Origin of the sequence: Nostoc sp. (assembly GCF_036917435.1) — a bacterium.
In the GTDB taxonomy this organism is placed as follows: domain Bacteria; phylum Cyanobacteriota; class Cyanobacteriia; order Cyanobacteriales; family Nostocaceae; genus Nostoc.
In genome coordinates this window covers 169967-227637 of record NZ_JBALDM010000040.1, presented here as the reverse complement: position 1 = coordinate 227637, position 57671 = coordinate 169967, and the positions used below count along the sequence as shown (strand labels likewise).

General features: G+C 41.2%; 54 protein-coding genes and 2 pseudogenes (2 of these 56 running past the window's edge). 30 read left to right on the top strand and 26 right to left on the bottom strand.

Annotated elements, in window-relative coordinates; genetic code table 11:
• The 6 genes from V7K98_RS20165 to V7K98_RS20140 form a co-directional block, all read left to right on the top strand.
• On the top strand, positions 1 to 2028 hold the 3' portion of the coding sequence (locus V7K98_RS20165) for a GAF domain-containing protein (RefSeq protein ID WP_335024953.1). Its footprint begins 897 nt before the window's first position; only the last 2028 of its 2925 coding nucleotides appear in the window; the start codon falls outside the window, past its left edge; the stop codon is at positions 2026 to 2028.
• 591 nt (positions 2029 to 2619) lie between these two features.
• The gene (locus tag V7K98_RS20160; protein WP_335024951.1) at positions 2620 to 3576 is read left to right on the top strand and encodes a response regulator; all 957 of its coding nucleotides are present in this window, start codon (positions 2620 to 2622) and stop codon (positions 3574 to 3576) included.
• A gap of 77 nt (positions 3577 to 3653) precedes the next feature.
• Positions 3654 to 4358 (top strand): bifunctional demethylmenaquinone methyltransferase/2-methoxy-6-polyprenyl-1,4-benzoquinol methylase UbiE, encoded by a 705-nt coding sequence (gene ubiE, locus V7K98_RS20155; RefSeq protein ID WP_335024949.1) that lies wholly within the window; start codon positions 3654 to 3656, stop codon positions 4356 to 4358.
• A 98-nt stretch (positions 4359 to 4456) separates the two neighbouring features.
• On the top strand, positions 4457 to 5692 hold the full coding sequence (locus V7K98_RS20150; RefSeq protein ID WP_335024947.1) for a DUF445 domain-containing protein: 1236 nt from the start codon (positions 4457 to 4459) through the stop codon (positions 5690 to 5692).
• 294 nt (positions 5693 to 5986) lie between these two features.
• Entirely contained in the window at positions 5987 to 6169 is a 183-nt protein-coding gene (locus V7K98_RS20145; RefSeq protein WP_335024945.1) for a CsbD family protein, read from the top strand.
• Between the two features lie 157 nt (positions 6170 to 6326).
• Entirely contained in the window at positions 6327 to 6878 is a 552-nt protein-coding gene (locus tag V7K98_RS20140) for a Uma2 family endonuclease (protein WP_335024943.1), read from the top strand.
• A gap of 94 nt (positions 6879 to 6972) precedes the next feature.
• Here the strand turns inward: V7K98_RS20140 and mutL are convergent, their stop codons facing one another.
• Both mutL and V7K98_RS20130 read right to left on the bottom strand, forming a co-directional pair.
• Complete coding sequence (gene mutL, locus V7K98_RS20135; protein ID WP_335024941.1) at positions 6973 to 8676, bottom strand: DNA mismatch repair endonuclease MutL; 1704 nt, start codon at positions 8674 to 8676, stop codon at positions 6973 to 6975.
• Between the two features lie 244 nt (positions 8677 to 8920).
• Complete coding sequence (locus V7K98_RS20130) at positions 8921 to 9970, bottom strand: adenosine deaminase (protein WP_335024939.1); 1050 nt, start codon at positions 9968 to 9970, stop codon at positions 8921 to 8923.
• 407 nt (positions 9971 to 10377) lie between these two features.
• Between V7K98_RS20130 and V7K98_RS20125 the strand changes: the two genes are divergently transcribed.
• Positions 10378 to 10593, top strand: coding sequence for a hypothetical protein (locus tag V7K98_RS20125; protein ID WP_322643659.1), 216 nt, complete (start codon positions 10378 to 10380; stop codon positions 10591 to 10593).
• A 464-nt stretch (positions 10594 to 11057) separates the two neighbouring features.
• Here the strand turns inward: V7K98_RS20125 and V7K98_RS20120 are convergent, their stop codons facing one another.
• The 3 genes from V7K98_RS20120 to V7K98_RS20110 all read right to left on the bottom strand — a co-directional run bounded on the left by V7K98_RS20120 (position 11058) and on the right by V7K98_RS20110 (position 14135).
• Positions 11058 to 11597: a Dps family protein gene (locus V7K98_RS20120; RefSeq protein WP_335024936.1), complete on the bottom strand. Its 540-nt coding sequence runs from the start codon at positions 11595 to 11597 to the stop codon at positions 11058 to 11060.
• 539 nt (positions 11598 to 12136) lie between these two features.
• On the bottom strand, positions 12137 to 12493 hold the full coding sequence (locus V7K98_RS20115; RefSeq protein ID WP_335024934.1) for a hypothetical protein: 357 nt from the start codon (positions 12491 to 12493) through the stop codon (positions 12137 to 12139).
• A gap of 541 nt (positions 12494 to 13034) precedes the next feature.
• Entirely contained in the window at positions 13035 to 14135 is a 1101-nt protein-coding gene (locus V7K98_RS20110; protein WP_335024932.1) for a glutamate-cysteine ligase family protein, read from the bottom strand.
• 416 nt (positions 14136 to 14551) lie between these two features.
• On the opposite strand from V7K98_RS20110, the gene V7K98_RS20105 reads away from it, so the two are divergent.
• A complete protein-coding gene (locus V7K98_RS20105; protein WP_335024930.1) occupies positions 14552 to 15229 on the top strand; it encodes a Mo-dependent nitrogenase C-terminal domain-containing protein in 678 nt (225 codons plus the stop codon).
• Between the two features lie 74 nt (positions 15230 to 15303).
• Complete coding sequence (gene obgE, locus V7K98_RS20100) at positions 15304 to 16332, top strand: GTPase ObgE (protein WP_335024927.1); 1029 nt, start codon at positions 15304 to 15306, stop codon at positions 16330 to 16332.
• 108 nt (positions 16333 to 16440) lie between these two features.
• Here obgE and V7K98_RS28945 read toward each other — a convergent pair whose 3' ends face one another.
• A complete protein-coding gene (locus tag V7K98_RS28945) occupies positions 16441 to 16563 on the bottom strand; it encodes a hypothetical protein (protein ID WP_442940427.1) in 123 nt (40 codons plus the stop codon).
• An 81-nt stretch (positions 16564 to 16644) separates the two neighbouring features.
• Positions 16645 to 19674 (bottom strand): PAS domain-containing sensor histidine kinase, encoded by a 3030-nt coding sequence (locus V7K98_RS20095; protein ID WP_335024925.1) that lies wholly within the window; start codon positions 19672 to 19674, stop codon positions 16645 to 16647.
• 257 nt (positions 19675 to 19931) lie between these two features.
• Here V7K98_RS20095 and V7K98_RS20090 point away from each other — a divergent pair, with 257 nt between their 5' ends.
• Genes V7K98_RS20090 through V7K98_RS20075 form a run of 4 tightly spaced genes read left to right on the top strand, consistent with a single transcriptional unit; the run spans position 19932 to position 21799 of the window.
• Positions 19932 to 20081: a hypothetical protein gene (locus tag V7K98_RS20090; protein WP_335024923.1), complete on the top strand. Its 150-nt coding sequence runs from the start codon at positions 19932 to 19934 to the stop codon at positions 20079 to 20081.
• 29 nt (positions 20082 to 20110) lie between these two features.
• Positions 20111 to 20716: a vWA domain-containing protein gene (locus V7K98_RS20085; protein ID WP_335024921.1), complete on the top strand. Its 606-nt coding sequence runs from the start codon at positions 20111 to 20113 to the stop codon at positions 20714 to 20716.
• Positions 20717 to 20771: 55 nt separating this feature from the next.
• Positions 20772 to 21377, top strand: coding sequence for a vWA domain-containing protein (locus V7K98_RS20080; protein WP_335024919.1), 606 nt, complete (start codon positions 20772 to 20774; stop codon positions 21375 to 21377).
• A gap of 26 nt (positions 21378 to 21403) precedes the next feature.
• On the top strand, positions 21404 to 21799 hold the full coding sequence (locus V7K98_RS20075; protein ID WP_335024917.1) for a salt stress protein, Slr1339 family: 396 nt from the start codon (positions 21404 to 21406) through the stop codon (positions 21797 to 21799).
• A gap of 165 nt (positions 21800 to 21964) precedes the next feature.
• Here the strand turns inward: V7K98_RS20075 and V7K98_RS20070 are convergent, their stop codons facing one another.
• Both V7K98_RS20070 and V7K98_RS20065 read right to left on the bottom strand, forming a co-directional pair.
• Entirely contained in the window at positions 21965 to 22312 is a 348-nt protein-coding gene (locus tag V7K98_RS20070) for a winged helix-turn-helix transcriptional regulator (protein ID WP_335024915.1), read from the bottom strand.
• 87 nt (positions 22313 to 22399) lie between these two features.
• Positions 22400 to 23146 carry a ferritin-like domain-containing protein gene (locus V7K98_RS20065; protein WP_335024913.1) on the bottom strand — a complete coding sequence of 249 codons (747 nt, stop codon included), beginning with the start codon at positions 23144 to 23146 and terminating at the stop codon, positions 22400 to 22402.
• A gap of 114 nt (positions 23147 to 23260) precedes the next feature.
• On the opposite strand from V7K98_RS20065, the gene V7K98_RS20060 reads away from it, so the two are divergent.
• Positions 23261 to 23827: a thermonuclease family protein gene (locus V7K98_RS20060; RefSeq protein WP_335024911.1), complete on the top strand. Its 567-nt coding sequence runs from the start codon at positions 23261 to 23263 to the stop codon at positions 23825 to 23827.
• A gap of 94 nt (positions 23828 to 23921) precedes the next feature.
• Here V7K98_RS20060 and V7K98_RS20055 read toward each other — a convergent pair whose 3' ends face one another.
• Entirely contained in the window at positions 23922 to 24809 is an 888-nt protein-coding gene (locus V7K98_RS20055) for a carbohydrate ABC transporter permease (protein ID WP_335024909.1), read from the bottom strand.
• A 428-nt stretch (positions 24810 to 25237) separates the two neighbouring features.
• On the opposite strand from V7K98_RS20055, the gene V7K98_RS20050 reads away from it, so the two are divergent.
• Positions 25238 to 25546 carry a BrnT family toxin gene (locus tag V7K98_RS20050; RefSeq protein WP_335024907.1) on the top strand — a complete coding sequence of 103 codons (309 nt, stop codon included), beginning with the start codon at positions 25238 to 25240 and terminating at the stop codon, positions 25544 to 25546.
• A complete protein-coding gene (locus V7K98_RS20045) occupies positions 25515 to 25790 on the top strand; it encodes a BrnA antitoxin family protein (protein ID WP_335024905.1) in 276 nt (91 codons plus the stop codon). Before V7K98_RS20050 ends, V7K98_RS20045 begins: the two co-directional genes overlap by 32 nt.
• Positions 25791 to 26108: 318 nt before the next feature.
• Here V7K98_RS20045 and V7K98_RS28940 read toward each other — a convergent pair whose 3' ends face one another.
• Positions 26109 to 29306 carry a caspase, EACC1-associated type gene (locus V7K98_RS28940; protein ID WP_442940426.1) on the bottom strand — a complete coding sequence of 1066 codons (3198 nt, stop codon included), beginning with the start codon at positions 29304 to 29306 and terminating at the stop codon, positions 26109 to 26111.
• Positions 29307 to 29539: 233 nt separating this feature from the next.
• On the opposite strand from V7K98_RS28940, the gene purN reads away from it, so the two are divergent.
• A complete protein-coding gene (gene purN, locus V7K98_RS20030) occupies positions 29540 to 30202 on the top strand; it encodes a phosphoribosylglycinamide formyltransferase (protein WP_335024903.1) in 663 nt (220 codons plus the stop codon).
• Here the strand turns inward: purN and V7K98_RS20025 are convergent.
• From V7K98_RS20025 to V7K98_RS19995, 7 genes and pseudogenes are all read right to left on the bottom strand, one after another.
• Positions 30194 to 30787, bottom strand: a complete 594-nt coding sequence (locus tag V7K98_RS20025; protein ID WP_335024985.1) for a CPBP family intramembrane glutamic endopeptidase — start codon at positions 30785 to 30787, stop codon at positions 30194 to 30196. The two genes, purN and V7K98_RS20025, sit on opposite strands and share 9 nt — an antisense overlap.
• A 77-nt stretch (positions 30788 to 30864) precedes the next feature.
• A complete protein-coding gene (locus tag V7K98_RS20020) occupies positions 30865 to 31932 on the bottom strand; it encodes a DUF3326 domain-containing protein (RefSeq protein ID WP_335024983.1) in 1068 nt (355 codons plus the stop codon).
• A gap of 103 nt (positions 31933 to 32035) precedes the next feature.
• The gene (locus tag V7K98_RS20015) at positions 32036 to 32212 is read right to left on the bottom strand and encodes a hypothetical protein (RefSeq protein WP_335024901.1); all 177 of its coding nucleotides are present in this window, start codon (positions 32210 to 32212) and stop codon (positions 32036 to 32038) included.
• 148 nt (positions 32213 to 32360) lie between these two features.
• The gene (locus V7K98_RS20010; protein ID WP_335024899.1) at positions 32361 to 32681 is read right to left on the bottom strand and encodes a 2Fe-2S iron-sulfur cluster-binding protein; all 321 of its coding nucleotides are present in this window, start codon (positions 32679 to 32681) and stop codon (positions 32361 to 32363) included.
• Positions 32682 to 32959: 278 nt separating this feature from the next.
• The gene (locus V7K98_RS20005) at positions 32960 to 33712 is read right to left on the bottom strand and encodes a Uma2 family endonuclease (RefSeq protein WP_335024897.1); all 753 of its coding nucleotides are present in this window, start codon (positions 33710 to 33712) and stop codon (positions 32960 to 32962) included.
• A 146-nt stretch (positions 33713 to 33858) separates the two neighbouring features.
• Positions 33859 to 34119: a helix-turn-helix domain-containing transcriptional regulator gene (locus V7K98_RS20000; protein ID WP_335024981.1), complete on the bottom strand. Its 261-nt coding sequence runs from the start codon at positions 34117 to 34119 to the stop codon at positions 33859 to 33861.
• Positions 34112 to 34450, bottom strand: a pseudogene (locus V7K98_RS19995) (type II toxin-antitoxin system RelE/ParE family toxin). The gene V7K98_RS20000 and the pseudogene V7K98_RS19995 overlap by 8 nt, the downstream one beginning before the upstream one ends.
• 447 nt (positions 34451 to 34897) lie before the next feature.
• Here V7K98_RS19995 and V7K98_RS19990 point away from each other — a divergent pair.
• The 3 genes and pseudogenes from V7K98_RS19990 (at position 34898) to acnB (ending at position 39355) form a co-directional block, all read left to right on the top strand.
• Positions 34898 to 35293 carry a hypothetical protein gene (locus tag V7K98_RS19990; RefSeq protein WP_335024895.1) on the top strand — a complete coding sequence of 132 codons (396 nt, stop codon included), beginning with the start codon at positions 34898 to 34900 and terminating at the stop codon, positions 35291 to 35293.
• A 200-nt stretch (positions 35294 to 35493) separates the two neighbouring features.
• Positions 35494 to 36390, top strand: a pseudogene (locus V7K98_RS19985) (DUF4351 domain-containing protein).
• A gap of 301 nt (positions 36391 to 36691) precedes the next feature.
• Positions 36692 to 39355, top strand: a complete 2664-nt coding sequence (gene acnB, locus V7K98_RS19980) for a bifunctional aconitate hydratase 2/2-methylisocitrate dehydratase (protein ID WP_335024979.1) — start codon at positions 36692 to 36694, stop codon at positions 39353 to 39355.
• A gap of 41 nt (positions 39356 to 39396) precedes the next feature.
• On the opposite strand, the gene V7K98_RS19975 is transcribed toward acnB, so the two are convergent.
• Positions 39397 to 41184: a GmrSD restriction endonuclease domain-containing protein gene (locus V7K98_RS19975; RefSeq protein ID WP_335024893.1), complete on the bottom strand. Its 1788-nt coding sequence runs from the start codon at positions 41182 to 41184 to the stop codon at positions 39397 to 39399.
• 288 nt (positions 41185 to 41472) lie between these two features.
• Between V7K98_RS19975 and V7K98_RS19970 the strand changes: the two genes are divergently transcribed.
• Together V7K98_RS19970 and V7K98_RS19965 are read left to right on the top strand one after the other, a co-directional pair.
• Complete coding sequence (locus tag V7K98_RS19970) at positions 41473 to 41685, top strand: hypothetical protein (protein WP_335024891.1); 213 nt, start codon at positions 41473 to 41475, stop codon at positions 41683 to 41685.
• Positions 41672 to 41944 (top strand): type II toxin-antitoxin system RelE family toxin, encoded by a 273-nt coding sequence (locus V7K98_RS19965; protein ID WP_335024889.1) that lies wholly within the window; start codon positions 41672 to 41674, stop codon positions 41942 to 41944. The genes V7K98_RS19970 and V7K98_RS19965 overlap by 14 nt, the downstream gene beginning before the upstream one ends.
• A gap of 172 nt (positions 41945 to 42116) precedes the next feature.
• Here V7K98_RS19965 and V7K98_RS19960 read toward each other — a convergent pair whose 3' ends face one another.
• The 3 genes from V7K98_RS19960 to V7K98_RS19950 form a co-directional block, all read right to left on the bottom strand.
• The gene (locus V7K98_RS19960) at positions 42117 to 42548 is read right to left on the bottom strand and encodes a hypothetical protein (protein ID WP_335024977.1); all 432 of its coding nucleotides are present in this window, start codon (positions 42546 to 42548) and stop codon (positions 42117 to 42119) included.
• Positions 42549 to 42662: 114 nt separating this feature from the next.
• Entirely contained in the window at positions 42663 to 43928 is a 1266-nt protein-coding gene (locus V7K98_RS19955; RefSeq protein ID WP_335024887.1) for a hybrid sensor histidine kinase/response regulator, read from the bottom strand.
• A 30-nt stretch (positions 43929 to 43958) separates the two neighbouring features.
• Positions 43959 to 45845, bottom strand: a complete 1887-nt coding sequence (locus V7K98_RS19950; RefSeq protein WP_335024885.1) for an ATP-binding protein — start codon at positions 45843 to 45845, stop codon at positions 43959 to 43961.
• Positions 45846 to 46202: 357 nt separating this feature from the next.
• Here V7K98_RS19950 and petN point away from each other — a divergent pair, with 357 nt between their 5' ends.
• The 4 genes from petN (at position 46203) to V7K98_RS19930 (ending at position 50624) form a co-directional block, all read left to right on the top strand.
• Positions 46203 to 46292: a cytochrome b6-f complex subunit PetN gene (gene petN, locus V7K98_RS19945; protein WP_017322509.1), complete on the top strand. Its 90-nt coding sequence runs from the start codon at positions 46203 to 46205 to the stop codon at positions 46290 to 46292.
• A 22-nt stretch (positions 46293 to 46314) separates the two neighbouring features.
• A complete protein-coding gene (locus tag V7K98_RS19940; protein WP_322734397.1) occupies positions 46315 to 46461 on the top strand; it encodes a hypothetical protein in 147 nt (48 codons plus the stop codon).
• 152 nt (positions 46462 to 46613) lie between these two features.
• Complete coding sequence (locus V7K98_RS19935) at positions 46614 to 49745, top strand: GAF domain-containing protein (protein WP_335024883.1); 3132 nt, start codon at positions 46614 to 46616, stop codon at positions 49743 to 49745.
• 54 nt (positions 49746 to 49799) lie between these two features.
• A complete protein-coding gene (locus tag V7K98_RS19930; RefSeq protein WP_335024881.1) occupies positions 49800 to 50624 on the top strand; it encodes a SirB1 family protein in 825 nt (274 codons plus the stop codon).
• 95 nt (positions 50625 to 50719) lie between these two features.
• On the opposite strand, the gene V7K98_RS19925 is transcribed toward V7K98_RS19930, so the two are convergent.
• Positions 50720 to 51160 (bottom strand): SRPBCC family protein, encoded by a 441-nt coding sequence (locus V7K98_RS19925; RefSeq protein WP_335024879.1) that lies wholly within the window; start codon positions 51158 to 51160, stop codon positions 50720 to 50722.
• A gap of 344 nt (positions 51161 to 51504) precedes the next feature.
• On the opposite strand from V7K98_RS19925, the gene V7K98_RS19920 reads away from it, so the two are divergent.
• Positions 51505 to 53157 carry a mechanosensitive ion channel gene (locus tag V7K98_RS19920; protein WP_335024877.1) on the top strand — a complete coding sequence of 551 codons (1653 nt, stop codon included), beginning with the start codon at positions 51505 to 51507 and terminating at the stop codon, positions 53155 to 53157.
• Positions 53158 to 53583: 426 nt separating this feature from the next.
• On the opposite strand, the gene V7K98_RS19915 is transcribed toward V7K98_RS19920, so the two are convergent.
• Together V7K98_RS19915 and V7K98_RS19910 are read right to left on the bottom strand one after the other, a co-directional pair.
• Positions 53584 to 53712: a hypothetical protein gene (locus V7K98_RS19915; protein ID WP_335024875.1), complete on the bottom strand. Its 129-nt coding sequence runs from the start codon at positions 53710 to 53712 to the stop codon at positions 53584 to 53586.
• A gap of 6 nt (positions 53713 to 53718) precedes the next feature.
• A complete protein-coding gene (locus V7K98_RS19910; RefSeq protein WP_335024873.1) occupies positions 53719 to 55200 on the bottom strand; it encodes a GTP-binding protein in 1482 nt (493 codons plus the stop codon).
• A gap of 95 nt (positions 55201 to 55295) precedes the next feature.
• On the opposite strand from V7K98_RS19910, the gene V7K98_RS19905 reads away from it, so the two are divergent.
• The 3 genes from V7K98_RS19905 (at position 55296) to folP (ending at position 57140) form a co-directional block, all read left to right on the top strand.
• Complete coding sequence (locus V7K98_RS19905) at positions 55296 to 55421, top strand: hypothetical protein (protein WP_335024871.1); 126 nt, start codon at positions 55296 to 55298, stop codon at positions 55419 to 55421.
• A 74-nt stretch (positions 55422 to 55495) separates the two neighbouring features.
• Positions 55496 to 56227 (top strand): triose-phosphate isomerase, encoded by a 732-nt coding sequence (tpiA, locus tag V7K98_RS19900; RefSeq protein ID WP_335024975.1) that lies wholly within the window; start codon positions 55496 to 55498, stop codon positions 56225 to 56227.
• A 52-nt stretch (positions 56228 to 56279) separates the two neighbouring features.
• A complete protein-coding gene (folP, locus tag V7K98_RS19895) occupies positions 56280 to 57140 on the top strand; it encodes a dihydropteroate synthase (protein ID WP_335024869.1) in 861 nt (286 codons plus the stop codon).
• Here folP and V7K98_RS19890 read toward each other — a convergent pair.
• Positions 57137 to 57671, bottom strand: the 3' portion of a protein-coding gene (locus tag V7K98_RS19890) for an SPFH domain-containing protein (protein ID WP_335024867.1). The gene runs 311 nt beyond the window's last position; the window shows 535 of its 846 coding nt (coding positions 312-846); its start codon lies beyond the right edge, outside the window — the gene reads right to left on this strand; its stop codon occupies positions 57137 to 57139. The genes folP and V7K98_RS19890 overlap by 4 nt on opposite strands.

Below are 57671 nucleotides of genomic sequence, written 5' to 3'. Positions count from 1 at the left end.
TCGCTCTTGGCTGCTCCAATCATCTGGCAAAAGAACTTGCTGGGTTTTCTGGCGGTGGAAAGCAATGAACCTCGAATCTGGACAGAGGCAGACAAAAATTTTGTTCAGGGTGTGGCTGGTTTAATTTCCCTGGTTGCACCTAACGAAAGCATGGAAAGTACTATCAAACAGATTCAAGAAGATGCCCAACTAACTAGTCAAGTTGCCCAAGGTATCTATAGCGAACATGAACTTCAGGAAACTTTACAAAACTGTGCTAAAAAAGTTTTAGCTCGACTAACAGCTACTCGTTTTTTGCTGTTGCAATACGATCCCGAACAGAATAATTATCAATTTATTTACCAAAGTCAGCCCCATAATCGTCGCGCGTTGACATTTAACCTGAATATTCTCAAAGAATTAGATGAGCAGCTTTTGCAACGTGCAACTGAAGCGGTAGAAATTGAGAATTTAGATGAAGATTTACGCTTTTTTAACTGGCGACCCTTGTTATTAGAAAGTGGGGTGCGATCGCTACTTATTTGTAAATGCACTCACGGTCATGTCCCAGCAGCACTTTTGGTCATCACTCACGAAACCCATCGTTCTTGGACAACTCTCGAAAAAGAGTTACTGTGGGCTGTTAGTCAACAAATTGGTGTGATTGTTCGTCAGTGGCAATTGCACAACCGTACTACCCAGCAGCAAAAAACTTCCCAGGCTTTTGAGCAATGCCTCAACATCTTGACACAAACCCAGAACAGCAAAATTGAGGTTGAAAAAAATCGTTTAGAACGAACAGCACTCGAACAAATAGCATCAATTCTGGGTTGTCCCCTAGCATTACTACTATCTTGGTCGCCTGGTGAAAATTTGGCAGAAATTATCCCTGGAGTCATTGACAATAGCCAATTTGGGATTTTTTCCGATGCACCTATTTCTATCCAGTCTGAAGCCCTAATTCAGTGGGCACTGGTTACAGAAAATTACCTGACTTTGAAGGTGGATAATTTACCCCCAGAAACTCGAAAATGGTTAAATACTCCAGATAAAGGTCAAATTTTGGTGATGGCATTACGTACTAATGCTGATTATGAAATCACAGGAGTAGTGTTGTTAGCAGACTATCACGAGCGTCGCTGGTCAGAACAAAACCTGAATGCGATCGCAACTCTGGTTAATCAATTAGCTTGGTGGCGTCGTCAAAAGCAAATTAACCGACTTCTAGAGTCTACAACAGAGGAATTACGACAACTCAACTGGTACAAACATCGTCGCCTAGAGGAAATTCAAAGAATAACAGCGTTATCTCTGAAACAAATACATGATTTGGGCATTCCTGCTAATGAACTGACTCAGATGCGCTACCAGCTATTGCTAAGACAATTAGACCACACAGCCACTTCCATGAGTGGAATGCTCAAACTTGAGAACTGGCAGCTACATCTTAGTTGGGAAACTATGCCCATAGCCAGTTTACTAAAGCGATCGCTCGAACGCATCGAAAATTTACTTCATAGACAAAAGCTGTGGATTGGTGTACATGGCTTGGGACAATCAATTGATGAGCCAGAACCGCCCAAGAACTCTGCATTAGCTAGAAGCGTTCCTACTTCCACCCCTCAATCCGCAATGGCGATCGCTGGTGATATTGTCAAAATTGAATTAGTTATCCATGAATTATTAATTACTGCCTGTAACCGTTCTCCAATGGGCGGCAGAATTGACATTTGGTGTCGCCGTTTAGATCCGTCAAAACCCTCAGAGGCAAAGTATTCTTCTACAAGTGGCGGCACTGAACATCAGAAATCCCTAGAACTGTCGATTACATATAACGGTGCGATGGAATCACAGCTACTCACTGAACTACATGATAATACACCCAAAGATGTGCTTGCTCCCTCCAAGCTCGACCAACCACCAGCTTTACATCTACTAATCTGCCAAAACCTCATGCTGGAATTGGGAGGAGAGTTAAATTTCTATCAATTACCAGACAATCGGGTAGTTAGCCGCTTGCTTTTGCCGTTAGCTGTTTATGATTCTTAGTAGTCTGTCAAACCGATTTTGACGCTTGGAGAGACGCGATAAATCGCCGTCTCTACAGAAGATTTATTCGTCAATTAGTTCTTGAAAGACTACTACTGGAGCTTTCTATAAGCTCAAACGCTTATCCCACAGGCTTTTTCCCTACCCTTATTAAGGCTATAGTGTATACATACAGTGTATTGCGAGTAAATGAAGTACACGGGTAGGGGCACAACATGTTGTGCCCCTACGATGATCTGTACCTCACGCCTGTTGCAATCTACTGTAAGTCATCGAATTACCCAAAATAAAAGAAAAACCTCACCCTGCCCTATCTTTAATCCCTCTCCTTACGAAGGAGAGGGACAGGTTTTGCATAGTAAAACCAGGGTGAGGTTTCTCAGAGGCTACAAGGCTGATTTAGTTGGTTTTTCCAGAGCAATTTTTTCTAATTCAAATATTTGAACAACCAAACATCCTCTGTACTACCCATGCACGACGTATTCAAACATGCTATTTAAGTCCGTAAAAACTCTCGATAAATCTGAGCTATTCTCAACTAAGCTTGGTATGTAATATAACAAGATAGTGAATATTTAAAGGAAATATCTTATGGATAAGCCCAGTGGCGAAATTGATAAACTCCAATATCAAGTGATGACTCTAGAACGGCCAAAAAAGCTCAAAATCTTGGTAGTTGACGATGAGCCAGATAACCTCGATTTGCTTTATCGCACATTTCGACGCGACTTTAATGTTCTGAAAGCTGATAGTGGGGTGAATGCCCTACAAGTTTTGGCAGCAGAAGGGGAAGTAGCGGTGATTATTTCCGATCAACGAATGCCAGAAATGAAAGGAACTGAATTTCTGAGTAAGACTGTACCTCAGTTTCCCGATACGGTGAGGATAATTCTCACCGGATTTACTGATATTGAAGACTTGGTAGAAGCAATTAATGCGGGGCAAGTCTACAAATATATCACCAAGCCTTGGGATCCAGGGGAACTGAAGGCAGTGGTGCAAAGAGCCGCAGAAACCTACGACTTGCTTAAGCAACGTACAGAAGAATTACGCCGCGCTCATGCTCAAATGGCGCTGTTGAGTGTTTTGGTACAGGTAACTCAAGCAGCTTCTAGCTTAGAGGAAACTCTCACCCCGATCGCTAAGGCTGTGAGTGAGACTTTTGGGGCAGAAGGCTGTATCCTCCAGCTTACAGATGGAAATAATCTGGTTACGACTCAAGGAACTTACAGCGAAACAGGTACAATAGAAAACTGGCTATCTGAAGACTCGCTAACAACAGAAGCGATCGCCACTGGGCAAATGCAAGTCTCCTTAAATGTACTTAAAGATACTAAGTTAGTTGACGCAATTCATTACAAAAATACGGGTGTGCAAGCACATTTAGTTATCCCAATTAGCTACCGTCATAAACTTTTGGGCGTATTGTCGCTACAGTGGAAACAACCCTGCACTTTGCGGGACGATGAATTAATGCTAATTAATTTATCAGCCGAATTAATAGCGATCGCTCTTACTAGTAGTTGCTGCCATCAAACCATTGTGTAGTTGTCATTAGTCCTTTGTCATTTGTCCCTTGTCCTTTATCCTTGACAAATGACCAATGACTAATGACTAATTGACCAATGACTAACGAAATTCAGTCCATTTTTAACCGTATTGCCCCAGTTTATGACCAATTAAACGATTGGTTAAGCTTGGGACAGCATCGAATCTGGAAGGAAATGGCAGTTAAATGGAGTGCAGCTAAATCGGGTGATACTGTACTAGATTTGTGCTGCGGTAGTGGTGATTTAGCCTTACGTTTGGCAAGGCGTGTGGGAGCAACAGGAAAGGTCTATGGAGTTGATTTTTCCTGCAACCTGCTAGAAACTGCTTCATTACGTTCCCAAAGACAGTACCCTCAACCTGCAATCGCCTGGGTAGAAGCCGATGTGCTAAATTTACCCTTTGAGGATAACCAATTTAATGCCGCAACAATGGGCTATGGTTTAAGAAATGTTAAAGATATTTCCCGCAGTCTCCAAGAGTTACACCGGGTTTTGAAGCCAGGCGCTAAAGCCGCAATCTTAGACTTTCATCGACCGAGCAATCCTCAGCTACGTGCTTTTCAGCAGTTGTATCTGGACGGTTTTGTAGTGCCAGTTGCCAATTATTTAGGCTTAAAAGAAGAATATGCTTATATTAGTCCCAGCCTAGAGCGCTTCCCCATTGGCAAAGAGCAAGTAGAGTTAGCGCGTCAAGTTGGTTTTGCTATTGCCACACACTACCCCATTGTGAACGGTATGATGGGAGTGCTAGTGCTTAGTAAGTTAGGAATTATTAGTTAAAAGTTATGATTATGAGTAGTGATAAATTCTCATTGAAAATTTATCATTCCTAACTACTAACTCTAAGCTCTAAACTCCTAAATTTTTTAATTCTTCCCTTGGACTGGTCTCATCTTTGGCTTTATGTGTCTCCCCCGGTACTGGGTGGAATTATTGGCTATTTCACAAATGATATAGCCATCAAAATGTTGTTCCGTCCTTACCGAGCAATTTATATTGCTGGACGAAGAGTACCCTTTACCCCTGGTTTGATTCCCCGCAACCAGGAACGTCTGGCTCTGAACATTTCTAAGACAATCATGGGGTCATTATTGACACCCCAAGAATTGCAAAATCTCGCACGTCGTTTGTTGCAAACAGAACGAGTCCAATCGGCAATTCTCTGGTTGTTGCAGCTGGCGATTGAACAAATCAAAACAGATAATAACCAAAAAAGTGTCAAAATTGTAGCCGGAATTTTACGGGATTTGCTAGGGGAATCTCTACCAAGATTACTCAAGGTTTTAGCGCGACGTGAAGACTTTTTGGAAGCGCAGATAAATCAAATTTTTGACCAGATACTGCTGGAATTTCAACTCAGTGAAGAACAAGCCACAAGGCTCGTTGATTGGTTATTAGAAGTAGTTTTACCGCCGGATCTGTTGCGCCAAGCAATAGTTGATTTTTTGACCGATCGCACCATTCAAATTATTGATGAAGGCTTCCGCGAAAAAACTAGTGGAACTTATTGGGTAGTAGCAAATTTGTTTGGCTTACGTAATACTCTGACAAGGTTACGGACTTTTTGCTTAGATGAAAAAGAGGCTGCAAATACTCGCTTGGAGGAATTAACTCAAGGTTTGCAGATGCGCGATCGCATCAAGAAATTATTGCAAAATTTATCATTACAAAACTTGCCGATGGGTACGGTGCGCCAACTGCGAAAGACTACCCGCGAAAGTGTCCGTCATTACCTACAAAACAGTGGCAGCGATTTTTTACAAGGATTAACTGATTCTGTTGATTGGGAAAATATTGCTGTAGTCCTGCTGAATCGTCTTAGTACTTCACCTGTTGTCAGTACTTCTTTAGAAGTTATGAGTCAAGAGTTGGCTCTAATTTTAGATAAGTATTTGGAAAAAGATTTGGAGGTAATTGTAGCACAGGCTATTCCGATTTTATCGATAGATCAAGTGATAGTTGACCGCGTGAAATCAACTTCGCCGGCTGAATTAGAAGCTGCTATTGAGGGAATTGTTAAAAATGAATTGCAGGCCATTGTAACTTTAGGTGGTGTTTTGGGTTTTGTCATCGGGTTATTGCAGACAGTGTTTTTAATAGTCAGTCAATATTAATTTTCTTTCTGCCTATAAAGTTCGATGGAATTATAATAGCAAATTAGCTATATTCTGAAGCAAGTCAAATTCAGCGATCGCCTTTGATAAATCAAATTATTCGGAACTCATTCCTTAATTTTGAAGGCTTGTTCATTTACGATCTATTCAGAGATTTTTACATCTGTAACAACCTACATCTATCTTAAGATACATAATTTCCCCAATTACTCTATCGGTTGATAGAAGTCAAAAAGAATACACTATTGTTAGTTTATGTAATAGCTGAGTCAACTACAAGCGGGAAATAAAACTATGAGTATCGAGAAAAGAATAGAAGCTACTGCAAAAAATATTGAAGGAAAAATCCAAGAGGTTGTCGGTGAAATCACTGGTAATCCACAAGAGAAAGCTGAAGGACAAGCAAAGCAAGCTGAAGCTCAAGTTTCTCACACTGTAGAAAACATCAAAGATGAAGTGAAGAAAGTTGTAGACTAATTTCGCTTATACAGTACAAATAGCAATATTAGCTATGATTTTCTCCTAATCGTTGAACATTAATTACTCCACTAGCTTTGAGTTAGTGGAGTTTTTATATTTGTGCAAAACTATAAAATGGTAAAATATCAAGAATTATTGGGAGGAATCAATCGTCATGACTTTTATTGTTGCGAAATGGACGATTGAAGAATATCACCGCATGATTGATGCTGGCATTTTGAGCGATCGCAAAGTTGAACTACTTAAGGGGGAAATTGTCGAAATGTCGCCGGAAGGGGAACCCCATGCTTATTGTAGTGATGAAGCTGGTGAGTATCTCGCAAAGTTATTGGCTGAACACGCCAAAATTCGTGAAGCCAAGCCTATCACCTTACCGAATGACTCGGAACCAGAGCCAGATATTGCCATTGTCCAACGTTTAGGACGCGAGTATCGAGAGCATCATCCCTATCCAGAAAATATTTTTTGGTTGATTGAGTATGCTAACTCCAGTTTAGAAAAAGATTTAGAGAGAAAAAGCAAAATCTACGCAGAAGCAGGTATTTTAGAGTATTGGGTTGTGAATCTCAAAAAGCTTCATTTAGTGGTGTTTCGAGAAATCTTAGATGGAGACTACGCGACAAAACTAACATTGACTACAGGAACAATTCAACCGCTAGGATTTCCAGATATTTCTGTTGCGGTGGAACAGATTATTAATAGTTAAGTTAATTGAAATATCATCCGGTTGGGTTAATGTTTTATCCTGTCTAAATAGGAATAAAAAAATCATATTGAGTAAATATATCTCACTGAAAATATCAAATTCCATGACTTTTACCAACTACCCAATTACGTCGGAAAAATCGGGCTAAAGCTGATTCTTCTAAAGATAAATAAATTGGTCTTCCGTGGGGACAGGTGCGAGGGTTGCGAGTACGTTGCCAATTATCTAAAAGCGTCTGCATTTCTTCTTGGTTCATGGGTGTACCATTACGAATGGCACTGCGACAAGCAACAGCTACTTGAGCGGTTTGTAAATCGCCTCCCCAACTAAGCTCTAAAATTGCTTCTGCACAGTCGTCTCGCTGTTGCAAAGGTGCAGGTATGTTTCGGACAGCCCAAAGTTGCTCGCCAAAGGGTTCTATGTCTAAACCGATGCGTTGCAGTTGCGATAATTGCGCTGGCGACAATTGATAAAGAATAATTGGCGGTTCGACGGGTATAAGTTGCCAATCATCACACAATTGCTCATACAAAACTCGCTCATGGGCAATGTGCTGTTCTACTAACCACATTCCCCCAGAATGTTCCGCCACAATATAGGTGTTGCTAACTTGAGCAACAGCTTTTAATGAGTTAGGAGTTGGGAGTGAAGAGTTAGGAGTTTTAGGATTGAAATTATAGCCGCCTTTAGCTTCTGCGGCTTTGAGTAATTTACTAACTCTTGTTGTGTGGACAGCTTCTTTAAGATTGTTAGAAGAAATGCTGAGGGCTTGGTTAATTGCTTGGGTAATTTGCTCTTGCCAATAAATGATTTCGTTGAGGTAAATTTCTGTTTTTGCTGGATTGCGATTCCAGTTAATTTGGTCGGGAGAGATGGCTAGGTGTAAGAAACAAATTGGATAGCGATCGCGTGGTAATGTTCTGTGAAATGCTGATAATATCGTTTGCTCTAGTTCCGGTGTCTTAACCATCCGTCCGTTAATGGCTACACGTACCCAATCTGGACGATGACGATGACAGCGATCGGGTAATCCTACCACTAAATTTAGTGAAGAGTGGGGAGTGGGGAGTGGGGAGTGGGGAGTGGGGAGTGGGGAGTTAGGAGGATTGGGTATTTGGAGTTTCACTTCTTGCAAATCACCTTGTCGCACCTGGGGTAAAATCTGCGGTAGGAGTTGCCCAGTTGTCGCAGCCGGAGAGATGGTGAACCATTGACGGTCATTTTGCGAAATCTGCCAGGTGACGTGAGGATGACATAAGGCGATTTGTTGAATTGTGGCTTGCACGGCTTTCATTTGCTGTGCAACTGTGGGTAATCCCTGACGGCGTGATGAGCAGTTACCGAAAAGATTAGAAACTGTCACCACTGTACCAGGTGCGATCGCAGTTACTTCAACTTGCACAACTTCCCCACCATCGCCGTAGCTAATCCGCCATCCTAATTTTCCATCCACAGGACGACTCAAAATTTCCAAATCTGCCAGAGTTGTTAAGCTATGTAACGCCTCACCACGAAACCCCAAACTGTTAATTTTCCATAAATCGGCACTAGAGTGAATTTTACTGGTGCTGTGGGCTGTGGCTGCTTGTTGCAAGTCATCTAGGTTCATTCCATAGCCATTATCTGCAACGCGAATTCGCCATTGCTGCGGCCATAGAGAAACCACAATTCTCGTTGCACCTGCGTCTAGGGAATTTTCTACCAATTCCCGCACCACAGAAGCTAAAGAGTCGATAACTTCACCAGCTGTAATAAGATATACGACTTCTGTTGGTAGAGCTTGAATAGTAGATGCCATAAATTATAGTTTATAGCTTCTGTGGCTAAGGGAAGTGGGGAGAGAAAACAATTCAAAATTCAAAATAAACTTCTAGAAAAAATCTAATCAGCGAAAAATAAACCACAAATAAACACCGATAAACAATCTGCGTCCATCTGTGGTTTAATCTGTAAAGCATTGTTTTTGCCAGATAATTGTGCATTACAGCTTTGTCTAAAGCATCAGACAAATCAGCGATCGCAACACTCAACATTAATTAACGTTAATTACTATCCCTGATTGCCAAAACTTTCGGTGGTTCGGGTTTGAGCAAATCGTTCAACAAAGATGCAGGACGTTCACTGTAAGGCCAAGCGAAAGCATGACGGAAAGCTGCATCCTGACAAGCTTGTAGTTGTTCAAAACTGATAATGTCGTAAGTCAAGAGATTTTCATACTCAAACGGTAGACGTACATTATGTAATCCAGCATTATCAGTACAGATAGCAATATCTACCCCAGCATCAAAACAACGGTCAAAAACTACTTTGAGTTGACGGATATCTTGCAAAGTACCAGTTTTTATGTAAGTTGTGGGACAAATCTCTAAACATTGCCCGCGTCTTGCGACATCATTAAGTAACTCTGGATACAGTAGAGGGATTTGGATACCGTGACCGATTCGCATGAGATAGGGTAACAGTTCGGGATAACAACCGGCGGTGGTTTCATATAGATGTCCCGTGGTGTTAACGCCTAGCGATCGCGCATAATCATATAAGCTAATCCATTCTTCTAAGCGATCGGCATAATAGCTATCACCGCCAGCTACATCCACTGCACAGACATACTGCTTATTTTGTGCCGCCAAATCAATAATCGCCTTGTTCACCTCATAAGGTAAGCGCGTGTGCATACAAAGAATTTGGCTAGTAACAATCGGATGTTCTGGCTGGTGGCTAGCAAGTCCTACTACTTTCACAATTTCAGCCATCTTGTCAATTCTTTCGGATTGACTCAGATGCTCAGGTGTTCGTAAATAGGGAGTGTAGCGTAGTTCCAAATAAGCCAAATTTTCAAAAATGTAAGCACCCCGCACCAAGCGATAGATAAAGTAAGGCAAAGTCTCCACAGTTTGCACACTTTCTACCAGGGTGTGTAATTCTAGATACTCATCTAAACTGTTGCGTGGACGAGTATAAAAATCTTCAAATTCTGAATAGTCAGCAAAACGGGAAATCAACTCCGAAGAATGTCGCTCAAAATATCGCCATAGAACTCGCGGTACAACGGAACCGCCCAGATGTCTATGTAATTCAGCATATAAAGCCATAGTGTTACTTTTAGGTAAAAATTTCAATAATTGTAACAAAAACATAGAAACAAAAATCTCTACCCAAAAAAATTAGGGCAAAAGGCTTATGTCGTAGTAAAGGATGGCGAAAATTTGCCTACCATTTAGAAAAAGAGTTAAGCCCCAAATCTTGTTAATTGAGATGCTAGCTGGATTTATGCCGCGCTGTAACAGAGGGGCTACAAGCATCCTTATTTTCTCCAAGTCCAGCATGTAATAGAGTTTTGAGTATAAATCAACTTGACATTATTAAGATGAAATTGATACCATTTAAAAGCCTTAGTTTTTGTGCTATACTGAAATAAATATTTAAATTGTCTAGCGAGTGAAATATAGTCATGTATTTTTCTTTAGCTAAACAAAATCTTGGGCGAGGTTGATATTAAGTGAAAATTCAAGCGTTGGATGTCAAGGCTGGCGATCGCATCATTGCTTACTGCAACAACAAAATGCAAACCTGCAAGGTAAAACGCATCTTAGATCCTGGTCAAGCTAATATCACACTATCAGTATTCACCTCTGAGAATTATCGCGGTTGCTCAGTTTCATCTATAGTGCGCTTCCAATCGAACGCCTTAGTTGATTTGGTAAATGAAAATTAAGGTAGCATTAAATTTCAAAAATATTTGTAGCAATTGTGCATCTGTAAGCTAGATTTAGTTTTTGTTAAAAGTGCAATTGTAAATACCAATCTGGGAAAATTTATGTTATCCCAATCCCTGACTTGTTCGATAAGTTGGGGATTTAACTTTGGATGAAATATTTAGGACTACTCTATGCATTTTCATCGAGAATTAGTATAGCTTTTCCTAATCAAATGAGGTACATCATAGCCCCCTCTCGAAGAGCAGGGAGGGGGTTGGGGGTGGGGTTCTTTTCTTATACTTCACTCAACTGAGAACCGCTATATTAGGAGTTATGCAAAGAATAGCTAGTCTGCACCAACACTACCTGCGATCGAGGTAGATGCAAAGAAATTAATTCTTTCACGCAAATTAAAAGGAGGAATTAATCCTCCTTTTAATCTGGTTTCACAGACAGCTATCCTCAACTAAGAAGTTATAAGCTATACACCTACAGGAGTCTTAGCCCCTGCTGCTGGCTTTTTACCATCTGGATCTAATGCCTCTCCTTCAATAAATGAACGCAGCATCCAAGCTATCTGCTCATGTTCTTCCATGAGTCCAGTTAAAAAGTCAGCAGTTCCTTGATCGTGAAACTTATCACCAGACTGATCTACATGGTCTCTTAAGTTACGAATAACCTGCTCGTGGTCTTGCACTAGATTAGCTACCATCCCCGTTGCTGTAGGAACATTACCAGCATGTTCCTTGAGCGTAGCAATCTTGAGAAAACCTTCCATTGTGCCAACTGGATAACCACCCAAAGCCCGAATCCGCTCTGCCAAGGCATCAATATTTAGAGTCAGCTTTTGGTAGTGTTCTTCCCAAAGCTGGTGCAAAGAGCGGAACTGAGGGCCAACGACATCCCAGTGATACTTTTTGGTTTTCACCAACAGTAAATAGGCATCTGCCAAATCTTGATTTAACAGATTAATTACACCTTCACGCTGTTCTTCAGTCAAACCAATGTTTATCGCACGCATTGTTTTCCATCCCTAAGCAAACTTATTTACCAATTTCTCAAATTTAATATACATTCCACATCAACCAAAGGAAACATTGTGAGTTTAAAATAATTACCTAATTCCTAATTCTGCCTATGTCTTAATAGGTAGTATTATGACAATGATCTATATAAATCCTAAATCATATCATGTCCGCCAGATTACCCATAATAAAAGAACCCCTCCCCGCTTGCGGGGAGGGGAGACAAAGCATAGCTTTGGCGGGGTGGGGTTCTTCGGGTTTAATAAGCCATCAAGCGGACGCGACAACTTTTACAAAGTTGGGGATCTGGACACCGCAAATTTTCACAAATTAGGTATTTTAGGGGAGCAAGTGCGTTGCGGAGCGAAACCCGCTCACGCGACTGGCTCCCCTACGAATCTTTTCAGAAATCAAAACGGATTCCTATATTTAGCGAACTTTATTCCTTTTTAATATCCAAACTAATTAGTAATGGATGAATGCTTTTACGCAATCACCCATTACTAACAAAAAATTAACAGAACTATTAATTTAGTTACTTACCCGTAACTTTTTCCAGTACGTTCTTTATATTTTCTTCTACAGTGGTTGCACTCTGGGAATTTTCTGGACGCTTCTGCTTCTCAATATCAGCATCTCCCTGAACTTCATTCAGTCCTTTGTTAGATTCCTTTTGAACCTTTTTCAATCCTGCTGGTGGTTCTTTAGCAGCTTTATCGGTTTTGCGTTGAATTTCAAGCAGTTGTGTAGTACCTTCGGTAGGATCGCTTTGATAGCTATCCATCGCAAAAGCAGGAAAAGCACTGGATAACAATAGTATCGCGCAAGTAAAAGCCACCACCAAAAAACGTACTGGGCTTAAGATAGATAAAACAGAAGCAACAATCTTCATTTGAAATCCTCAATAACAGCTTGAACAACGCAGAACTTTCAGTGATAGAGCAGAAGCTTATAACTTTAAATTTGGCAAATTTGAGCAAGAATAAAACTAGCAAGCTACGCTTCAATCTGGAAGTTCTTGTAAAACGAACCTGACGAAGAGTATGTATTTGTATTTCTGCATCGAATTAGCAAGGGATAATAGGCTTATACCACCTTAATTCTGTAGCAAAATTATTACATTCAATATTGATATTCTTCTCTCAAGGTTCGCTGTTTATACTTGTACTTGGAAAATGCTAAAGCCTGCATCAATCTCTAGAATGAACTTTCCTCTATCTATAGTTGTAATAAAAATCAGTCTCTAGATATATCGACTTACTTAATATAGTTGTGACATCTTAAATGACTTTAGTATAGATCCGCTTCGTAGGGGCAATTCATGAATTGCCCTTACGACGGATCTGGTTTTTCAAATCATCTATACTTGGTCTTTTCTGTCAATGCGTAAGTCCTAAATTATTCCTTTTTAATATGGAAAGCAAATTTTTTCTTTAAAACTGATAAGTCTGCCTTATTACCTCTTCTATTGAACTTCCATAATGAAACATTTCTATTAATTCATGGGATCTAGTTTTTCGGTTCGCCAACAGCACTTTTAACGGCGTTAAATACTGAACATCTGGATCATCTCCCAAAGCAACTTCAGCTGCTTGCAAGACTTTTGTCGCATTCTCAAAAATATCCTCGTTGTCAAAACCTTTTTTTGCAGAAATTTGATGTAATACTGCATCGGGTACGGTTACTCTACCCAGTAAAGTTTCATCTAATACCAAACCTTTTAATAAAGCCAGCAAAGCTGCGTAGATTAAAAAATTATCGCAACTATCACAAGCCTTAAATTCAATGCGTCCCACTTCAGCCGGAATGCGGGCAATTTTTGTTAAGGAAGGTATGCTATCAATTAGTTCTTCCTCTTTCTGAATAAAAACTAAGGCTGCTGGCCTTTTTCCGGTTCTGATAAATGTTCTTACTGATAACCCATCCCATAAACCTCCTTTATAAAAAGGGGAACTATAACTAAAAGGAACTATATAGGGACTGTAATAAGTTAACTTTCTGCCAATATCAATCACATTTTCAGTAGAAAAATCTGCCACTGAAATATTTAAATCTGGCCCATAAGAGACCATGTGAATATTAGCAGTTTGTTCGTCAGGATAAGCCTCTAGCTGTTTAATTTCATAATCGTTTAATGGGGGTTGAGGCTCAAAAGCTGGATTGTAGGGATTAAAACTTACCAAAACTGGTGACAAACCAAAGTTAGCAGCAACCTCACGTAGCAACTGAAAACTTGCTGATAATTCTGTAATAGCGCCTTGAATATCAGAATGTATAGTTGTTCTAATTTCAATACCTTTAACATGACAGTCTATAACTTCATCAGAATCTGCAAATCTTTCAAATCCCTCAATGTACCATCTTTTAATTTTAATACCCGCATCACCTACGCGCAGTTGAGGATAGTCGCTGGGATATGTGGGTAGCTTTTCAATAATTTGATTAAAATCAGCAAATTTTGTGTGGGAAAAATCAGCAAACTTTCCTTCTTTATTTAGGAAAGCAACTTCATGCTCAATGCCAAAGAAAAACATTATTAATACCTTTATTGCTGAGAGTTAACCTAATCCACCTAATAGATATTTCCAAAAATTAAATATGCTTTATCCAGAACTCTCAAAGAAACGTAGTAAGTAGGTAGGCATAATTAAATATAAGATCAAACCTCACCCTCAATCCCTCTCCAAAGTATCGGAGAGGGAAGCCGGAGGCAAGGTTAGGTTTGATATTTAATTTGACCCACTTACTTACGAATATTTGAGATACTCCAATCAAATTCACTTTAAATATAAAAATTGTCAATAATGACATAAATGGATTTTACCCTAAGATCGACTTTTGCGATTTGAAAATTTCTCTAATTTATTTTTCTCTGCTGTCCCTACTATCTTCCTAGTCACTGGTTAGGGTAGCTTAGTAGTGACTGAGGAAAGCTACCAGACGTGAGTTTATGACAAGTACCGTTCAATCCCCCTACAGCAGCGAACAGATTGCCGCTTGGTTGCGTGGACTGCTCACCATTGCTTGGGCAGATGGTAATTTTGATGCCCAAGAACAGGAATTAATAGCCAATATCACCAAAAATGAATTAGCTCCTAAGATTAAATGGGACTCATTAGAGGTAATTACGCCAGAGGAATTAGCCGCAGTGTTGGGGAAAGCTACACCCGCCGCAGAAAATTTCTTAAGGACAGCAGTGATGGTAGCGATCGCAGATGGCACTTATTCCCCCAGCGAAGATGAAGTGCTACATCAGTTCTGCCAAACCTTAGAACAGCCAGAGAAGTTACTAGAAGCCCTTCGCCACACCCTAGAACATCCACAGCAACTTACCCCTGCGATCGCCAGCCCTGGACTTACAAAGCCTCAAATTGATGCACTACACCCCCTGCGCGACTGGCTGGATGGTCTAGATATCCAAGACCCAAGAGTAGCCCGCTTTTTGTGTAAAATGATTCCCTCTCAGTGTCCCTTTGAGCAGGATGTCACCTTATTTGGACGCAAAATTGTCCACATCCCGCCGATGTGTAAAATTAACCCCTTGTATGAGCAACTGGTGGGCTTACGTTTCCGCGCCCTCTCTTATCTAGCAGATAAATGCGGTGAAGATGTTTCACCATATATTTAGTTAGAGTTAAGAGTGGGGACTAAGGAGTTATAATCTTTAACTCCTCACTCCTCATTTCTCACTATTATTTAAGTATGCAATTTATCGATCAAGCAAAAATTGAAGTTGAAGCTGGTAAGGGCGGCGATGGTATTGTCGCCTTCCGGCGAGAGAAATACGTGCCGACTGGTGGCCCCTCTGGTGGTAATGGAGGACGAGGCGGTTCGGTACTTTTTCTTGCCGATGAAAACCTACAAACCTTGCTGGACTTTAGATATAACCATCGCTTTCAGGCAGAAAAAGGAACTCGTGGTGGGCCAAGTAACTGCACTGGAGCAGGAGGAAAGGATTTAATCATCGAAGTTCCTTGTGGTACAACCATTTATGATGCCGAAACTGGCGAATTATTGGGTGATTTAATTGAGCCTCAGCAGACTTTGCGGATTGCTCAAGGTGGTAAAGGTGGACTAGGAAATCAGCATTTCTTGAGTAACCGTAACCGCGCCCCAGAATACGCCCTCCCAGGATTACCAGGGGAAATCAAGCAGCTACGCCTAGAATTAAAACTTTTAGCAGAAGTAGGGATTATTGGCTTACCAAATGCTGGTAAATCTACTTTAATTTCATCTTTATCAGCTGCACGTCCAAAAATTGCCGACTACCCCTTTACTACCTTGATCCCAAATTTGGGTGTAGTGCGAAAACCTACTGGCGATGGTACTGTTTTCGCCGACATTCCCGGACTAATTGAGGGAGCATCTCAGGGGGCTGGATTGGGGCATGATTTCTTGCGCCATATTGAGCGCACGCGAGTGCTACTTCACTTGATTGATGCCACTAGTGATGATGTGATTAGAGATTACAACACAATTAAGGAAGAATTACAAGCCTATGGGCGGGGTTTAGCAGAACGTCCGCAAATTTTAGCACTGAATAAAATTGATGCAGTAGACCGGGAAACTGTCGATTTGGAGGCTTTAGCTACTCAACTTAATCATCTCTCCTACGCTCCGGTTTTTATAATTTCAGCAGTTACTCGCACCGGGTTAGATCCAATGTTACAAGAAATTTGGGGAATTCTCGATCAAATGAAGGTTCCCCAAGAAGTGGAGGCATTGATATAATTCGTAATTCCGTAATTACAAGGAAAATGCTGAAAGCCCTTGAGGATGTGTCCTCCTGAGTCGGACACATCTGTGCAATAGATGCGGGATGAAAGCTAACAGCAGGATTTATCCTGCTTTCAGTATTTCTGGTTTGGGCAGCTTTGAGATATATTTTCTAAGAAAATCAGACATCCCTATTCCTTGTTTTTCAGCTTCTTGTTTCAACTGCTGAAGTTCATACTCAGACAATCTAACATTAATCGAGTAAAACTCTTAAAATTACGAATTACGAATTACGAATTACGTTCGCGGAGCGTGCCGGAGGCTCTATTACGAATTACATTGACTATCTTGAATCATCGGAATCTTAATCACAAACTCAGCACCTTTTCCTGGCTGCGAAATACATTCTAAGGAACCACCATGTCTTTCTGTAATTATCTGGTAGCTAATGGCAAGTCCCATCCCCGTTCCTTTGCCGATGGGTTTGGTGGTAAAGAAGGGGTTAAATAGTTGTTTTTTCAAATCTTCAGGTATTCCCAATCCATTATCGGCAATCCTAATTGTTAACTGATTTGGCTCTTGTAGTTGAGTGCAAATGCTAATTGTCGGAATTGGGCATTGGTTATTCTCCTTGTCTCCCTCCCTCCCACTCTCCACTCTCTCTTCTAAAGCATCGATCGCATTTGACAAAACATTCATGAATACTTGGTTTAGCTGCCCAGCATAACATTCAATCAGAGGTAGTTTGTCGTATTCTTTGATTATTTCAATTGTTGGACGTTGGTCATTACCCTTGAAGCGGCTTTGCAAAATCATCAAAGTACTATCGATTCCCTCATGGATATCAACAGCTTTCATTTCTGCTTCATCCAAGCGCGAAAAAGTTCGCAAGGAAAGCACAATCTCTCGAATACGGACTGCCCCAACTTTCATCGAGTTGATTATTTGTGGCAAATCTGATTTCAAAAAGTCTAGTTCGATTTCTTCTACAAAATCCTCAATTTCTGGCATGGGTTCAGGATAATGAGTTTGGTAGAGTTGCAAAAGTGAAAGTAAATCTTGAGTGTATTCCTGGGCAGGGCTGAGATTGCCATAAATAAAATTGACTGGGTTGTTGATTTCGTGTGCCACTCCTGCGACTAGTTGACCCAAGCTAGACATCTTTTCACTTTGAATTAAGTGAGTCTGAGTGTGTTGAAGTTCGTGGAGTGCAACTTTAAGTTCTTCGGCTTGTTGTCTTAGTTGCGCTTCCGACTTTAGCAGGGCTTCTTTGGCTTGTTTGCGTTCTGTGATATCTCTAGCAACAGCTACCTGACAAAAAGGCTCTCCTGTTTCAGGATGTTTGACCATAAACAGGCTACAATCAGTCGGAATTTCTATGCCAGTTTGAAAATGTCTATGGCGAAATTCGCCTTGCCAGAAACCATGTTGAAGCATCAAAGGAAGAATTTGTTGGTGAAACTCTGCAAAAGCTTCTGGTGAATGGAAATCAGCCACTGACTTGGTTTTGGCTGCTTCCAAACTACTAAGTCCCATCATCTTGAGTCCATTAGGGTTCACATAGACGACTTGCCCTTCCATTGAAGAAATGCCAATAAAGTCACTACTGTTTTCAATCAACGCTACAAATTTTTGCTGTTCTTCTTCGGCGCGTTTGCGTTCAGTGATGTCTAACACCATTGAAGCAATGCCAATCACCTCACCATCAGGGGCTACCAACGGGTTGTTATACCACTCACAGACCATTATCCTGCCATCTTTAGTGATGTTCTCGTTGACACTAAAACTTCCTCCACGTTGGTTTAAGAGGGCTGTGATAACCTCATTTACGTGCTTTCTGGCGTTTTCAGGTACTATTATCTCAAAAGGATTCCCCAGTATTTCCTCTGTAGTGTATCCAAAGATTTTTTCTGCTGCCCGATTCCATGTCTGAACTTCAAACTTGGTATTCCATTCAATAATGGCTAAAGGTGTTTGTTCAATCAGCAATGCCAGTCTTTGCTGTGAAGCCCTAAGTTCTGCCTCTGCTTGCTTGGATTCGGTAATGTCTCGAAAGTACCAAATTCTACCGTAATAGTCTCCGATATCTGATGTGTCACTGGAAACTCCTTGGTGTTTACACACAGGTGCAGAATAACGGTCAAAAATCTTTCCAGACTTGAGGGAAATTTCATCACGACTGCTTTTTTCTGGATGCTGGTAAAGATATTCCACCTTAGCCAGAAATTCGTCTGGATTTATTAGTTGCTCTAGTAAGTATTCTACGAGTTGGCGAGCATCCGATGTTTGCATCAGTGCCGCAGGAATTAGCCATAGCTGGGAGAATTTCTGATTGAATGATACGATTGTACGATTTTCATCAACAATTAAAATTCCATCGATGGAAGCTTCTTGTTGAGCTTGAAGTACAGCATTAATGCGGTGTAAATTTGACTCTGCTTGCTGGCGATCGCGCAGTATGGCTTGCTGTTCGCTGATATCCCAAATTAACCAACGCCAGCCAACCTGCTGACCTTGCGAATCATACATTGCAACCATCTTCGCACTAGCAGGAAAGGTTGTACCTCCTCGTGCCTCTAGATAGACTTCCCAATCCTGCACTTGTTGTAAACTTGCTAGTTTCTTGACGAAGGTTTTGCGGTCTGCTTGGGCGACAAAAAGGATCAATGGTTTACCTATCAGATGGTTTTGTCTTACAGATAATAAAGCTGCGGTTACATAGTTAGCCTCTTGAATGATGCCAGTAATATCAGTCACCAAGTAAGCATCTGGAGCGAGATCGAACAAATCCTGGTAACGCTGACGTTCTAATTCTGCTGTTTCACGAGCGATCGCTAATTCTTCGTTTTGTTGGCGTAGTTCTTGTAAGGTTTTCTCAAGTGCCTCACAGGTTTGCATAATCTCAGTAACTCTGTCAGTCGCACCGAGAAATTTATCGGCTTCACGTTGTAAAATGATGTCTCGAATGCTACCCACTAGAAATTTATTACCAGTCTCATCTTCAAAGCAAGACTTTTTGGTAGAGATGATATGAGTTATACCCTGAGCATCGGTCAAAAGTTCCTGGTTCTCATTAGTAATATTTGTGGTGAAAACTAGCTCATCTTTTTTCCAAAACACATCAGCTTCTGCTTCCTCAAAAAAATCATAGTCTGACTTGCCAATTAATTCTTCTCGGCTATGACCGACAAAATCACAGTAGGTATCGTTAAATAATACCCAGCAATGTTGACGGTCTTTAACAAAAATGGGGTCAGAGATGGCATTGACTATCTGATGCAGAAATGTCAGGGAGAAGTTTTGCTGCTGCGTGTTGTGTTTTTGTGCCGAGTTATTTAGAAATCTAGGATTGTTCATACTGGAATTTATCTCTAAAATTAAGCAATAAAGAAACCTCTCCCTGGTTTTACTACGAAAAATCGTCTTTATCCAAGTCGGAGAGGGATAGACTTGAATAGAAGCTCAAGCCAAGGTGAGATTTGTCGAGGGCAGGTTTATTTAGCTCTGTGAGTGTCAGGATCATTCTATTTATTATTCCCAGGCTAAATAATGAGTAATGATGCAACAACCAAATCAATCTTTAATTTTGAGCGTTTTCAAGCGATTTTAAATGGGTGGCTTATTTACGCCGTGCTGTACTAGGCGATGCCGGAGGCGGGCTACGCCAACGCACTCATCATCTGTGGTGTGGTTTTTGGAAGTTGCAGAATTTATACAAAAGCTTAAAAGCCTTACTTACTGGTAAAAAAACGGAGTTAGACTAGAATTGCAAGGTAACAATTAGAGGAAAATTATGATGAGCGATCGCGACTATACATTAATCATTGACAAAAGTGGTAGTATGTCCACACCCGACCAAGTGGGTGGTAGAAGTAGATGGGAGATTGCCCAAGAGTCTACACTCGCCTTGGCTAGAAAGGCTGAACAGTTTGACCCCGATGGCATCACTGTTTATGTGTTTTCGGGTAGATTTAAACGCTACGATGATGTCACCTCAGCCAAGGTTGCACAGATATTTCTTGAAAATGACCCGGCTGGAACGACAAACTTAGCAGGTGTACTTCAGGATGCACTCAATAACTACTTTCAACGCAAAGCAGCCGGTAAAAGTAAGCCAAACGGAGAGACGATTTTAGTTATTACCGATGGTGAACCAGACGATCGCAAAGCTGTATTTGAAGTTATCATTCATGCTACTCGCCAAATGGAGCGTGATGAAGAATTAGGAATTTCGATCATTCAAGTAGGTTCAGATGCCCAAGCGACTAAGTTCCTCAAAGCTTTGGACGATCAGTTGCTAAGTGTCGGCGCTAAATTTGACATTTGCGACACGGTTACTTTAGACGACTTAGAAGAAATGAGTCTTCTAGATGTATTGACAAACGCAATAACTGACTAATGGGTTAATTGCCCATAGTTCCCTAAATCTTGACTATTAACTGGAGAATTGAATAATGCTAGAAAATCGTGACTATACCTTAATTATCGACAAAAGCGGCAGCATGGCAACCCAAGATCAAAAGGGTGGTAGAAGCAGATGGATTGCGGCACAGGAATCTACTTTAGCTTTAGCTAGCAAATGTGAGCAATTTGATCCAGATGGCATTACTATCTATGTATTTTCTGGTAAATTTAAGCGATACGAAAATGTTACATCCAGCATAGTACCGCAAATTTTCCGAGAAAATGATCCCTCTGGGACAACCGATTTGGCAAGTGTGTTGAAACATGCAACTGATGATTACTTGCAACGCAAAGCCGCCGGTCAAACAAAACCAAATGGTGAAACAATTTTAGTGATTACTGATGGTGAACCGGACGATCGCAAAGCAGTCATGAAGGTAATTATTGAAGCTTCTCGCCGCATCGATAGAGATGAAGAATTAGCTATTTCCTTCATTCAAGTCGGCACAGATGCACAAGCTACTCGCTTTCTAAAAGTCTTAGATGATGAACTTCAAAGTGCTGGTGCTAAGTTTGATATCTGTGACACTATTACTATGGAAGATATGGAAGATATGAGTTTATCAGAAGTACTGCTCAATGCCATTAATGACTAGCTATACCATTTAGAGGAATTGCAAAAATGGATTCCATTGATAAGCTGTTAGCTGAACTCCAAGGTGAATATAAAGAAGTGCAACCAAAACAGCAGCAGTCAAAATCAACCACAGCTAAATCGTTCATTCCATCATCGCCAAAGTCGGCATCTTTCATGGATAACCTTTTGGCAGAAATTAAGGCTGATTTTGCAGAAGAGGATGCTGCTATTGAGTTAAAAAAACAGCAAGGATTAGAACAAGAACGAATTTGCCAAGAAAAACTCAAAGCCAAACAATTAGAGGTTTTGAAAGTACAGGCAAAAGAATGGTTAGTTAAAGTAGATCCGCTTTCTTCTGAAGGACTTTGGTTTGAAAGGTTTGCTGAAAGTTACTCTTCTAAATTAGAGGCAGCGATTGAATATTTAAGAAACAACGAATAAGGGACTTCCAAATAAAAAAATATTCCAAAACTGACGTAAAAATCCTCTTAATCTCCCCTCTCTCTGTGTTCTCTGTGTCTCTGTGGTTCGTTTTTTGGGATAATTTATTCCTTGGAAATCCCTAAATTCAAAATAAAGACACATTTTAATGCAATTCACCTGTAATCAGTATTGATGATGATTTGTTAAAGCTAAATGTTCAACAGCCCATTCATGCATAGCATAGAGAATTGGTTGCAAAGTTTCTCCTAATGGTGTCAGCGAATATTCTACTTTTGGTGGAATTTGAGGATAAACTTCTCGATGAATAATAGCATCTTGCTCCATTTCTCTAAGTTGTTGGGTTAGCATCTTTTGCGTAACTCCAGGTAAAGCCCGTTGCAACTCACCAAAACGTTTTACGCCAGTCATTAATTCTCTAATAATCAAAACTTTCCAGCGTCCGCCAATTACCTTTAGGGTAGTTTCTACTTCACAAGTCAGCCTGAGATTGTTTTCTGCTTCAGCTTTCATAGTCAGTTTTTAAGAAGTATCTTAGTTAGGTTTGCTGGATAGTAGCGCTAATTACCTTTTACTTTTCATAACAAACGATGCTGATAATTACGTAGCTATCAACTCAGAATCGATTTCTGACGGCGCACTATCTTGGACTAGCGATCGCGTTTCACCGTTACGCTGGAGGATACCACCAACCATTGCTAACACCGCGTTTACTTTGCGGGTTCGCCACATATCTACAAGTTTTTCCACTTTGGCAGTAGGCATCCGTCGCATCATTGCTTCGTAGAGATAAGCTGCATGTCCAGTTTCATCTTGAGCAATATTTAGCATTCCTAACTTCAAATTCCGACTGGTTGCATCGTTATCAGGTAATACTTTCGCCATTCGTGCAAAGTCTTTACTAGCATCTAACTCAAGAATGTATGTGCTAGCCATAAACACATCCCAATCAATTACAGCTGGTTTTAGCTGTTCTTGGCTATAGCCTTCAAAGAATGCTGCGAAAAAGGGACTACGCTGCTGTTGTGATTTGTTTGTGGTTGTAGTTTGGGGTTGACGCTTAAAATCGATAACTTGTTTATTCAACTGTTGTAGGGCGTGGGCAAAAATTTTACCATGCCTAGTTTCATCGGATGCGTGTTTTGCTAGTTTTTCGGCTAGCCATGTATCGCCTTCGGCTGCGGCGCGATCGCTAAGTGTAGATAAAAACGGCACAGAACCAGATTCAGCGAAATAAAACCCCGCAAGGATGTTGGGACGGGTTTTTAAATCACGAATTTGAGCAGCAGAGTAATAGGCAAAAGCACCTGAACCAGCTAGATGCAGAATGTGAGTTAAGAAATTCATCAGAAATTGCCACTGCTAATTGGAAGGTTACAATTCTTATTATGTCAACAGTTAACAAATATATCTTTTCATTTTGCTAGTATCATCCCACAGAGGTAATGCAGGTAAGTTGGGATGGATAAATTAACGAAACCAGTGCGATTTTGGCTTTGTGCAACCGTCATAATTTTGGGTTTAATGGGCTGCGATCGCTTTACTGGTAATTCTGGAGAACCAGTTGAGCGAGTCAGTGATGGCGATACTATAGTAGTTAAAGATACCAATGGCAAAAACTTTAGTGTGCGATTCGCTTGTGTAGATGCGCCAGAAATTGCTCATACCAACAAAGAAAAGCAGAGTAAACGCACTAGCGATCGCAATCAATTTACTTGGGGTGCAAAAGCCCAAGAACGGGTACAGCAACTGGTGCAACAAGGAGGCGATCGCGTGACTTTGAATATCACAGATAGCGATCGCTATGGACGCAAAATTGCCGAAGTTCGTTTACAAAATGGCACTTTTGTGCAGCAGGTATTGTTACAAGAAGGATTGGCAAAAGTGTATCGTCCTTATTTAAACAAGTGTCCTAGCAAAGACTTAGTTCAACAAGCTGAAGCCCAAGCCAAGGAACAACGCCTTGGTATTTGGAGTGACACTAAATTTGTTAATCCTTGGGAATATCGCACCCTATCAAAGAAATAAAAACTCTAGCTTTTTCTAATTGAATACATTACATTCTTTGGCATTGCATATTTGCGGGATAATTTAACAACTCCCAAAATTCTCTCTGCCTCCTTTACTCATCTTTCCAAGTTTTTAGTTGCAAATAAACTAATATCATTGTCGCTGCTAGTAATAACGTCGCTGCTGCTGCTGCATAACCAAAATCAAATTGACCAAAAGCCTCTTGATAAATGTAGTAAACCAGTAAATTAGTAGAATTCATTGGGCCACCGCCAGTCATCACAAAAACTTGCTCAAAACTCCGCAACGTAAAAATCGCGGTAGTGATGATTGCAAATATCATCGTAGGGCGCAATCCAGGCAGAGTAATATACCAAAATTGTTGCCAAGCATTTGCTCCATCTAAATCTGCTGCTTCATAACGACTCGGAGGAATTGCTTGCAAGCCTGCTAAAAAAACTACCATATTGAAACCCAGTTGTTTCCAAATACTCATTAAAATAATTACTGGCATTGCCCAAAATGTGTCTCCTAGCCAGGGTATATCTGGAATGCCAAAAAAATTTAAAAGTCCGTTAACTGGCCCTGGTGTTTGAAACAGCCAGCGAAATCCTAAACCGGCTGCTACAAGTGAAATAATCGAAGGCAGAAAATAAGCACTCCGCAGGATGCCCCGCAAGGGAATAGAGCGGTTTAATAGGACTGCCAATGCCAAGGAAATAACTAAACTGGGAATAATGGTAGCAACAGTAAAATAAAAGGTGTTACCCAAAACTTGCCAGAAGTCGGGATCGAGTAGCAAACGCCAATAGTTTTTTAAGCCTATCCAATAAGTACCTTTTAAGGTGAAACTACCAGCAGTAAAGCTGAGGTAAAACAAATAAGCGATCGGCCAAATGATAAAAACGCTTAGTAAAATTAGTGCTGGTGTCAGAAAAGTCCAGGCGGCTGCTGTATCATTATCCAACCACGACTTAGTACTATATATTTTTTTTTGCATTTATAATTTTTCCTTTTAGCTGTTTATCATCCTCCGCCCTGATTTTACCCTTAGCTTGGTTTTTACCAGCATTTGCGTAGTTTACAGCCGTAGGCGATCGCTTGGGGTTTGCTCTTGATTTATAACTATCTCTAGTTGGATCTTTACTTAAACATCGCTATTTTTCTGCAAACTCAAACCAATCCCAGATGCAATTTTAACGCAATCATTCGTACTAATATATAGGACTAGTATTTGATTTCTGAAAATATACGTAGGATGTGTTAGCGACAGCGTAACGCATCAAACCCTTGATAATAGTGCGTTACGAACTCCGTTCTAACACACGTTACAATACCTAATTTTGTTCAAAAATTAAATATTATTCCTATAGTAGCTTAATTTCAAAGCGCAGCAGATCCGTTTGGCTAAGTGGCTGTAACTACAATTTGTCGTTACAATCAGGTAAGCGTAGCTGTATTTATGTGATGGAGTTTGAATGGGATGAAGCAAAACGTTTTACTAATCTTCGCAAGCACGGAATCGATTTTATCGATATCCCAGCAGTATTTGATGGAGACACGGTGACGGTTGAAGATGACCGCTACAGCTACGGAGAGCAGCGTTTCGTCACGTTTGGCTTGTTACAAGAGCGAGTAGTTGCTGTTGTCCATACAGAGCGTGATGATTTAAGGCGGATTATTTCTGCAAGAAAGGCAACCAAATATGAGCAACGAATCTATTTCGAGCAACTCTAAGACTGATTGGCAACGGCTTGATGCAATGAGCGATGAAGACATTGATTTATCAGATTGCCCAGAAATTACACCAGAACTATTTGCTAAGGCAACAGTTAGACGGGGTTTACCTGCGGCAAAAAATAAAGCACAGGTGACGTTACGCATTGACAGTGATGTATTAGAGTGGTTTAAATCGCAAGGACAGGGCTATCAAACGCACATCAATACCTTACTGCGAGCATATATGGAAGCTCATCGATAATCAGTAAATTGATGCTGTGGAATAGCTGAACTTCTGAGGCATCGCTTGGGTAAACTCTTGGTTCATAATTATCTCTAGTTGGAGTTTTTAGGTGATTTCTCAAAATAATTTTACCGATTAGGAGAGTGAATACCTCTTTCCCTCTACGTTGGAATGATGTTGTGTGGTAATTTTTATTCTGGAAATTACCTTAGCTTAAACCTAATCCTAATTTTATCCATTCTGTTTTTTTTTTTAAATTAGATTGTTCCGCTTCGCTACACTCAAAAAGGGTAAAGGAAAGAAGGGTAGAGGGCAAAAGAGCTAGAGTATAAAGGGCTAAAGAGTCCTCCCAACCGCGCAGACAACACGAAAACCAAGATTGCTGTGGATGAGGTCGCGCCCCACCCGAAGGTTGAGGTTACGGGACGCGGAACGGCAGTTTCTAGGAAGGTCGTGCCAGGAACCGCCCCGCAGTATCCGAATTTGATTATCATTATCTATCCATGCACTTCCATCACTGGGCGCTCCTTTATAGCTGTCATGCCAAGTATCTTGACACCACTCCCAGACATTCCCGTGCATATCGTATAATCCAAAGGCGTTGGGTAGAAAACTTTCTACTTGTGTTGTTTCTTGACGATTTTTTCCTTTTGGTGCAGAAGCATAAGTGGAATCTCCATCATAGTTAGCTAACTCAGTTGTAATCGTCTCGCCGAAGTGAAATGGTGTCGTTGTTCCTGCACGACAGGCATATTCCCACTCTGCTTCACTAGGTAGGCGATATTCGCGCCCAGCTTTTTGACTCAGCTTTTTACAAAATTCTACTGCATCATTCCAGGACACTTGCTCTATAGGACGTTTTGCTCCCTTGAATTTGGACGGAGTGCTACCCATTATTTTCTGGTACTGTTCCTGAGTCACTTCAAACTTGCCGATAAAAAAAGCAGGTACATTCACAACGTGCTGTGGTTCTTCATTTTTGGCTCGACCATTTTCACCGGGTGGTGAACCCATATTAAAAGAGCCAGCAAGAATCTCAACCATATCTAAAGTTATGCCATTGCCTAAGTCCTCCTTAAAGAACTTAGCTTGCTTGTTAGGCTCTCGTTTAATTACCTGTCCCTTTTCATCTACCGTTACCGTTTCAAACTTAAAGAGAATATATTTAGGTTCAGGTACAGAGATAGTTGTTGATTTATTAGTAGGTTGATTAGTAGGTTGATTAGCAGGTTCAGGTGTCGGTGATTGACCCTTAAAAATTTCACTACCTACTACTGCTGTCACCAAACCTACACCTCCCAAACCAGCCCACTTCAAAAACTTTTGTCGGGTTATTCGCTCTTGAGTTGGTTGAGTGGTTCGCTCTTGAATCGATTGAGTGGATTGAGTACGGCTTGGCTGCTGAATATACTGCTGTAATTTTTGGCGAGATTCTGCTTCCTCTTGCTGCTGTTGTTTTTCTGCCTCCTGCTGCTTTAGGCGTACAGTTTCTTGTTGTTGTTTTTCTAGCTCTTGTTGCTTTAGGCGTACAGCTTCTTGTTGTTTCTCTGCCTCCTGCTGCTGTCTAATTATCTCTTGCTCTTTCCGATATTCTGCTTCTGAAGATGATTGAATAATAATTGCTTCGATCGCAGCTGTTTGGGCATCATTTAGTTCTAAAATTCGCTGAAACCGTTGCAACTCTTCACGAGTAACGTCACTGAGAGGATATTCAAACTGCATCGACTCTCTAAACACCTCTTCATACTGCTGAAGCTTTTGCTGATGTTCTTCGATCGCAGCAACAATTGGATTTTCAATTGCAGTCACATCCTCAGCAGCCAGATTCAAGGCTTGATGACGTTGTGTTAGTTGAGAGCGGTTGAAAGCACTGAGCGGATATTCTTGCTCAACAACTTCTGTAAACTCCTGCTCATATTGCCGCAGGTTTGCTTGATGCGTTTCAATCTCCGCATTAATCCGCTTCTCGATCGCTCCCACATCCCCTTCACTCAACCCCAACGTCTGCCAGGTTTGCTGCAACTGCTTCCGCGTCACCTCATCTGGATAATGCTTACGCTGCGTCGCCTTCACAAAGGCCTGCTCATACTGCTGGAGTTTTTGATGATAGCTTTCAATCTGCGTGGTGATTTGCGCTTCAATTGGTGCAATATCTACATCCGTCAGTCCCAAGCGCTGCTGCTGTTGACGTAAATCATTCCGGGTTGCCTCACTAAGAGGATATTCCTGCTGCGTGGCAGTAAAAAACAGCCGTTGGTAGTTCTGGAGTTTCTGGTGATATGCCTCTACCTCAGCCGTAATCTGAGATTCGATCGCCGCAATATCTCTATCCGCAAGTTCTAATTGCTGCTGGGTTTGCCGTAAGCGATCGCGGCTTGCCGTACTCAGGGGAAACTCCTGCCGCAGTGCCGTTGTAAACGCCTGCTCATAAATTTGTAGGTTTTGCCGATGTGTTTTAAACCGTGCAGTCACTAGTGCCTCAATCGGCATCGTGTCCTCATTCCGCAGCCCCAAAATTTGCTGGAGATTTTGCAAATCGTGGCGATCGCTATCTGTAATTGTCTCGTCTCGCTCCAGTACTTCAGTGAACACTTGCTGATACTGCTGAAGCTTTTCGCGGAAATCGTTGCGATACGGTTCTAATACCTCATCTTCGATCGCCTTCGCTTCAGTTGTCTCCAATTCCAAGCGAGTCCTCAGTACATCTAATGTGCGACGACCAACAAAAGAAATGTCGCCTCGATGAATAAATCGCGCCACCTCTTTACGGTATCGCTGTCTAGGATCGCCCGGAGCTACCTTTGTCAGTCGAATTTTAAAGCCTTCTCGAATTGCATAGATTTCTGGCTTCATCGCCGGTTGAACTTCTCGCACCTTTTGACTTGCGTATTCATGAAGTTCATCGATGGAGATAAATTCATCGCGATCGCGATCGGCTTCTCCTGACTTAATACCTTCAACCAAAAAACGAGTGTAAATTGATAAATCTTGCCCCTTTTCTTCAAACGAATATTGAGTTGAAGTAGAAGAAGTCAACACGGCTCGTCCTTCACCACCTAACTGCTCCTGGATGTCAATTGTGCCGACATCTTTGGCAGACATTCCCTCAGCAAACGCGCCACTAAAGCAGCTATCCAGGATTACCACCTGCCGACGGGAACGGCTTTCGCTCATGCGATCGTGAATAAAATTAGCAGATACCGACGTTGAGCGAATCAATTCGCCCTGCTGCGTCTTACTGGTGTTGCGAGTCGCCAAATACAGCCTACCGCGATCGTCTTTTATGCCGTGTCCCGAAAAGTACAGCAACAGCAAATCATCTTTGTGCCGACCGGAGAACAGCGTTTCGATCGCAATTTCTACAATTTGTCGCTCAGGGTTTTTTAGCAGCTTAATATCTGATGCAGCAAATCCGCCCATCTCTGGATGCAGCAGCACTTCATACACTGCATCCACATCTTTAACTGCACTGGGCAAAGGGTTTAGCCCTGGTTCATACTCACTGACCCCAATTAGTAACGCGACCTTCGCCATTTAACTCACCTATGCTGCGATCGAATCCTGTGCGGCTTTAATCTCTGAGTTTTAGAATATCACCTATATCAATTGGGCTAGTTATGAGCTAAATGTTTACAGCAAAATTTAATCAAAGCATAAAATTTTAGCTATTTATGTAATAAAAATCTAGGTTGCTAGAGTATCATTATCCAACCACGACTTAGTAGTACATATTTTTTTGCATCTATAACTTTCCCTCTTAGCTGTTTATGACTCTCCGCCCTGATTCTACCCTTAGCTTAGTTTCTCCCAGCATTAGCAATATTTGCGAACAAGTCGCCCCTTTAAAACTGGGAATTATGGCTTCTGGGAATGGCACCAATTTTGATATAGTTGCCCAAGCTATCCAAGATGGACAGCTAAATGCTCAAATTCAAGTTCTAATTTACAATAACCCCTCGGCAAAAGCAGCCGTCAGAGCAGCGAATAGAGGTGTAGAAGCTGTTTTATTGAATCACCGCAACTATAAAAGTAGAGAAGAGTTAGATGAGAAAATTGTGCAGACATTGCGTCACTATAATGTAGAGTGGGTGATTTTGGCGGGTTGGATGCGATTATTAACATCAGTTTTTATTGATGCCTTTCCTGACAAAATTATTAATATTCATCCTAGTTTGTTACCTAGTTTTAAGGGAATCCATGCTGTAGAACAAGCTTTGGCTTCTGGGGTAAAAATCACTGGTTGTACGGCACACATAGCTTGTTTAGAAATGGATAGTGGCCCAATATTGATGCAAGCCGCAGTCCCAGTATTGCCGGATGATACAGCAGAAACACTCCACGCCAGGATTCAAATTCAGGAACATCGAATTTTACCATTAGCGATCGCTCTGGCAGCTTCTTCATCAAAAGCTACACTCAGTCTAACTTAATTGCCGCAATTGCCACATTTTCCAAAAATAACTAGAAGTCCAATTGGTAATAATGTGCGCGACAATCGGCACTAATAAGTTTCCCGTGAGCAAGGCACTATATGCAAATATCATCCCGACAATGGTTGCCCAAATCACATAAGTCCATTGTTGGGAACCACTAAAATGCAAAACGCCAAAACAAACACTAGATACAATTACAGCTAGACTATCGAAGCCTAAAGCTGGCAGCATTACACCCCGAAATAACAATTCTTCACTTAAACCTGGTAGCAAGCCCAGCCAAATTAAATCTGGTAAAGCTAAGGGTTTTAGTACCACTTCTAGATAATAATCTGCACTTTTACGGTAGGGAGTCCAAACACGATAAGCTAGACCACTTAACGCGGTGATCGCAAACCCCAATCCTACACCCAACAGCAAATCCTTTTCATCCCACTTCCAAGAAAATAGAGAAAAGTTACCAAGGTGCAACGACACTTTGGCGACTATCAACAAAATGATTGCAGTCACTCCCATCGCTCCAAGTACTTGGATGCGCGTCATGTTTGGAATTTCTGGCTCTTGCTTGTGTTTTTCAATCACGGGTTTTTTAAGAGTTGGGCATTGGGCATTGGGCATTGGGCATTGGGCATTGGGCATTGGGCATTGTGGGAAAATAACTAATGACTAATGACTAATGACTCCAAAGGTGATAATTTGGGACGGAGAGCAGAGGGGTTGATGCCTGCTTTGTGAGCTACTAATACACCTACAGCTTCTAAATATGAGTTTACCTGTATAACTTTGATTCCCAACGGTTGGGGGGGAACTTTGATCAGAGTTTTATTTTCTTCTACTGTAATTATTTGGCATCGTTTTTGACTTAAACTCATTAAGGCACTGCTACCACAAGCAGTTGCAGGTGCGATCGCAGCATCCACTTCATCAGCCCAAATATCTTCTTGCTGCGATCCGATTGCTTCTTTATCTATTATAAATTGTGGGGCACGACTTAATCCTACAAGGACACAGGGTAAAAAGGTATAGCCCAATTCTTCGGCGGCGGAACGGGGAGATAAATCAGGTTGTGGAGGTTCGCTCAAAAGGGCGGGAGAATGAGCGCAAGGAATTTGAAAGGTTCGCACTAGCAAATGGCTAATTACGGCTTCTGCACCCGCTAAGGAATCAACGCCTTCACCGTGGCGATATTTCTGTACTGCTTCTGAGTCCATATCATCAGGGAAACGGGCAACAACTGCGATCGCTTCAGCCCCCGCTTTCTTAATTAATATCTCAGCCGCCCGTAACAAACTATCTGGGTTGCCAATTGTTCCCCAACTAGCTCCCGATGCTGTAGTCCGTAATTCTATATTTAATGATGCATCAGTAATTACATAATCTGTTAAGGTCAATCCCAGGGTTGCTCTGACTGCATCTGCTGCTTGTATATGTCGTAGCCGTAATTCTGGCTCAATGCCTTGGTCTAAAAGCAAACCTACCTTATTGTTGCGGACTGGACGTAAACCCCAGCATCCAGAGGCAAATTTGTCAAGTCCGTAACCTTCAACATAGAAAGCGTTAGGGAGATTCCAGTACAAACTTGCGCCATTGAGGACATTGGGGTGAGTAATCAGGCGATCGCAAACCTGTGCTATCACTCTAGCAACAGGCAAAGCATCTCCTGCATAACCCCCAATGGCAGCGCCAACACCAGTTGGTACAATTAAGATAGCAGTGTATGGACGCATATTAAGGGCATTGGGCATGGGGCATTGGGCATGGGGCATGGGGCATTGGGCATTGGTTATTAACTCATCTCCCTCATCTCCCTCATCTCCCCACTTCCCACTCCTAACTCTTAACTGTAACAACGGCTTCAACTGTTGCTTTTTGTTCCTCAACATCCACAGAGGTAACAGCCCAACGCAGAGGTTCACCTTGTTTCTTCAACTCTGTTTCAATTGCTTCTAGTAATTCTGCGGGAGTTTCTTGTAAATCAATTTCTGCGGTAATAAAATGAGTTGTCATCTTAGTAAATCCTGTTGATTTGTAGTTTCTAGAATAGCTGATATCAGATGCAATAAAATACTTCTGTTATTTATCAGATTTAGTAATCTTCAGTGAACAGTTATTCAGTTATGAATAATCATCCGATATACTGATAACTGTTCACAGATTATTTGCTTTTGCCAAATTGTAACTGATAAACAATGTCTTCCTTTTCTGTCTCAAGTTTCAAATCAGAAAGGGGTTTGGCAACACAAAGCAATACGTAACCCTGCTTTTGTAAATCTGGACTAACGCCCATGCCATCAGCTTGATCCACAGTTCCCTCAGATATTTGACCGGCGCAAGTTGTACAAACACCTGCATTGCAAGAACTTGGCAGTTCCAAACCAGCAGCATCGGCAACTGATAAGATCGTTTCATCTTCGGGAACTTGCAAAGTATGAATTTTGCCTTGGTGATTAATTTCTACGGTGTAAGTTTTAGACATATACAAAGGAAGTGTGACGCAACAGACAAAGTTATTATTTTATCTGAATTAGTGAAAAGTATCCAGATTTTACCATATACATTCAGGTTGAATCGTGGAACTGTAGCAAATAATTAGTATATTAGTAACATTAATTACTATAATAAACATAAATAAATTAGTTAAATTTAATACAAACAAATATGCGCGATCGCGTTTCCTTAGAGAGTGTATCTGTAAGTCTGCTTTTTGGTATTAGCGAGAAAACGTCATCAGGATCATCTAGAATAAATCAATTTTCATAGAAGATCGGGGTCAATATTTAATTCTCGTAATTTAGCCGCTAGGCGTTCCGCGCGTTGCTTTTCCTGTTCAGCACGCTGTTTTTCCTCGTCCGCACGCTGTTTTTCCTCGTCCGCACGCTGTTTTTCCTCGTCCGCACGCTGTTTTTCCTGCTCTGCTAATTCTTGCGGTGTTGGCACTAACTGCCCTTGTGCTGTAAAATAGCGTAATTGATTATTCTGCACACCCAAATATAAATCTAACTGCTGACTCCATAACCAACCTTGGGGGTTCGGTTCTATTGATTGGTAATGAGCGTCTACTAAATGAAACCCCACAAATTCTAAATTATTAGGGTCAAACCAAAAATACTCTGGTGTGCGAAAGATATCTTGGTAGATTTGTTTTTTTAAGCCTTTGTCTGTGGCTTTTGTAGAAGGTGAAAGTAACTCGACAATAATATTCGGATATTTACCATCTTCTTGCCAAATCACCCAACTTTTACGGGGTTTCTTTTCGCATCCTAGCACCACAAAAAAGTCTGGGCCGCGAAATTCTTCTGATTTAAGTTGACGTTGGCTATAATAAATTGTCAAATTCCCCGCAGCATAAAAGTCATTGCGGTTTTCCCACCACAATTCTAGGCATTGTAATAACAGAATAATTTGGCGTAGATGTAAATCGCTTTCCAATGGTGGTTCGTCACTGTAGATATCTCCTGGCGGAAATATTATATCTTCTTTTGGTTCTAATTCTTGGGCAACTGACATGATTTTCTTAGGGCTAAGGGTGAGATGTTCAGATGAACGGCTGCGGATGGATGCACAGATGTAATTACTATCATAGGGGTTGCTGATTTATATTTATGTGCGATCGCCCTGTATTAAGACTTTGCTTTTACTGCTAACTGTAAACCTCAAGCATCCAACAAAGAATTCGGACTATAAAATTCAATTTCGCGTTTCTCTGATAGCATCTGGTCAAGTTTATTGTAGAGTTCCTTGACTTGTGCAGAAAGCTGATCAACTCCACCATACGCTTCTATGACATTTTTCAACGCCTTACTCAACATTTTCGGATCGCCTTCTTCTAAAACAACTTCGATATAAGCTGCTGCTTCTAGTGGATTTTTTAAATCTTGAATCAGTTTTTCATGATAACTTGTACTTTTAGGCATCATCTCTACTCCTGTAGTCTTCCCAATATTCCTTTGCTTTGGCAATATCTTTATCTTGAGTGCTTTTATCACCACCACAGAAAAGAATAACAACTGTTGAGCCTTGCTGTCCAAAGTATATGGGATAGCCAGAACTGTAGTCTATTCTCAGTTCAAAAATTCCATTACCAACTGATTTAAAATCACCTAAATTACCTGCTTATACTCGGTCAAGTCTTGCTCTAATTTTAGCTTTTGCTCTTATATCGCGCAAAGAGTCAAACCACTCAGAGAAAGAATTTATACCATTAACGCTTAAGTAACTCCTGATCTCCTTTGGTGAAACTTCCATCGTGAAATTTTTTTCAACTCTGCGATCGCTGTAAATCAACAATATACACTATATAGCGATGGTTGCACTCACCAACAAACTTTAGTCATCAATGTTATGAGGTTGACTGTTAAGGTTACAGCATAAAGCCTTAGAGCTAGAACGTAAAGCCTTAAGATGATAACATTAAGACTTCAGGTTATAACATTAAGCCTTGAGGTTACAACATAAAGCCTTAATGTTGTAACTTTAAGCCTTAAGGTTACAACATTAAGGCTTAAGGTTAAAGCAATCGCTGTTGACCAAAGATAATATTATTTTGCCAAAAATCAACCTTTGATGATTAAATTCCGAGAAATCACGGACATAAATAAAAACTTTTACTAAAAAAAATGCGCTTTTTGCTGAACCATAAACCAGGCTAACTGAGACACAATAGCTCTGTAAAGCTTTTAAAAGTGTAAATTGATGCCTCGAACAAAACGTAGTTCCCGGATTTTAGAAAAAGCTGAGTTCAGAGTTGCCGGGTTGAAAGCTATCGATCCAAATATCAATTTTAATGATACTTACAACTTGCAAAACCTGAGTCAATTAATAGAAAATTTTCACAATACCCTTGATAATTATAACGCTGCTATAGCGATGATTGACTCTTCTAGAAAAAAGCTGGATGAGATGGAAAAAAACTTAAGTCAGGTTTCAGACAAAATGCTGATGGGGGTTGGTTTTAAGTACGGCAAAAACAGTAATGAATATGAACTTGCCGGTGGCGTTCGAGACAGCGAACGTATCCGTAAAAGCAGATTGACACGCTTAAAATCTAATACAGATAAAACATCAAATGAAAATGCAATAACCGCCTAGTACCGCTACACGGAAGTCAAAAGTCAAAAAGCTTATATAATCTGCTTTTAACTTTTTTAGAATGGTATTTGTGAAAATTCAAGGTGTCCAGAACCCCGACTTCTCAAAGAAGTCGGGGTTCTATTTCATCACGAATGATTTAGGACTGCTATATAATAAGACTTTGCATTAACGCAGAACTTCCGAAATCTTAAAATTGAATGACCAGGTTTATACATGATAAATTCGCCAAAGACTATCTAGAAGAATTACTGAAAGATTACGGAGAAGTCAAGGCATCCGAAAAAGTATCAGGAGAGATTAAAGAAATAGATGTTTTATTCACTCCTGCCAAAGAGCAAAACTCTAATATACAAATACTGGGAATGCTTGGAAGATTTGCTGAACAGCCTGCGATTATAGAACCATACCGCAATCCAGCTTCTACCGATGAAATCTGCGACTGTATTCTAAAGTTATTAGAAATAAAGGCTCTCCTGCGACGAGAAGCTAAAGCCAACAAAACCAAACTTTAGGATTTAGAAATTCCCAAATTGTGGGTTCTTACACCAACCATATCTGAAACTAGATTGTCTAGCTTCGGAACTATGCAAAAAGCAGGTTAGTTATCAGGAGTGCATTTTCTGCCAGGTGCCTTGCGGACAGCAATTGTAGCAATACACCAACTACCCCAAACACCAGAGACATTATGGTTGAGGCTTTTAGGTAGGGGAAGCGTGCAGTCACAAGCAATTATCGAGTTGCAAGCGTTACCATTAGATCATCCATACCAAAAAGCAACTCTCGAATTAGTTTACAACTTGCGCGAAAACTTGAGAGTAAATTAAGAATTAGAAGCAGATGATAGGGAGTTAATTATGCGATTAGAACCACTTTATCAAAGAGACAGAGAACAAGCTATACAGGAAGGAAATAAACAAGGAGAACAACGTTTAGTTCTACGCTTACTAAATCGCCGTGTTGGTGACATTGATACCTCATTAATCGAGGGAATTCAAGGCTTATCGCTCGAAAAATTAGAGAATTTAGGAGAAGCATTATTAGACTTCTCTAGCGTTGCTGATTTAGAAACTTGGTTAAACCAACAATCAATCTAATTCATTATTACTATATCTGGCGACTTGAAGCACTGGCTTGGCTATACAAACAAAACCCACCAACCTGGGTTAAAAATCCTTGATTTTTTCTTAGTCCACGGAGGTAGACTAAGTTTAGTGTAGTAGCAAATTCAATTCGCCTAATACTTTTAAAACTATACCTTCAGTATAAAAAAACCTTGCTAATAACCGATTACCAGTAAGGCTTTCACTAATAAAAGTAAGCTAAACTTTTATAGCCGAGTATTGCCTAAAAATATTTCATAATTGAAGGGAGAAAATCCCAATGGAGAAGATAAAAATGCTAGAACAATATCGTAAACACGTTGCCCAAAGAGCAGCACTCGGTATTCCTCCTTTACCATTGGATGCAAAGCAAACTTCAGAATTATGTGAATTACTGAAAAATCCGCCCAAGGGTCAAGAGGATATATTATTGCATTTATTGAGCGATCGCGTTTCTCCTGGTGTCGATCCAGCAGCTTATGTCAAAGCTGGATTTCTCACTGCGATCGCTAAGGAGGAAATCACCAGTCCCTTGATTGCGCCCATCGAAGCGGTGCAATTGCTAGGGACAATGATAGGTGGTTACAACGTGCAATCTTTAATTGATTTACTGCAATTGCCTACCGTATCTCTCTCCGACTCATCCGAAACACCTCTGGTAATGGGTGGACAAGGAAAGGAACCCATCGCTGCCTATGCCGCCAATGCCTTAAGCAAAATCCTTTTGGTGTATGATGCCTTCCACGATGTTTTAGAGTTATCTAAAACCAATCCTTTCGCCAAACGGGTGATTGACTCTTGGGCGGAAGCTGAATGGTTTACCCTTCGCCCCACAGTCCCAGAAGCGATTACTGTCACTGTTTTTAAAGTTCCTGGCGAAACCAACACCGACGACTTATCCCCTGCCCAAAGTGCCACAACTCGCCCAGATATTCCCTTACACGCCTTAGTAATGTTAGAGTCACGGCAACCGGGAAGTTTGGCAACCATTGCCGAGTTGAAGGAAAAAGGACATCCTGTAGCTTACGTCGGGGATGTAGTTGGTACTGGTTCCTCGCGGAAATCTGCCATTAACTCCGTATTGTGGCATACAGGAAATAATATACCTTTTGTGCCAAACAAACGCGCTGGGGGTTATGTTTTAGGTGGTGCGATCGCACCAATTTTCTTTAACACAGCAGAAGATGCCGGTGCTTTGCCTATTCAGTGCGATGTCACCAAACTAGAAACCGGCATGGTAATTACCATCCATCCCTACAAAGGCGAAATCACCAACGAAGCAGGGGAAGTCATTTCCACCTTTGCCCTTAAACCCGACACCATCCTCGATGAAGTCCGCGCAGGTGGACGTATCCCCCTACTTATCGGACGTACCCTCACCGATAAAACCCGTCTTGCACTCGGTTTAGAACCCAGCACCGTTTTCACCCGTCCCCAGCAAGCCTTGGATACAGGTAAAGGCTACACCTTGGCACAGAAAATGGTCGGTAAAGCTTGCGGATTACCTGGTGTGCGCCCTGGCACATCTTGCGAACCCATCATTACTACCGTAGGTTCCCAGGATACCACAGGCCCCATGACCCGCGATGAATTAACAGAACTCGCCTGTCTTGGTTTCAGTGCAGACTTAGTTATCCAAAGTTTTTGCCATACAGCCGCTTATCCCAAACCAGTAGACATCAAAACCCATCACGAACTCCCCGATTTCTTTGCCTCTCGTGGCGGTGTTGCTCTGCGTCCCGGTGATGGTATAATCCACTCTTGGTTAAACCGCATGCTACTACCCGACACCGTGGGAACTGGCGGCGACTCTCACACCCGCTTCCCCTTGGGTATTTCCTTCCCCGCCGGTTCGGGATTAGTGGCCTTTGCAGCCGCTTTGGGTGTCATACCTTTAGATATGCCAGAGTCAGTATTAGTAAGATTTAAAGGAGAATTGCAACCAGGTGTAACTCTGCGGGATGTTGTAAATGCCATTCCCTACGTTGCAATTCAAAAAGGTTTGCTGACAGCAGAGAAGCAGAATAAGAAAAATGTTTTCTCCGGGCGAATTCTGGAAATAGAAGGTTTGCCAGATTTAAAAGTTGAACAAGCCTTTGAACTCACTGATGCTAGTGCAGAACGTTCTTGTGCCGGATGTACAATTAAGCTCAGTGTAGAGACAATTTCGGAATATCTGCGTTCTAACGTCGCCTTACTGAAAAATATGATAGCGCGGGGCTATCACGATCCGCGTACCATGTTGCGGCGTGTGGCAAAAATGGAAGAATGGTTAGCAAATCCCGTGTTATTAGAAGGCGATGCTGATGCCGAGTATGCCGAAATAATTGAAATTGATTTGAACGAAATCAAAGAACCAATTGTTGCTGCTCCCAATGACCCCGATAATGTTAAGTTATTATCGGAGGTTGCTAACGATCCAGTGCAAGAAGTATTTGTCGGTTCTTGTATGACGAATATCGGTCATTATCGGGCAACAGCGAAAGTTTTGGAAGGTGCAGGTGAAGTGAAAACTCGCTTGTGGATTGCACCACCAACGCGCATGGATGAACACCAATTAAAAGAAGAAGGTGTATACAGCGTTTTTGGGGCTGCGGGTGCGCGTACAGAAATGCCAGGATGCAGTTTGTGTATGGGTAATCAGGCGCGAGTTGCTGATGGCACAACAGTGTTTTCTACCTCTACCCGCAACTTCAATAATCGCATGGGTAAAGATGCGCGAGTATATCTTGGTTCAGCAGAATTAGCCGCAGTTTGTGCGCTGCTGGGACGGCTGCCGACAGTGCAGGAATATTTGGATATTGTGGCGAGTAGAATTGAGCCTTTTGCAGATGATTTGTATCGGTATTTGAACTTTGATCAAATTGTCGATTTTGAGGATGAAGGGCGCGTGATTGCGTTGGAAGATATGCCGAGGCTTGAGGATATTTTGGGTATGCCAGCTAGTAGTTTGCGTTAATCAGTAAAGTAGGGTGGGCAATGCCCACCCTAAAAAAATAATCATTTTTGAAAAAGCTGATTGATAGCTAGTAACTCAGGGCCTTGTACAGATTTAGTAGACGAGTGTTGTCTTGTAAAAGCTGTGTTACCAACGAATGATACTGCTCTTTGGGGAGGAACCGTAATTCTAATCACTGACAACCCTTTATATAATATTGTGTCAAACTTTGCTAGTACCTGTGCTTTCAGTGGTTCAGTAAGAGCAGAGTTTTGAATAGCATTGCTTAATATTCTTACATACTGCTCTGTATCTTTAGCTTTGTTGTATAAATTTACTTCTCTGTCAATTCCGACGACATATCTGCCATTAATTTCAAGAGGTTGTATTTTGTCTAATTTTTCGATTTTATCTGCATCTTCTTTCGAGTCAGTTACCCCAATATGAATATATCCATCTGTGGCTGAACATAAATTTGCAATTCCACAAATTGTCTCAATAATTTTGTCTAGTAAATCTTTATTGAACTCTCTGCTAGGGGACAAATCAAGAAAGCCTTGCTTAAATTCATACCTGGTTGTTTCTATACGAGAACGACGTAAAGAGTTTTCAAAATCTAGTGCTAACTCAACTCCGTGTCCAAGTACTGGTGGTTCTCTTTTAGCAAAAAAATCTTGAATCAGTCCCTTTGTTTGGTTAATATTATTTTTTCTGTCTTCTGTTTTTGTGTAGCGATGACTTAAATCTAGCCTTTGTTGAAGATTTTTTAAAGCATTAATGACAGATGAAGGCTCTGTTGGAGAAAACCCTTGATGAATTATTAAATCAAAAAAAGCCATAAAAATAGTATAAAAGGCAGTTGGTATAGGATTAGTACTCTTAGGGTTAACTATTTTCAGCAAACATTTTGATTCTGAACTATAAGATTCTATAGTTTCCCTAAGTATAGAAAATGTTTTTATTATTTCTTCTTCAAGTCTTTTAGGCAGATAAGCTATCAAAGCATTTTCAAGTTTTTGAGCATAGGAACTATTTGGATCATAAAGATCATCAAAACGTTCAGTACTGCGTGATAGTGGCTCATTTAACAAAATAGATGCAACAATATCAGCAATCATCTGCTCATCTTCACTTTCTCGTAACTGTATTACAGTTAAAGCACCTTGTTTACACCATATTGTGTCATCAGCTTGAATTTTATAGCCTTGATTAGATTGTTTTGAATCAATACTAATTTCTGGCATTTCAGGAAGACGTAATATTTTATCAGAATCGTCTCCGCGTAGCTTCATTGCAATTGTTCTTACCACTTCTGCAAACAAAGTAGTTACCCCTGCTTGCCTTCTTTCTTGACGACTTAAATGTTTACCACTGGAATTAATTCGACCAAAAATTTCTGTAATATCTTCCTCTTCCATTGCAGTATAAACTGTTACTGCTAATAGATAATCCACAATATCAGCACATTTGTTTTTGGCAAGAATTTTAGCACTCTTGTCTTGTATTTTTGAAAAAGTACCATCTTCTGCTAATTGCCTAGCATAGGAAAACTCATTAATATCAAAATATTCATTTTCAAAGGTAAATGTATTTTCAATAAAACTAAAAATTGCATTTAGTCTTTGCATTCCATCTATAATTTCATACTTGCCACTGCCGTGTATTTGGGGTCGTTCTGCTAGCAAAATAAGAGGTATTGGATATTTCAGTAAAATGCTTCCAATTAATTTTTCTTTTTCTGATACTGTCCAAACAAGCTTTCGTTGATACTTACGATTTACTAACAAATTACCTGAGCGATAGAGCCGGTAGGCCTCATTAACGGTCATTGGGCGAGGTGCTGTACTCATAAATTATTATTTTAAGTAACTTTAATAACAAATTATACTCTAGTAATTTAAAAATATAGGTTATATTTACGACATATCGCACCCTCGCACCGTCGCACACAGACCTAACCCCCCAACCCCCTTCCCTACGAGGGAAGGTGGAGAAATCCGGCTCCCCGCTTCGGAGAGGGGCTGGGGGAGAAGTCAATCTATGCGATCGCTATAGACTGTTAAATATAAGTCTCCTATTTCTACGGAAGAACTTCACGATTTTTTTATATTAGAATAAAAAAAATAGGAGTTATTAAAATGCTTGAACTTCACAAAAGCTATGTTATCGATGACAATCAACGACCTATTGCCGTACAAATTCCTATCGCTGAATTTGAAAAGATTGAAGAAATTCTTGAGGATTATGGTTTAGCAAAACTCATAGAGGAAGTAGAAGAAGAAAAACCATTATCAAAAGATGAAGCACTACAATATTATCAATCACTAAAAGAAGAAAATGTGGCAAGTTGAATATACCAAAAGATTCTTGAAAGAACTTGCTGCTTTACCAGTTGAGATTCAAAGCCGCATAGAACCTATCGTGTTTCAAGAAATTGAATCAGAGAATCCGTTTGAATTAGGATATCTTGAAAAGCTGAAAGGGTATAGCGATAAATATAAAATTCGAGTTGGTGATTATCGTATTGGCATTACTCTTGATCAAGCAACAAAAACATTAATCTGCCAACGAGTCGCTCACCGCAAAGACATCTACAGAATTTTTCCTTGAAGCACATACTGTAATATAATTATATTCTGTGACAGCGATCGCCTAACGTGAAAATCAGCGATCGCTACCTTGTTGACGGAAATATTATGCTTCTGGTGACAAAGTGGTTTTGATTTTGAACCTTGAGTTTACCGCAAATCCAAGGTAATGCTTGAATACAGGCGCGGCAAATCTATGATGAAAAAGGTTTAACCCAACGGAGTTTAATAGCAAGATCAAGAGCGATCGCTGCAAACGCAAACCATAATAAACTTTCTGCCGCTAATACCAAAAAAGGCCAAATTATGCTGTGAAAATTCCACCCAAGCTCTATCTGAGTTAATCCTCGCACCAAGCCAAAGGCTAGAACACCACCGGCTTTAAGTTGGGGATTTTTATCTGAGCGGATAATATAGCGGTAAGTGACACCAAATAGTAAGCCAATAAAAGTTGCAACAACACCACTCACCCACAAGCGCCAGTTAATATCACTGTGCAGACTTGCGAGGATCTGAAAATACTTTGCTAGTACAAGAGTATTCAAGAGACTGACAAGCAGAAAAGCAAAACACACAGATAAACCTCCAACTATTCCAGCCTTGAGGGATTCTATACGTTCTGCCATTAATTGAGGATCTAAAGTTGGATTCACTCTTTATAGAAATTAGATATTAGGGAAATTTCTCCTGATATCTAGTATCATAAATGCTAAAGCAGCTTTGTAATTAATTCAATGTTGCTATTGGATGGGAATTTTGATGATAAACTCAGTTCCTAGACCTGGTTGAGAATTTACATCTAATACACCTTTGTGTTTTTCTACAACTATTTCATAAGCAATCGACAAGCCAAGTCCAGTGCCTTTACCAACTATTTTTGTAGTAAATAACGGCTCAAATAAGCGTTTTTTCAACCGTTCAGGAATACCAATTCCATTGTCAGCAATCCGAATTACAACCAATTTTTCCGAATCTATTTCTGTTGCAATTTTAATCTGAGGATTTAGATTACTCATTTTGCCTTCCATTAGGGCTTCATCAAGGGCATCAATTGCATTTGCCAGAATGTTCATAAATACTTGATTCATCTGGCCGAGATAGCAATTTACCTCTGGTAATACTCCATAATTTTTAATAACTTCAATACCGGGACGATCGCCATTAGCCTTAAGACGGTGTTGCAAAATCATTAGTGTACTATCTAATCCTTGGTGCAAATCGGCAGGTATTTTGGCATCACTATCCGAGCGAGAGAAATTGCGGAGTGAATTAGAAAGATTTTGAATTCGTTCGCTTCCTAGCTGGAGTGAGTTCAAAATTTTTACCATATCTTCGAGAACGAAGTTTAAATCCAACTTCTCAATAGCAGTGGTAATTTTGGCTGTTGGGTTTGGATACTCTTGTTCATACAGTAAAAGCAACTCGGTTACTCCTGCAATGTATTCTTTCAATGGTGGAATATTGCTAGAAATAAAATTGATGGGATTGTTGATTTCATGGCCAATACCAGCAATTAATTCTCCCAGCGTTGATAGTTTTTCTTGCTGTACCAGTTGGACTTGTGCTTGTTGCAAAGCTTTGGTGCGATCGCTAACTTGTTGTTCTAAAGATTCAGTCAATTTTTTGAGTTGCAAATGAACGCGCACTCTAGCAATGACTTCCTCTTGGGCAAAGGGTTTCGGGATATAGTCTACTGCACCAAGGGAAAATCCCTTGGTTTTGCTTTCCGTATCCGCTAAGGCAGTGGTGAAAATAATCGGAATGTTTTGGGTGACAGGATTGGCTTTGAGGCGACGACAAGTTTCAAAGCCGTCAATACCTGGCATTTGGACATCCAGCAAAATCAACTCTGGTTGATTGCGTTCAGCCTGAGCGATCGCAGTTTCTCCATCGACTGCAACACGGAAACGAAAACCCTCGCTATTAAGCGCCGCACACAAGACAGATAAATTTGTCGGATTATCATCCACAATTAAAATAAATTCGTTATTTTTGGGTTTGATCATGATGAATTGGAAATTGAAATTTAACTTAAATTAATTGATGGATTCTTCAATAAACGTTTCCAAACGTTTGAGTTGGAAATTACTAGCAAGTTGGATGACTTGGTGGGAAAAAATGTTTAGTTTATCATTAGATGCAGAAAGTTTTTCAGCCAGTTCTAAAATATTCTGAATATCGCCATCTTGTGCTAGTTCGAGTAACTCTTGCAAAACCTCTTTGCCAGGATAAATCAGCTGATTTTGTTGATTAAAACCATCTGGAGAGGTTTTTTTCATAGCGTCTACATTAGCATCAAAAATCCACTCCAGTTGCAAAAACTGTCGTAGCATTTCTAGCAGATTTTCAGCTTCTACAGGCTTTGGTAAAAATGCATCTGCACCGACATCAATACTTTTGTGTTGATCGACTGCAAATACACTTGCTGACGAAGCGATGATTGGAATTTCTTTAAATGCCCCAGACTGACGCAAACGATGAATGAATTCAAATCCATCCAATATAGGCATCACCAAATCAGTGATAATCATGTCTGGTTCGTGGGCTAGAGACTGTGCCCATGCTTCTTGACCATTATTAGCTTCTACAACAGTAAATCCAACCGGCTCTAGTAAATTTACAATTACCGATCGGTTTTCCCATTTATCATCCGCAATCAAAATGGTGCGCCTTTTTCCTTGATAAGCAATAATAGTTCCCTGCTCAACTACTCTAGAAACTTTTGCCCAGTCTTTAGATTCTGACAATTTTGCTTCAAACCAGAAAGTGCTACCTTTGCCAAATTCACTTTGTACCTGAATTTGACCGCCCATCAACAAAACAATTTTTTGGCTGATTGCTAATCCTAAACCTGTACCTTCAGATTGTCGTTTCTGACTCCCTACTTGCTCAAAGGGTTGGAAGATTTTCTCAGCTTGTTCGGGGCTTATACCTGTGCCAGTATCTATTACCTCAAAGCGAATCTTGTAGTTAGTTTTTCCATTAGTATTTGATTCTTGCTCAACTACCTGAGCTTTGAAGGTGACACTGCCTTGATTAGTAAATTTCATGGCATTACTAAGCAAGTTAATTAATACTTGCCGCAAGCGTTTTTCATCAGCATGAATACCACTTGGTAAATTAGGATCGAGTTCGACGTTAAATTCGATGACTTTTTGTTCTGCTCGGATGCGGCAAATTTCAGTCACGCTATCTATAAAGGCAGGTAAGTAGAAATCAACAGGATACAATTCCAACTTTCGGGCTTCTATCTTGGAGAGATCCAGAACATCATTAATTAAGGTTAAAAGATGAGAACCACATTGATAAATAACACCGAGTCCTTTGCGTCCTTTTTCGCTCAAAGATTCTGTGCGTTGGATAATTTGTGTATAGCCCAGGATGCCGTTAAGAGGTGTGCGTAGTTCATGACTCATATTAGCGAGAAATTCACTCTTGGCCTGGTTGGAATTTTGAGCTACTTCCTCCGCAAGGCGTAGTTCTTTCTCAATACGCTTGCGCTCAACAATTTCAGTTGAAAGGACTTGATTAATAGCTTCTAACTGCGCTGGACTGGGTAGTGTCAAAGCTTGAGGCATGAGGTAAAGTAACGCAAATGCCGTGTATATGGAAATAATGGCAGTTATAGCTTTTAAACCACCTGCAATCCAGTAGTCTGGATGCCAAAGCGTCCAAATATCTATTAAGTGTCCAGTACCGCAGGCAATAATAAAAGCACCAAATAACAAAAAGACTCCATTGAAAGGAACGTCTTTGCGCTTGGAAATAAAGTAAATCAGTAGGAAGGGAATAGAATAATAGGCCAGAGCGATCGTGGCATCAGAAATAATATGGAGCCAAACTAATCCAGTTTGCCAGAGATAACAATGTCCGTGGGGAATAAAACCGTTGGATTGGAAAGGATCGTTGAAAAATGTCGGCATGATACTAGGGGTTGTTGGATTTGAAATATATACCCGTAACCCTAGTATTCCCAAACCATCAAGAGGGAAAGCGCGATCGCTGTTATTTTACATTTAGTCTTTATTAATTAGGACTTACGCAAAAGGACACGCTGTAGGGGCAATTTATGAATTGCCCCTACCATAGAATTAGGGTTTTAGATATTGTTTGCGTAAGTCCTATTAATGCTTGAAGTACCAGCTTACCAAGAGAAGATGGTGACTCCTTTGGGATCGCATACCAAAGTTACAATGTAATTTATAAAAAAAATCTCAGCTTGCCCAATCCCTGTATGATAAATACTAGAAACCTTTTGTAATTATTTGAAAAGCGGGACTATGGAGATTTTGACACTAGGTTGGGTAGCGCTGTTAGTTGTGTTCACTTGGTCAATTGCAATGGTAGTTTGGGGACGTAACGGACTGTAGAGGTATTGTGGAAAGTCCATTTTTGAGTATTTTAACAATAGTTGCCATAGTGCTGCTCGTAGTAGTCACCGGTGGTATTGGTTATTTGACTGTGGCAGATTGGCGCGATCGCCGTCGCCGAGATGAAGACAAACGCACCAGCCGCAGCGCCACTCCCAAGCGGCGATAATTTTCTGGTGGTTGAAAAATCTTCTTGTAGGGACATGATAATATCGCGTCCCTACATTGTTTTTTAGCATTATAAGAAAATAATTGTTACCTTTGCGATCGCAACGGGAATCATGAGATAGAAGAATTTCAATATTTAAAATCCCACTGGGAATGGAAAACTCCTTTACTAATCAACCCATAGAACCAAATTCAGAACAACAAGAATCTCCTTCACGTCAGAATGAGCAACAGAAAGCCTTATCTGGAGTTATTGCCCGCATCCGCGAGTCTCTAGACATAGAAACCATCTTCAAAATTACAGTCACTGAAGTCCGTCAACTTCTGAAAACCGATCGGGTTGGCGTGTTTCGCTTGTATCCTGATTTGGAATGGGAAGGGGAATTTATCTATGAAGATGTGGCAACAGAATGGAATTCGGCACTAGCAGCTAAATTGCGCGACCATTGCTTTAGTGAAGAATTTGCGGGACTATATCAGCAAGGTCGAATTAGAGCAATAGCTGATATTCATCAAGTTAACGCCAGTGATTGCTACATCCAGATTCTGGAAAGGTTTCAGGTACGTGCCAATATAACTGTCCCCTTAATAAAAGGTAAAGATTTATGGGGATTGTTGTGTATTCATCAGTGTAGTAGTCCTCGCCAATGGAAAGCATCAGAAATTGAGTTTGTGCAATTAATCGCCGAACATCTAGGAGTTGCTTTACAGCAAGCAGATTACCTAGAACAGGTAAAACTACAATCAGCACAACTAGCACAAGCAAAAGCTAGAGAAAAGGCAGCCCAATGGCAGAAAATTATCGCCATCACCATTGAGAAAATTCGTCAGTCTCTAGACTTAGAAAGTATTTTCCACACAACCACCCGAGAACTTAGGCAGCTGCTAAATGCCGATCGCGTGGCCATTTATCGCTTCAATCCCGATTGGAGTGGTGAATTCGTGTTTGAATCAGTGGCAGAGGGTTGGATTTCCCTCATTGATGAACAATTCCAACGGCCGGAATTGAGTGAAAACATCAGTGAATGTAGTGCCAAAGATTTAGCTAAACCCCCAGTAGCTGACACCTACTTACAAGATACCGAAGGGGGTAGCTTTAGTGATTGTGAAGTATACCGCATTTGCAATGATATTTACAATTCCGGCTTTAGCGACTGCTACATTAAAATTTTAGAAATTTATCAAGCAAGAGCCTATGTAATCATTGCCATTTACCACGGTCAAAAACTCTGGGGATTGCTAGCAGTCTACCAGAACAGTGGAACCCGTGATTGGCAAAAAGACGAGGTTTACTTGCTTACCCAAGTGGGAACGCAATTAGGTGTGGCTTTGCAGCAAGCAGAATTTATCCAACAAATGCAAATCCAAGCAGCAGAAATTAGTAAAGCTGCGGAAAGGCAAAGGGCGTTAGCAAACACCGTAGAAAAAATTCGTCAGTCTCTTGATATTGAAGCCATCTTTAAAACCACAACTCAAGAAGTCCGGCGGCTGTTAGAAGTGGAACGAGTCGCAATTTACCGCTTCTATCCTGACTGGAGTGGCGAATTTGTTGCTGATTCTATTGTTGATGGTTGGACACCAATGGTTAAGCCCCAGCCAGTGACAGAAGGCGTTTTTGTCCAAGGAAAGCAAGCGGGTAAGTATCCACGGAATGAAGCTTTTGTACCAATTTCTCAGGGCGAAAAGTTGTGGGGATTGCTAGTAGCTTATCAAAACTCCCAACCCCGTTATTGGCAAGATGAGGAAATCAACTTATTGGCCCAAGTTGGCGTTCAATTGGGGGTAGCATTACAGCAAGCTGAGTCATTGAAACAGGTGCAGGTACAGTCCCAAAAATTGGCTAAAGCCGCCGAACGAGAACGGAAAGCAGCCCAAAGGGAAAAGGCATTAGCCGCAACGGTGGAGAAAATTCGCCAGTCTCTTGATATTGACACTATTTTTGCTACTAGTACAGAAGAAGTCCGGCGGTTATTGGAAGTCGATAGAGTCACAATCTATCGATTCCGGGCTGATGGGAGTGGCGAATTTGTTGCTGAGTCTTTAGCCCAAGATTGGATACCAGTAAGGGACATTTTACCTGCGATGTCTACAACAGGCTACGCCTACGCAAGTAACTACTTGCAAGAACCCGAAAACGGAGATTTTGCTAATGGTAAAAGTATTGTCATTAAGGATATTTACAGCACCGATGATTCTATTCCTTATATTGTCATGCTTGAGCTAATGGAGGCTAGGGCATATATGATTGTGCCGATTTTTCAGGGTGATAAACTTTGGGGATTACTAGCAGCTTATCAAAATATCAAACCCCGTGATTGGCAAGAAGATGAGGTAGATTTGCTGATGCAGATTGGTACTCAGTTAGGGGTAGGACTACAGCAAGCGGAATTACTTGCACAAACTCAACGTCAAAAAGAAGAAATTACCCAGACTCTTAAAGAATTACAACATACTCAGAGCCAGTTAATTCAGAGTGAAAAAATGGCAGGTTTAGGGCAATTAGTTGCTGGTATAGCACATGAAATTAACAACCCCATTAGTTTTATTTATGGCAACATCACTTATGTTAATGAACATACCGAAAATTTATTTAAATTACTACGCCTCTATCAGAAACAGTATCCTAAGACAACAGAGGAAATTAAAAAGCAAGTAGCAGCACTGGATTTAGATTTCATTAGTGATGACTTACCCAAAATTCTTACTTCAATGCAGATGGGGGCAGAACGGATCTCTCAATTAATCTTGTCGTTACGTAGTTTTTCTCGACTTGACGAAACAGGAATGAAGTCCGTTGACCTTCATGAAGGCATCGATAGTACCTTATTGATTTTACAACATCGACTGCAACCACAGACTAATTCTTTGGCTATTGAGATAGTTAGACAATATGGTGAATTGCCTTTAGTAGTATGCTATGCAGCCCAGATGAATCAGGTATTTATGAATATTCTCAACAATGGGATCGATGCACTAGAAAACTCAGTAACTAATGGAAAAATAATTGACAATCCTAAAATTTGGATTCGGACACAAGTCATTGAAGAAAAGAACATTCTAATTTGCATCGCTGATAATGGTTGCGGGATTTCAGAGACGATGCGATCGCGCATTTTTGAACCTTTCTTTACCACCAAACAACCCGGACAAGGTACTGGTTTAGGATTATCTATCAGCTACCAAATTATTGTTGAAAAACACGGTGGTAATATCAAGTGTGTTTCTGAACCGGGTAACGGCTGTGAGTTCTGGATAGAAATCCCGATAAAACCGATAGTTAACTAAGAAAAAATCAGGCGATGTTTTCTGAAACAGTAGGGGTATGGCAGGCAACAGCTTATGAATTTATCGTCAGCAAGACAATATTTTTACCAGGAAATTCAGCAGGCTGACGAGCATATTAACCTAGCAAAGGCAGCTTTGTATATTGCACAAGAAGAATATCCCAAGCTAGATCCAGAGGAATATCTCAACGCCCTTGATACAATGGCATGGGAGCTTCAAGAACGCCTACCAGACTCACGATATCCTTTGCGGATCGTTCAAAATATTAATCAGTATCTATACGAAGATTTAAAGTTTTCTGGTAATAAAATTGACTATTATGACCCACGCAACAGCTTTTTAAATGATGTAATTGACCGCCGAGTGGGGATTCCGATTAGCTTGGCGTTGGTTTACCTAGAGGTTGCCCGACGAATTGATTTTCCGATGGTGGGTGTGGGGATGCCAGGACATTTTCTAATCCGCCCAGATATTCCAGATATAGAAATTTTCGTCGATGCCTTCAATGGCGGTGAAATCATATTCGCCCAAGATTGCGAGGAACGGCTGTCTCAGATTTATCAGCAACCCGTGACGTTACAACCAGAATTTTTAGCCGTAGTCACTAATCGGCAATTTTTGGCACGGATGCTGACAAATTTAAAATTTATTTATATTAAACAACAAGAGTTAGAAAAAACCCTCGCCGTGATTGAACGAATTTTATTGCTTTTTCCTAATTTAACTTTAGAGTTGCGCGATCGCGGTCTGATCTCCTATCAACTTGGTAACTACCCCCAAGCAGTAGGCGATTTACAAAATTATTTAGCAAAAGTTCCTGATGCCCAGGATGCATCAATGGTTCGGCGGCTACTTACTGAATTGGGGAATGGGGAATAGGGAATGGGGAATGGTGAGATGACGGGAAATTATTTAACAAGTTTCTTTCCCAATGCCCAATGCCCAATGCCCAATGCCCAATGCCCAATGCCCAATTAAGAATTTTCTGCGACTCGTTTGAGACGGCGGAGTTGGGCTTGCATATCTTGTTTTGTCCAAGATGCGGCGAAGGTGTTGAAACCCCAACTTACTAAGGGATTAGGAATATCAAACTCAAAACGGTTCAGTAGAAGCGTTCCCAATTCTTTTGGTTGACATTCCCAGCGATCGCGCCCTTGAAAAAATCCCTGGAATTCCCAAACTACCAAACCCGGTTGTCTTTCCACAACTACGCTATTCAATGTCGGTTTCAGTAGAGGAATTTGAATGATAAAACGACTTTCACTGCCTACATCAGTACTCCAAGCTTCACCCACAGGTTCGCAACGGAGGACGGGGTTGAGCCAGCGTTGCATGATAGCTAAATCGCTAATACAGCGCTCTACCACTGTAGCCGTAGCATTAATTTGAATCGATTGTTCTAAAACTTGAGGCATTCCACATCTTTGATGCTGTTGCTGCAATTAGAGTAACGCAAAATTAAGCGAAATAGGGAGTGGGGAGGCAGGGGAGCAGGGGAGCAGGGGAGGCAGGGGAGCAGGGGAGGCAGGGGAGGCAGGGGAGGCAGGGGAAGCAGGGGAAGAAGAACTATTGATCAATGCCCAATTCCCAATGCCCAATTCCCAATGCCCAATTCCCAATTCCCAATTCCCAATTCCCAATTCCCAATTCCCAATTCCAATAGATTAAATCAAAATATGTATGTGTTTACTGGTAAATTGATAGGCAAAACACTTACTCAGTGTTTGCGGCGAATACTTAAGCTTAATTTCCGAAAACCATGAACACAACTTGGCAAGGAATAACTCAGGTCATAGGAGTTGGTTTGCACATGGAGGTGCAGCAATTTTTGGCACAATCGCCTAGCCTGCAACCGATACAACCAGCAGTGAATCAAGGAATTGCTGATGTGCAAGGTATTGTTCAGCAGATAATTCTGTTTACGCCCCGTCTACTAGGGGCAGTAGCAATTTTGTTAGTAGGTTGGCTAATTGCAGCGATCGCAACAGCAGTAACCCAAGGAATCCTCAAGCGCACAAACATAGATAATCGCATTGCCGCAGGGATAACGGGTCGTCAAGATGTTCCCCAAGTGGAGAAATTAATCTCCGGCTTGGTCTTTTGGAGCATTATCCTATTGACGGCGGTAGCTGTTTTACAGACGTTGGATCTGGAAATTGCCTCTCGACCCCTCAATAATTTTCTCGATCAACTTATTGGCTTTTTGCCAAAGTTGGTTGGTGGAGGAATCCTTTTGGCAACAGCCTGGTTTTTGGCGACCATTGTGAAGATTATCACTGTGCGATCGTTACAAGCATTTAATCTAGATGAGCGTTTGAATCCAGAACCAGAAAACAACGCACCCAGCCTGAATCAGTTGTCTCTAAGTGACACGATTGGCAATGCTCTGTATTGGTTTATCTTTTTACTGTTTCTCGCCCCAGTTTTAGATACTCTAGGACTAAGGCAGGCTCTACAACCAGTACAAGCCCTAATTACACAAGTTCTGCTAGTTCTGCCAAACATTTTAGCGGCGGCGCTAATTGCTGTAATTGGTTGGTTTATAGCTAATGTGGTGCGGCGGATTGTGACTAACTTGCTGGCTACAACTGGTATCGACCATTTAGGTAGTCGCTTAGGATTATCTGCGGCTCAGGGGGTGCAACCTCTATCCAATATTATTGGCACAATTGTCTATGTTTTGATTTTGATTCCTGTGGCGATCGCAGCGCTTAATGCCTTGCGAATTGATGCGATATCTATCCCAGCGATCGCCATGCTGCAACAGGTTCTTAATGCCCTACCTGCAATCTTTACAGCTGTCGCAATTTTAATTGTTGCCTATTTCGTGGGGAAATTTGTCGCGGATCTGGTTACAAGTATCCTCACCAATTTAGGATTTAATAACATTTTCACCGTTTTGGGTTTGACAACACCCACTAGACGCATCGAAATTTCAACTGAACCAACACCTCCTCATACTCCAAACCGTACTCCATCGGAAATTGGGGGTATTGTTGCCTTAGTGGGTATCATGTTGTTTGCAACGGTGGCGGCAGTGAATATCTTGAATATTCCAGCCCTGACAACGTTAGTGTATGGCATTGTGATCGTATTCGGGCGGATTTTGACGGCATTGGCGATCTTTGCTATTGGCTTATTCTTGGCAAATCTGGCTTTTAATATCATTACCAGTTCCGGCGAACGTCAGGCAGAGATTTTGGGACAAGTGGCGCGGATTGCAATTATTGCCTTAGTCTCGGCAATGGCACTGCAACAGATTGGAATTGGCAGTGATATTGTCAAGTTAGCCTTTGGACTTTTACTCGGTGCGATCGCAGTTGCTATTGCCCTAGCCTTTGGTCTTGGAGGACGCGATATTGCCCGCGAGCAAGTTCAAGAATGGCTCAACTCTTTCAAAGGTAGAAACTAAAAGTTGATGAAGACGCAATTTATTCTGTAAATCTCAAAAAGTGCAGCCCTAAGCATTAATAGTGGGAAAAATCTATCGGCAATTTTACCTAAAAGGTTGAAAGTTACAACTTAGAAGCTCGAAATTTGAGTGTAGAACTTGACATTTTGAGTTCAGAAGCTCAAGTTTCGAGTTAAAAGGTCGGACTTCCAAGTTAAAAGGTCAAACTGCCAAGCTAAAAGGTCGGACTGCCGAGTTAAAAGGTCGAACTTCCAAGTTAAAAGGTCGAACTACCGAGTTAAAAGGTCGAACTGCCGAGTTAAAAGGTCAGACTGCCGAGTTGTCTGCTCGAAAACTTGGCTTTGATCGCTAAACTAATACTAAAATACGGCTGAAACAGCAGTTATTTTTACTAACTTAGGGCTTCATAGCAAGCGTTAAGAAGAACTACACTGTGATTAAAGAGCAATTAGGTAGCGATCGCTCAAAATAAACTGCGTGTTTAACCTTCTTCAAGGCATTGGGCATTGGGCATTGGTTAATCTCTTCTCCCAATTCCCAATTCCCAATTCCCAATTCCCCTCATTTCCTCAGTTTTACCTTATGCAGCAATTCATCTTTAATCCGGTTGAGAATTGAGGTTTCATCCAGGTTTGCTAAAATCCGATTAATCACTGCTTTCGGCCCATCAGGCCCCCAAGTCGCGCCGTTGGCTAAATAAACTTTGGTAACTTGTCCAATACCGTAAGAAGAAACACCAGCTACTCCCCCTTGCGTGAGTGCCACTGATATATAAGGGCCAAGGGCAATACCTGCGGTAGCTGTTGCAGAGATACCAAGTAAGGTTTTCAATCCACTCAAGCCCAAGTTTGCTAACAATTCACTAGCACCAATTCCGCCCATACTCAGGGCGATTTTTTGTAGCAGTTGTACGGCTCCGGCTTCGGTCATAGAGAAGCCATAGAGCTTAGATAAACCCAAAATCAGAGCAATATCAATAACTACACTACTCAGAATATCTACCACAGTTACAGGATTAAGTGCGATCGCTAATGCCTTAGTCATCACAGCCTTCCAAATCAACTGATTGGCATTCTGTTCCCGAATCATCAGTTTTCGTTCGATTAACTGCTCATTTACAACGTCCGCATAAAGCATGGTATTAAGAGCAACCAAGGCTTTACCCTCACGATGCAGAATCTCCAAGATTTTCAGCTTCAGTTCTTCGACTTGGGCATTTCCTGTACGCAACTGTATGCCCCTAGTCCCATCAGCGCGACGAATTGCCGTTTTCACCAATGGCGATGCCGCAGCCATGACAATTTCTAAAGGCGTGAGTAATTCCCGCACCCTTTCATCCCGAATTTTGTGATAAATGGCCATCCGATCTGCTTCTGGATACTGGTCTACTTTGTTAAACACCAGAATGATCGGTTTACCAGCTTCCCGCAACTGAGAAAGGGCGGCGTATTCTAACTTTGTCATGTCCCCAGAAATCACAAACAGAATCAAATCCGCTTGTTTGGCAATTTGTTCAGCTAACGCGGCACGGGTTGCACCATCAACTTCGTCTAACCCAGGAGTATCAATTAATTCCACCTGCGATTGACCTACACCAGGGAGAGTAACCCGTAGAGCAAGTTCAGTTTCTCCAATCGCTTCCTCACTAATACTCCAATTAACTGTTTGTGCAGTCCGGGTGACACCGTGCAGTGGCCCAGTTTCAAATACTGTTTGTCCAACCAAAGCATTGAGTAGCGAAGACTTACCACGTCCTACCATGCCAAAAGCCGCAATTTGCACCACCATCCGGTCTAACTTCCCCAACATGGTTTCCAAATCAGCAATTTCCGTTTCCAATCCAGTTTTTTCTTGTGGGGTGAGGTCGAGATTAGCTACCAAGTTTCGCAGCGCCGTTTGTGCTTGTTTATAGTTCAGTTCCGTCTGAATGTCTTCAAAACTGAAAATAGCATTATCTAGTTCTTCCTCCCAACTAGGAGAATTTGCTTCAGTGTTAGCAGAATCGCTTTGATGAGGTTCAGGCACAGGCAATGTCGAAGTCATATTAATTTTAGATTTTAGATTTTAGATTTTAGATTTTTAAATTTTAGATACAGTTCATTTACCATCCTAGTTATTTTTATGAGGGGTTTAGCGAGATGATGCAGACAAAGAAGACAAGGGGAATTAAATATGCCCAATGCCCAATGCCCAATGCCCCATGCCCCATGCCCCATGCCCCATGCCCCATGCCCCATGCCCAATGCTCAATGCCCAATTTATAGACCAATGACTAACAAAACGTCATAAACTGAAAAATGCATCTAAATAGCACGTTAGAATCTTGACTAAATTACCTGTGCGGAAAATCGTTATTGCCGGCAACTGGAAAATGTATAAAACCCAGGCAGAAACCCAGGAGTTTTTACAAGGATTTCTGCCCCACTTAGAGGAAACCCCCCAAGGGCGAGAAGTGATATTGTGCCCTCCTTTCACTGATTTAAGTGTTTTGTCCAAAACTTTGCACGGTAGCCTCATCCAACTGGGGGCACAAAATATCCATTGGGAAGAATTTGGAGCCTATACGGGTGAAATTTCTGGCCCAATGCTGACAGAAAGTGGTGTGCGCTTTGTGATTGTCGGTCATAGCGAACGACGGCAATACTTTGGTGAAACGGACGCAACTGTTAATCTACGCCTCCGAACTGCTCAAAGGTTTGGTTTGACTCCTATTCTCTGTGTTGGTGAAACTAAACAACAACGAGATGCAGGAGAAACCGAATCACTGATTGCTCTCCAACTTGACAAAGGTTTGATAGATATAGATCAAAATAATTTGGTGATTGCTTATGAGCCAATTTGGGCAATTGGCACTGGTGAAACTTGTGAAGCGGTGGAAGCTAATCGAATAATTGGCTTAATTCGGAGCCAGTTGAGTAATCCAAATGTATCAATTCAATATGGTGGCTCAGTTAAGCCAAATAATATTGATGAAATCATGGCTCAACCAGAAATCGATGGCGTTTTAGTGGGAGGAGCAAGTTTAGAAGCTGAAAGTTTCGCTCGGATTGTGAATTTTCATTTAGTGTAATATGTTTTCTTTTCGTTCCCATGCTCTGCATGGGAATGCCTAATGTAGATTTATGCCAAACAACTTAATAATTCGAGAACGCTGTTTCGAGTGGGGACAGCGAACTTATTTGATGGGTATTTTGAATGTAACGCCTGATAGCTTTAGTGATGGAAGTGAGTTTAACACTACCTCTGCCGCTTTAGTACAGGCGCAAACACTCGTAGCTGCTGGTGCTGACATTATCGATGTGGGCGGTCAATCAACGCGGCCAGGGGCAAAACAAATAACTCTGGCTGAGGAACTTGAGCGGGTGTTATCGGTGCTACAGGTGCTAAGACCAGAAATTTCAGTCCCGATTTCTGTAGATACAACCCGTGCGGCTGTAGCCAGGGCATCTGTAGAAGTTGGAGCGGATATTATTAATGATATTTCTGGCGGCACTTTTGACTCAGAAATGTTGCTAACAGTTGCAGAGTTAAGTGTGCCGATTATTTTAATGCATATCCGTGGGACACCACAGACGATGCAACAACAAACTGATTATCAAGATTTGCTCAGAGAGATTTCTAATTTTTTGGCTCGACAAATTGACTTAGCAACTGCTGCGGGCATTGACCGGGATAAAATTATTATTGATCCTGGTGTTGGTTTTGCTAAGAACTATGAGCAAAATTTAGAAATTTTTCGCGGCTTGCGATCGCTAACAACACTCAACTGCCCTATCTTGGTAGGAGCATCTCGTAAAAGTTTCATTGGCCGCATTTTAAATCAACCAGATCCCAAAGCACGAGTTTGGGGAACGGCAGCAGCTTGTTGTGCTGCTATTTTTAATGGTGCTGATATCCTCCGAGTTCACGATGTTCAAGAAATGCGCGATGTTTCACTAGTAGCCGATGCCCTATTGAGACAAGCTACACAGCATGATTGTTAGGTATTACCGCTTTCGTGTTTTTTGCCGTTACCTTCTGGATTTTCTGCTGTGCGGGCTATCAACTCCTGAAACATCTCGCTTGAGTTAGCTGGATCTACAAAGACAATTTTGGCATTAGCACTCTCACCAAGTTTTTGGCTAGCATCTACATAATCTTGAGCCACAAGATACCGCAAAATATCTCTACTATCGGGATTGGAACGGAGAGCTTGAGAGATGATTTGCACTGAAGCCATAGTTCCTTCTGCTTTCTTAATAGAAGCTTCTTTTTCCCCTTCTGCTTCAGTAATCAGCGCCCGTTTTTTGATTACGGCGGCTTGCTCCTCTTCCCTAGATTTTCGTACACTTTCAGGTAGGGTAATTCTCTGAAGGTCTAACCGCATAATCTCAACTCCCCAATCTGCCGTTATACTATTTAACTCGAATAAGAGGGCTGAGTGCATCTCTAGTCTAGAGACATTGGTTTGCTCCAAGGTGTTCTGGGCAATGACTTCCCGGAGCGTTGTTGTAGCCACCTGTGTCAGCGCCCCT

What these genes read in the sequence shown, in the direction of transcription:
- folP (WP_335024869.1), top strand. Translation starts at nt 56,280, where the DNA reads ATGCCAAACAACTTAATAATTCGAGAACGCTGTTTCGAGTGGGGACAG.
- V7K98_RS20005 (WP_335024897.1), bottom strand. Translation starts at nt 33,712, where the DNA reads ATGTCAGTTGCCCAAGAATTAGAACCAAAAGAAGATATAATATTTCCG.
- petN (WP_017322509.1), top strand. Translation starts at nt 46,203, where the DNA reads ATGGAGATTTTGACACTAGGTTGGGTAGCGCTGTTAGTTGTGTTCACT.
- V7K98_RS19990 (WP_335024895.1), top strand. Translation starts at nt 34,898, where the DNA reads ATGCCTCGAACAAAACGTAGTTCCCGGATTTTAGAAAAAGCTGAGTTC.
- ubiE (WP_335024949.1), top strand. Translation starts at nt 3,654, where the DNA reads ATGACTAACGAAATTCAGTCCATTTTTAACCGTATTGCCCCAGTTTAT.
- V7K98_RS20000 (WP_335024981.1), bottom strand. Translation starts at nt 34,119, where the DNA reads ATGCCTAAAAGTACAAGTTATCATGAAAAACTGATTCAAGATTTAAAA.
- V7K98_RS19925 (WP_335024879.1), bottom strand. Translation starts at nt 51,160, where the DNA reads ATGCCTCAAGTTTTAGAACAATCGATTCAAATTAATGCTACGGCTACA.
- V7K98_RS20145 (WP_335024945.1), top strand. Translation starts at nt 5,987, where the DNA reads ATGAGTATCGAGAAAAGAATAGAAGCTACTGCAAAAAATATTGAAGGA.
- V7K98_RS20115 (WP_335024934.1), bottom strand. Translation starts at nt 12,493, where the DNA reads ATGAAGATTGTTGCTTCTGTTTTATCTATCTTAAGCCCAGTACGTTTT.
- mutL (WP_335024941.1), bottom strand. Translation starts at nt 8,676, where the DNA reads ATGGCATCTACTATTCAAGCTCTACCAACAGAAGTCGTATATCTTATT.
- V7K98_RS20080 (WP_335024919.1), top strand. Translation starts at nt 20,772, where the DNA reads ATGCTAGAAAATCGTGACTATACCTTAATTATCGACAAAAGCGGCAGC.
- V7K98_RS19910 (WP_335024873.1), bottom strand. Translation starts at nt 55,200, where the DNA reads ATGACTTCGACATTGCCTGTGCCTGAACCTCATCAAAGCGATTCTGCT.
- V7K98_RS19920 (WP_335024877.1), top strand. Translation starts at nt 51,505, where the DNA reads ATGAACACAACTTGGCAAGGAATAACTCAGGTCATAGGAGTTGGTTTG.
- V7K98_RS19935 (WP_335024883.1), top strand. Translation starts at nt 46,614, where the DNA reads ATGGAAAACTCCTTTACTAATCAACCCATAGAACCAAATTCAGAACAA.
- V7K98_RS20010 (WP_335024899.1), bottom strand. Translation starts at nt 32,681, where the DNA reads ATGTCTAAAACTTACACCGTAGAAATTAATCACCAAGGCAAAATTCAT.
- V7K98_RS20160 (WP_335024951.1), top strand. Translation starts at nt 2,620, where the DNA reads ATGGATAAGCCCAGTGGCGAAATTGATAAACTCCAATATCAAGTGATG.
- V7K98_RS20020 (WP_335024983.1), bottom strand. Translation starts at nt 31,932, where the DNA reads ATGCGTCCATACACTGCTATCTTAATTGTACCAACTGGTGTTGGCGCT.
- V7K98_RS20075 (WP_335024917.1), top strand. Translation starts at nt 21,404, where the DNA reads ATGGATTCCATTGATAAGCTGTTAGCTGAACTCCAAGGTGAATATAAA.
- V7K98_RS20140 (WP_335024943.1), top strand. Translation starts at nt 6,327, where the DNA reads ATGACTTTTATTGTTGCGAAATGGACGATTGAAGAATATCACCGCATG.
- V7K98_RS20105 (WP_335024930.1), top strand. Translation starts at nt 14,552, where the DNA reads ATGACAAGTACCGTTCAATCCCCCTACAGCAGCGAACAGATTGCCGCT.
- V7K98_RS19975 (WP_335024893.1), bottom strand. Translation starts at nt 41,184, where the DNA reads ATGAGTACAGCACCTCGCCCAATGACCGTTAATGAGGCCTACCGGCTC.
- V7K98_RS19930 (WP_335024881.1), top strand. Translation starts at nt 49,800, where the DNA reads ATGAATTTATCGTCAGCAAGACAATATTTTTACCAGGAAATTCAGCAG.
- V7K98_RS19905 (WP_335024871.1), top strand. Translation starts at nt 55,296, where the DNA reads ATGATGCAGACAAAGAAGACAAGGGGAATTAAATATGCCCAATGCCCA.
- V7K98_RS28940 (WP_442940426.1), bottom strand. Translation starts at nt 29,306, where the DNA reads ATGGCGAAGGTCGCGTTACTAATTGGGGTCAGTGAGTATGAACCAGGG.
- V7K98_RS20045 (WP_335024905.1), top strand. Translation starts at nt 25,515, where the DNA reads ATGAGCAACGAATCTATTTCGAGCAACTCTAAGACTGATTGGCAACGG.
- V7K98_RS20060 (WP_335024911.1), top strand. Translation starts at nt 23,261, where the DNA reads ATGGATAAATTAACGAAACCAGTGCGATTTTGGCTTTGTGCAACCGTC.
- V7K98_RS20055 (WP_335024909.1), bottom strand. Translation starts at nt 24,809, where the DNA reads ATGCAAAAAAAAATATATAGTACTAAGTCGTGGTTGGATAATGATACA.
- V7K98_RS20110 (WP_335024932.1), bottom strand. Translation starts at nt 14,135, where the DNA reads ATGTTTTTCTTTGGCATTGAGCATGAAGTTGCTTTCCTAAATAAAGAA.
- V7K98_RS20065 (WP_335024913.1), bottom strand. Translation starts at nt 23,146, where the DNA reads ATGAATTTCTTAACTCACATTCTGCATCTAGCTGGTTCAGGTGCTTTT.
- acnB (WP_335024979.1), top strand. Translation starts at nt 36,692, where the DNA reads ATGCTAGAACAATATCGTAAACACGTTGCCCAAAGAGCAGCACTCGGT.
- V7K98_RS20095 (WP_335024925.1), bottom strand. Translation starts at nt 19,674, where the DNA reads ATGAACAATCCTAGATTTCTAAATAACTCGGCACAAAAACACAACACG.
- V7K98_RS20070 (WP_335024915.1), bottom strand. Translation starts at nt 22,312, where the DNA reads ATGAAAGCTGAAGCAGAAAACAATCTCAGGCTGACTTGTGAAGTAGAA.
- V7K98_RS19955 (WP_335024887.1), bottom strand. Translation starts at nt 43,928, where the DNA reads ATGATCAAACCCAAAAATAACGAATTTATTTTAATTGTGGATGATAAT.
- V7K98_RS19970 (WP_335024891.1), top strand. Translation starts at nt 41,473, where the DNA reads ATGCTTGAACTTCACAAAAGCTATGTTATCGATGACAATCAACGACCT.
- V7K98_RS20130 (WP_335024939.1), bottom strand. Translation starts at nt 9,970, where the DNA reads ATGGCTTTATATGCTGAATTACATAGACATCTGGGCGGTTCCGTTGTA.
- purN (WP_335024903.1), top strand. Translation starts at nt 29,540, where the DNA reads ATGACTCTCCGCCCTGATTCTACCCTTAGCTTAGTTTCTCCCAGCATT.
- V7K98_RS19965 (WP_335024889.1), top strand. Translation starts at nt 41,672, where the DNA reads ATGTGGCAAGTTGAATATACCAAAAGATTCTTGAAAGAACTTGCTGCT.
- V7K98_RS20085 (WP_335024921.1), top strand. Translation starts at nt 20,111, where the DNA reads ATGATGAGCGATCGCGACTATACATTAATCATTGACAAAAGTGGTAGT.
- obgE (WP_335024927.1), top strand. Translation starts at nt 15,304, where the DNA reads ATGCAATTTATCGATCAAGCAAAAATTGAAGTTGAAGCTGGTAAGGGC.
- V7K98_RS20120 (WP_335024936.1), bottom strand. Translation starts at nt 11,597, where the DNA reads ATGCGTGCGATAAACATTGGTTTGACTGAAGAACAGCGTGAAGGTGTA.
- V7K98_RS19950 (WP_335024885.1), bottom strand. Translation starts at nt 45,845, where the DNA reads ATGCCGACATTTTTCAACGATCCTTTCCAATCCAACGGTTTTATTCCC.
- V7K98_RS20015 (WP_335024901.1), bottom strand. Translation starts at nt 32,212, where the DNA reads ATGACAACTCATTTTATTACCGCAGAAATTGATTTACAAGAAACTCCC.
- V7K98_RS19960 (WP_335024977.1), bottom strand. Translation starts at nt 42,548, where the DNA reads ATGGCAGAACGTATAGAATCCCTCAAGGCTGGAATAGTTGGAGGTTTA.